This window comes from Rufibacter ruber, assembly GCF_014138425.1.
Taxonomy (GTDB): Bacteria; Bacteroidota; Bacteroidia; order Cytophagales; family Hymenobacteraceae; genus Nibribacter; species Nibribacter ruber_C.
Map to the genome: position 1 here is coordinate 114,175 of NZ_JACJIQ010000015.1, position 50,663 is coordinate 164,837.

Below are 50,663 nucleotides of genomic sequence, written 5' to 3' on the forward strand. Positions count from 1 at the left end.
GTAGATGGGCGGGCCAATTACGCCACCCGGGCACGTTTCCCCAATGCGCAGCGGGTCCTCATCTCCAAACCAGAGGGCGTACTGCCGCAAATGGAGGTAGATGCCCGCACGGTATTCCTGCTGCTTACCCACAACTACCACTATGACCTGGCCATGCTCAGGCAGCTGCTCCCGCTTCAGGTCCCTTATGTTGGGGTGTTAGGACCCAAGAAAAAGATGGAGAGAATGCTGGCAGAACTGGCTACCCAGGAGGCTTCTTTTTTTGACCCTGAGGCCCTGAAGAAGGTTTACGGGCCGGTAGGCTTGGATGTGGGCGCGGAGACCCCAGAAGAGATTGCCCTCTCCATCCTGTCAGAAATCAAGGCAGTGCTTTCCCAACGCCCGGGTGGGTTCCTCAGAGAGAAAAAAGCCCCCATTCACGCTGCCGGCCAAACGTCCCCCCTGGCTGAAACGCCCCTCTAGGTCATGCAACTCCTGGGAACGATCATTCTGGCCGCCGGGGCCTCTACCCGCCTGGGGCAAGCCAAGCAGCAACTGGTGTTTCAAGGCCAGACACTGCTCCAGCACACCCTGCAAGCGGCGTTGGCGCTGCAAGCCGGCCCGGCTGTGGTGGTGGTAGGCGCAAATGCCCCGGCTATTATACCAGACATTTCTACCTCCAATGCCCTGGTGGTACACAACCCCCTCTGGCAGGAAGGCATGGCCTCTTCTATCAAAGCGGGGGTAACGCATCTGCTTTCTGTCTCCCCAGACCTGGAGGGAATTCTGGTCCTGCTCTGCGACCAGCCTTTTGTCTCTACCCCTCTTTTACAGGAGATGGCTACTGCTTTCCAATGTTCAGGTCAGAAGATCATAGCCTGCTCGTACCAGGGCACGGTGGGCGCGCCGGTGCTTTTCAGCCAGCATTTCTTTCCGGCGTTACGTCAACTCAACGGTCAGGAAGGCGCTAAGAAACTGTTATCCCAATACCCGGCAGACGTTGCCGTAATTCCCTTTCCGCTAGGCGGAATAGATATTGACACGCTAGAAGATTACCAACGGCTGCTGCAGTTATAGAACCCGGTTCTTGATGCTATCCTTCTGTTTTCGGCCTGTTTTCACGAAAACAGGCCGAAAACAGAAAGAGGCAGGTGATCTTATCTGGCAGGAGCAGAAGTAGGAAAGACCGCCAGCCATCACCCCAATTTTTTGAGCGAACACTTTAACAATAGAAGAGCGGCCGAAGCCTCTACGTAGGTGCCTGCGGCTATTTAAGACCATCTGCTCCTGAAGCATTTGAAAAGCCCCTCCGCTCCTGTTAAGAATAACTGGTCATACAGAAGTTATTCTGTCTGCGGCCTTAACTGTATTTGCGCCGTCACCGTACTGGTAGAAAGTGGCAGATGCACCTGCACCGGCGGTTGGATAGACGCAGACACGCGTCTGAGGGAAGTAAGCGCAGCCTGGCCAAATGTTTCACCCGTACAACCGGTCATTCATGAACAAAGACAACTCTTCGGGAGCAGACTACGCCCACCGGCCTACCCTGCCCGAAACCCGTTCCGTCACCCTGAGCGTGAACGGAACCTCGCACCAGCTACAACTCGCCCCCTGGACAACGCTGCTGGACGCCCTGCGGGAACACCTGCAACTCACCGGCACCAAAAAAGGCTGTGACCATGGCCAATGCGGCGCCTGCACCATTCTGGTTGACGGCAAACGCATCAACTCCTGCCTTACCCTGGCAGTGATGCAGCAAAACAAAGATATCACCACTGTTGAGGGCCTGGCTCAGGGCGACCAGTTGCACCCCGTGCAGCAGGCGTTCATAGACCATGACGCATTCCAGTGCGGCTATTGCACCCCGGGGCAGATCTGCTCAGTGATTGGGCTGGTAAATGAAGGAAAGGCGAAGACTTTGGAGGAGATCAGGGACCTCATGAGTGGCAACATCTGCCGCTGTGGCGCATACACCAACATTGTGCAGGTGGCGCAGGAAGCGCTGGAAAGGAGGCACGCCCAATGAGACCGTTTACCTATACACAGGCAGCAGATGTAGAGGCAGCCGTACGAGAGGTGTCTACTGACGGATCCAGGTTTATTGCCGGCGGCACCAACCTGCTGGACCTGATGAAAATTGATGTCCTGCGGCCGAGCCACCTGGTTGACATCACTCAGATAGCCCACCGGTCTATTGACAAAACCGGAGAAGGCGGCTTGCTGCTGGGGGCCCTGGTCACGAACGCTGACACGGCCTATCACCCCCAGGTAGAGCAACGGTATCCGCTCCTCTCGCACGCTATATTGGCCGGGGCCACCGCCCAGCTGCGCAACATGGCCACAGACGGGGGCAACCTGCTGCAGCGCACGCGCTGCTACTACTTCTATGACACCCACACTCCCTGCAATAAGCGTGAACCCGGCTCCGGCTGTTCGGCTATCAAGGGGTATAACCGGGACCTGGCTATTCTGGGAACCAGCGAATCCTGCATTGCCACCCACCCCTCAGACATGTGTGTGGCGCTGGCGGCCCTGGAGGCCACGGTGCACGTGACAGGGAAAGCGGGGGAAAGAACCATTCCGTTCCAGGACTTCCACCGGCTGCCGGAAGATACGCCCCACCTGGACGCCAACCTCCAGCCAGATGAAATCATCACTGCCATTGAGTTGCCGTCTAAAGGGTTTTCTCAGCACTACGCTTACCTCAAACTCCGGGACCGGGCATCTTATGCCTTTGCCTTGGTCTCTGTGGCGGCGGCCCTGGAGCTGGACGGTGACACTATCAAAGACATAAGAGTGGCGCTGGGTGGCGTGGCGCATAAACCTTGGCGCCTGCCAGAGGCCGAAGCACTTCTGAAAGGACAGGAAGCCACCCCGGCTACTTTCCAGAAACTGGCCAAGGCGTACCTGCAGGGCGCCAGAGGCTACGGGCACAATGACTTTAAGATTGAACTAGCGCAGCGGGCAATTGTGCGGGCGCTGCTACAAGCCAAAGAAAGGAAAACCACGGCATGAACACGCACCACATAGGAACACCCGCCAACCGCAAAGACGGCAGAGAAAAAGTAACCGGAAAGGCCAAATACGCCGCTGAATATTTCGCCCCGGACCTGGTGTATGGTTTTGTGGTGAACAGTGCCATTGCCAAAGGCAGGATCACAGGCATAGACCTTTCTGAAGCACAGCAGCTGCCGGGCGTGCTGCATATCTTTACCCATGAGAACCGCCCCGGCTACACCTGGCTGGACTCCCACTACCAGGACGAGGACTCTCCGCCCGGTTCCCCCTTCCGGCCGCTGTACAACAACCAAATCACGTTCAGTATGCAGCCCATTGCGCTGGTGGTGGCAGAGTCGTTTGAACTGGCCCGTTATGCGGGTATGCTGGTGAAGGTAACCTATGAGGAGGAGCCACAGGAGACTGATTTCGAGAAGAACCTCATACACGCGTACGAGCCGCCCAACTATAAATCCAGTCCGCCGCCTAAACCCTGGGGCAACCCAGAGGAGGCTATGGCCCACGCCCCGGTGAAGCTGGAGCAAGCCTACAGCCACCCGGCAGAGCACCACAACCCCATGGAAATGCACGCCGCCACGGTCATCTACGGCCAGGACGGCAAATTGACCGTGTATGACAAAATTCAGGGGGTGCAGAACAGCCAGAAGTACCTGAGCCACGCCTTCGGGATTCCCCTGCAGGACGTGCATGTGGTGTCTGAGTATGTAGGCGGGGGCTTCGGGTCTGGGTTGCGGCCGCAGTACCAGCTGTTTCTGGCGGTGCTGGCGGCGCGGGAACTGAAACGGAGCGTGCGGCTCATGCTCACGCGGCAGCAGATGTTTTCCTTCGGCCACCGGCCGAAAACGGTCCAGCGCTTTGCCCTGGGCGCCTCCCAGGACGGCAAGCTGCAGGCACTGGAGCAAAATGCGTTTGCTGAGACCTCTCGGTTTGAAGACTACTCTGAGGATGTGGTCATTTGGCCGGGGGTACTGTATGCCTGTGACAATGTGAAACTGACCCACAAACTGGTGGGCCTGGATGTGTACACCCCGCTGGACATGCGGGCCCCGGGCGGCACCACCGGCATTTACGCCCTGGAATGCGCCATTGACGAGATGGCCTACCAGGTGGGCATGGACCCGATGGAGTTCCGGCTAAAAAACTATTCAGAGAAAGACTACAACAAAGACAAACCCTTCTCCAGCAAGGAGCTCAGGGAGGCGTACCGCCAGGGGGCGGCCAGGTTTGGGTGGGAAAAGCGAAATCCAGCGCCCCGGTCTATGAAGGAAGGCCACCAGCTCATTGGGTGGGGCGTGGCCCAGGGTGCCTGGGAGGCCAAGCAGCAGGAGGCGGCCGCCAAAGCCGTTCTGACCCCTGAAGGCAAACTGACAGTGAGCAGCGCCACCGCCGACATTGGCACCGGCACCTACACGGTCATGGCCCAGATAGCGGCTGAGACGCTGGGGCTCCCGCTGGAGGACGTTACGTTCAAATTAGGCGACTCCACTCTTCCCAAATCTCCGCTGGAAGGAGGCTCCTGGACGGTTTCATCTGTGGGTTCTGCGGTAAAGGCCGTGTGTGAGCAAGTACAGGAACAATTGCTGAAGCTGGCGCAGAAACTGGAGAACTCGCATTTCTCCAACTCCAAACGCGAAGACCTCACCTTTTCCGGCGGACGCCTGTTTGTCACCCAGGCCCCGGCACAGTCTGTCTCTCTTGCCGAGGTTCTTGCCCAAGCCAAAGGCTCCCCCCTTGAGGTAGAGGCTTCTCTGAAACCGGCCAAAGAACAGCAGAACTACTCCCCCTACGCCCACTCAGCCACCTTTGTGGAAGTGCAGGTAGACGAAGACCTGGGCACCATCAAGGTGACCCGCATTGTCAGCGCCATTGCCGGTGGCCGCATCATCAACCCCAAAACCGCCCGCAGCCAGATCTTAGGCGGGGCTGTCTGGGGAATTGGCGTGGCGTTAGAGGAACATTCGGTCATGGACAGCCGCGTAGGCCGTTTCATGACGTATGACCTGGACAAGTACCACGTACCGGTGAACGCCGATGTGCAGCAGATTGAGGTTATTTTTGTGGAGGAGCATGATGCCATTGTGAACCCCCTGGGCGCGAAAGGGCTGGGTGAAATAGGGATAGTGAGTGTAGCTCCCGCTATTGCCAACGCGGTGTTTCATGCCACCGGGAAGCGGGTAAGGGAGTTACCCATCACCTTAGATAAGTTGCTGTAGCTGTTTCGGGGCTGATTTTGGGAAAACAGCCCCGAAATGGTTTTATAGTTTTTTTTTGCGGAGGTAAGGGTTTTGTTACCGTGGCGGTGGGAGCTGTTGCAGCAGCTGCAGGTTTGCCTGGTAGGTTGTGGCTGTGGCAGGAATGTGAAGTTCGCTGTTCCCTTGGCAGTGCGGTTGGAAGGCGAAGTTCGCTGTCCCCTTGGCTGCGGTTGGAAGGCGAAGTCTGCTGTTGCCTTGGCAGTGCAGTTGGAAGCAGGGCTTCAAAAGCGCTTCTTTTTCATTGTTGTTGCAGCAGGCGTAGGTATGCGTAGTTCGTTATTCCCTTGGCTGCTGCAGGAAGGCGTAATCTGCTGTTTCCTTGGCTTAGCCGTTTGCTCCGGTGCGAAATCCCATTGCTGTTGCATTGCCTCCGGTAAGCGCTCACGGCCGCGGGGCCCCGTCCTGGCGGTGAGCACTGCTGTTAAAACTAGGCCCTCCGGCCTTGCCGCTCACGCGGCACCGTATTAACAGAGGCGCTCACCCCCAGGACTGGTTTCTGTTCCCCTCCTGATCAGCCTCACTGGTTATATCTGTTCCAGTAGGTAATGGTTACTGATCCGCTAGCCTGAGGCGAGCCCGTGCTGCGCACATCAGTCAAGGGCAGAAGTGCTAAAAAGGAGTACCACTAGCAGAAGTGTTGATTGTTCATTGCTGTTTGTTTGTTTACTTATTGCTGCTTGCCTGTCGCTTTCTCTGGTTCAAGTTTCCAACTTGGACCTACAATGGCGGAAGCTTTCAGCTTCCATGAGGCGGCAGCCTCACATTACCTCTGCCCTCTATAGCTCCCCTATGGCGCGGAAGTTACTTCCGTGCCTTCTAACGCCAGCTGATACTCACGCGCTGGCGCGGGCCTCCAGACTCGTGCCTACAGCTGACGGGCGGTCTCTGGCTGCCCTCGCGGCGCGGCAGCGAGACCAGGCATAGCTGTTTCATTCCTGCTGAAGTACCTAAGGGGAAAAGGAAGGACTCAAGACTCAGAACTCCCTTTGATACTCCCCCTTTGAAGGGGGCGAAGGGGGATGTTGACACCAGCAGGTCCGCGCATGCCAGATATATGTCACACAGCACATGCCCCCATGCATTCCAGATCACTCCCCGCCCGGGAGGGGTAGGGGTGGGTCCCATACGCCGGCCTCCGCTGTGCCGCCTGCTCATAAGACCTCGTAGCGTCTATCAGACCTGCGAGCGTCTGTGCCAGCAGTTTCTGCCATAACAACATGAACCGCATCTCCCCTCCACCTGACCTTCTCCCGCAGGGAGCTGTAACACCGCTATGCCGTTTTTGGCCCGTTTTCCGAAAAACAGCCCAAAAACAGAACCTACGCCTGCCCCGCTGTGCCGCCTGCGCCTATGACCTCGTATCAACCGGAGGAGCTGCGGGCGTCTGTAACCGTTCCCGTTTCTGGCCTGTTTTTACCAAAACAGCTCCAAAACAGAACAGCGCCTCCTGCTTTTTTTGGCGGGTAGGTGAAAGTGCGGTAGCTTTAGACAACGAAGCCGGATAAAATGGAGTAGGCCATTATTGTCTGTACCAAAACCAAATTCATGAACATTCTCCTTTTCGGGATAACGAGAGACATAGTGGGTGCCTCCCATCTTCAGGTGGAGCCGGCAGAACGCCCTAAGACGGTGGGGCAGCTGAAACAGTGGCTGGCGGGACAGTACCCGGAGCTGAAGAACCTTAGCTCCCTGGCGGTGGCCGTTGACAGTGAGTACGCCGAGGATGACGCGCTCCTTTCGCCTCATCAGGAAATTGCGCTTATTCCGCCGGTAAGCGGCGGGTAAACCATAACAACATGCTAATCAAACTAGTTGATCAAATTGACCTAAACGAAGCCTTTCAGTATTTGCAGACTCCAGCCGCCGGGGGCACAAACCTTTTTGTAGGGACCGTTCGCGATCACGCGCAGGGAAAGCAGGTGGTCAAACTGGTGTTTGAAGCCTATGCGCCCATGGCTCTGAAAGAGCTGGAGAAAATAGCGAACCAGGCGAAGGCGAACTGGCCCGTTGAGAAATTGCTCATCCTGCATGCGCTGGGCGAAAAGCAGATAGGGGAACCGGTGGTGGTGACGGGGGTGGCCTCGGCACACCGTAATGCGGCGTTTGAAGCCACCCGCTTCCTGATTGATGAACTCAAGAAAACCGTTCCCATCTGGAAGAAGGAGTATTACCTGGACAACAGCGTTTGGGTCAATGCGCATCCGTAACCTTGTTCCGCCACTCTGCCCTGCCTGTAGGAACATTTCTGTTTTCGGCCTGTTTTTCTGAAAACAGGCCGAAAACAGAAACCCGGCTAATCGCTTTCCGCCCAAAAAAAGACCTCCTGAACATTCATAAAACCAACAGCACCCCACATGGAAAACAGATACACCCGCCAGGTACAGCTCCCGGGATTTGGAGCCGAAGCGCAGGAGAAACTGCAGCGGGCGAAGGTTTTGGTGGTGGGCGCTGGCGGATTAGGGGTACCCGTGCTGCAGTACCTCACGGGCATGGGCGTTGGCACCATTGGGGTGGTAGACGGGGACACGGTGAGCCTTACCAACCTGCACCGCCAGATTCTGTTCTCAGACGCCCACGTGGGCTCTCTTAAAGTGCAAGTGGCGGTCACCCGGCTGCAGGGGCAAAACCCGGAGGTGGCGTTTACGGCGTACCCCACCTTCCTGACGGTGGAGAACGCGGTGGAACTGGTTCAGGAATATGACCTGGTCATTGACGCCACAGATTCCTTTGAAGCCCGCTACCTGATCAATGACGTGTGTGTACTGCTGCACAAACCCTTTGTGTACGGGGCCCTGCACCAGTTTGAAGGGCAGGTGAGCGTTTTCAACTATTTGGGCGGCCCCACCTACCGGTGCCTCTACCCCGCCCCACCCTCGGCGCAGGAGATCCCTGACTGCAATACGGCTGGCGTGTTAGGGGTGGTTCCCGGGTTGATAGGCTGCCACCAGGCCCTGGAGGCGGTGAAAGTTATCACGGGCATTGCCGCGCCTTTGTCTGGTTACCTGCTCATGTTTGATTTCCTGAACCAGAGCCAGTACAAGGTGAAATTGAAGGCAAAACAGGAAAACCAGACGGTGCGCCAACTGCTCCCGTCCTATTCACTCGCGGGGTGTGCCACAGTGCGGCAGCTATCTGTGGAGGAGCTGCACCAATGGCTCACCCAAGGCAAAGACGTTCTGCTGCTGGATGTACGGGAGACTGAAGAGCACCAGCAAGGCCATCTGGCCCGGGCCCAACTGCTGCCGCTTTCCAGGTTGAGCGCCGCGCTGGATTCCCTTCCCCGGCGGGGAATACTTCTCACCATCTGCCAGAAAGGAAGCCGTAGCCAGAAAGCAGCAGAACTCATCTCCCAGGCCTGCCCAGCATTGGAGGTCTATTCCATAGCGGGCGGCATGGACCACTGGCGGCAAAAATTTGGCAACCTGAAGCTGGTGCAATGGCAGGCATAGACGCAAATCTGGCCTGGCTGGTGCTCTGTTTTTTCCTGGTGGCCACGCTGTACTCTTCGGTGGGGTTTGGCGGCGGGTCCAGTTACCTGGCCATTCTCACGTTGTTCCTGCCCAACTTTCTGGAGATCAAGCAGACGGCGCTGCTGTGTAACCTGGTGGTGGTCTCCGGGGGCACGTACCTCTTCCTCAAGGAAGGGTATTTTGACCTGAAGAGATTCCTGCCGCTCACCCTGAGCAGCGTACCGGCCGCTTTTTTAGGCGCCACCGTGGGGCTGAGCCAGGAAGTGTTCTTTTTCCTGCTGGGGCTGGTGCTGGCCCTTTCAGGGTTGCTGCTGCTGGCGCAGTACGCCCAAAAGCCCACCCCAGAAACAGGGGAGCAGAAGAATCCGTCCTGGTACTTGAACCTGTTGTTGGGGGGTGCCACCGGGTTTCTGGCGGGTCTGGTGGGCATAGGCGGCGGAATTCTGTTGGCTCCCCTCCTGCATCTCCTTAAATGGGGCTCAGCCCGCTCTATTGCCGCGTTAGCCAGCTTTTTTATATTGGTCAACTCCGTCTCCGGGTTGTTGGGCATGGTCACCTCTGGTAAGTTTCAGGCCAATTTCACGCTGCTGGCCCCCCTGCTGCTTGCGGTGTTGGTGGGCGGTCAATTGGGCACCAGATTAAGCCTCTATACCTTTCAGCCCCACGTCATCAAAGGCCTTACCGGTGTGTTCGTGCTCTACATTGGGGTGAAGCTGGTGATTGACTATCTCTAAGCAGGCGAAGGATAGCTTTCTGTTCCCCACCCCCCTTTCTCACTATGAATGATGGGGCCCCCTGGCGCACGTGCCGAAGCGCTATTCTGGAGTTACTGCCTTCTCCGGAGCGCAGGCGGCTGCTTTGCCTGAAGTCGGCTGCCTGTTTTCGGGCTGTTTTCAGAAAAAGAGACCAAAAACAGAAACCAGCCGCTGTCTTTTCTGTTCCAGTTCTTCAGAACCCAGGGCTTAGCGCTTTTTTAGAAAAACTTTTGCCGGTGCAGGGGCTATCCGTAAAAATACTAACACTATATTTACTCCGTTTCTGAATAGAAGACTTTCAGTAGTTTTCCCTTTGGTTGCCAGTGTTACGTAACTGCTTCTTTATCACGATGGAAAACAAACAAGCCCCCATTGACCTCACCCTGGAAAAAAACTACGATTCAGATTTCTGTGGCAGCATTCCGCTGCACCTGGTTAACCTGGTGCAGCCGCACGGCGTCTTGCTTACCCTGGAAAAGGGCACGTTAAAGATAATTCAGGTAAGCGAGAACGTACAGGAGTTTCTGGGCGTAGACGTTGAGGCACTGCTGGGGCAACCCATTGCCCGGTTTCTGCCGGAGCAGCAGTTCACAGACATTCAGGCAAAGGTGCAGAAACAGGTAACCGAAGAGAAAATCCCCTTCTCCCTAACGTTCCAGACGGCAGAAAAGGAGTTGGCGCTCACGGCGCTCATCCACCCCAAGGAAGAATACGTGCTGATTGAGCTGGAAGCCAATGCGGCCCCGCCGGCGCAGCACTCTTTCATGGCGCTGTACCAGCAGATCAAATACATCACCTCTCTGCTCAGAAAGGCCAACACCACGCATGAGGTGGCGCAGATTGCCGTAGAGGAGTTAAAGAAACTCACGGGCTTTGACCGGGTTCTGGCCTACCAGTTTGACCCCCAGTGGAACGGTATTGTCATTGCCCAGGCCAAAGAGGAAGACATGGATGATTACATGGACCTTCGGTTCCCCGCGTCAGATGTGCCCAAGCAGAGCCGTGAGCTGTACTTTAAAAATCCGTACCGCCTGATCCCCACCAGATCTTACCGCCCGGCCCGGTTGCTGCCTATCATCAACCCCCTCACCCAACGGTTCACAGACCTCTCTGAATGTAATTTGCGCAGTGTGGCGGGCGTGCACCTGGAGTATCTGGCCAACCTGAACATCATGGCCTCCATGTCGTTGCCCCTAATCATTGACAACAAGCTCTGGGGACTGATTTCCTGCCACCACAAGCAGGCCATGAACCCCAGCTATGAGATACGGTCGGCGATGGAACTGCTGTCTGGCATTGTGTCAGCGCAACTGGCGGCCAAAGAAAAAGAAGCCACCATTGAGCTGAAATCCAGGCTGCGGGGCATTCATGCCCAACTGCTGGAACAGCTCTATAACAACCAGAACTTTGTAGATGGGCTGCTGAATGGCCCCGTTAGCCTGCAGGACCTGTTAAACCTTTCAGGCGCGGCGGTGTTGTATGAGGGCGGCATCTGGACCATTGGCAAAACCCCTTCACCGCAGGACCTGAAGGAGATGATGTACTGGATTCGCAGAAACCACGGCGGCAACGTCTTCGCCACAGATACCCTGCCCCACCAGTACGTACGGGCCAAAGACTTCAAGGAGGTGGCCAGCGGCCTCATTGTCCTGCAGATCAATGCCGAGCAAGGGGAATATATTCTAGGGTTCAGACCTGAAGTGCTCCAGACCGTAAACTGGGGCGGCAACCCTAACCAGGCCATCCAGATGGAGCCGGACGGTAAGTCTTACCACCCCCGCAACTCGTTTGCCACCTATCAGGAAGTAGTGAAAAACACTTCGCTGCCGTGGCTGGCAGAAGAGCTCAACGCGGCAGAGGTACTTAGAAGCGCGGTGCTGGAGAAAATTATTAAAGAACGCTATTAGGCCCGTTTCTTTGATAGAATTGAAGTTGAAAACGAAGCGAGGCAGATCAATTAAACACCTACCCAACAGGTAAGATTTGCCCCAACCCTAAGCACATAATTGAAGAGTTCGCATCAGCAAGATACTCCCCCTAAAACTGATCACTACCTCATTGGCATAGGTGCCTCTGCGGGTGGCCTGGAGGCTATTCATAGGTTATTTGACCACTTTCCCAGTAATTCCAGTTTTTCGTTCGTCATCATTCAGCACCTGTCACCAGACCATAAAAGCCTGATGGCAGAACTCCTGACCAAGCACACCCAGATGCAGGTGCGGGAGGCCGAAGACAATATGTACACCCAGCCCAACTGCGTGTACGTGCTGCCCAGCGGCAAGCAGCTAACGCTCAAACACGGCCGGCTGCAGCTGGTCAACCAGATCAGGAACCGGGAACCCAACTTCGCCATTGATGTCTTCTTTGAGTCCCTGGCCCAGGACCGGGGCCGGTATGCCATTGGCATTGTGCTGTCCGGTACCGGAACAGACGGGACCAAGGGCGTAAAGAAGATAAAGGCGGCCGGCGGAATGGTCATGGTGCAGGACCCGGAGACCGCTAAGTTTGACGGTATGCCCAGGAGCGCCATTGAGTCAGGCGCGGTAGATTACGTGTTCCCGCCAGAGCAGATGCCCCGCGAAATCATAGATTACACGCGGCAGATCCCGCTGGTCAAGACGTTGATCAACCGGCAGACCGAGGAAGAGGAAAACGAAGAGGAGATCCTGGCAGAGATTCTGGACCTGGTGTGCACCCATACCCAGACCAATTTCAAGAACTACAAGCAGCCCACCATCTACCGGCGCATCAGAAAGCGCATGGACACAATCAAAGTGGCCACCATGGCCGCGTACCTGGCGTTCATGCAGGAGAACCCGGCTGAGATCAAGCAGCTTTGCCAGGAATTCCTGATTGGGGTCACCCGCTTTTTCCGGGACGGGGAGCCGTTTGAGATCATGGCCCAGGAGGTCATCCCGGAGATTATCTCCCGCACCCCAGAAGAGGAGAACGTTAAAGTGTGGGTGACCGCCTGCAGCACCGGGGAGGAAGTGTATTCCCTGGCCATCTTGTTCAAAGAGTGCTATGACCGGCTGGGGCGGGAGCCCAACGTCAAGCTCTTCGCCACTGACATTGACCAGCGGGCCATCCGGCAGGCGTCTAAGGGCGTGTTTCCCGCTGCCATTGCCCATGATGTCTCAGAAGAGAGGCTGAAGAATTTCTTCCTCTTCAAAAACAACCGGTACACCATCAAAGAAGACATCAGAAAGCTGATCATCTTTGCCCAGCATGACCTGCAGAAAGACCCGCCGTTCAGCCGCATGGACCTGATCACCTGCCGCAACATGCTCATCTACCTGAACCCTGAGCTGCAGAAGAAGGTGATGTCTGTGTTCCCGTATGCGCTAAAGCTGAAAGGCTATCTGCTGCTGGGCCCCAGTGAGAGCATTGGCGACCTTAAATCTTTCTTTTCAGAGAAGAACCGTAAGTGGAAGCTCTACAAGAAGATAAAAGACAACAAGAGCTTTCAGCAGCAGTACGGGGTTACCCCCCTCACCCAGACGTTCTCCCCTGAGTACCCCCCCAGCCACCGGAAGAGCAACGCCACCTCTGACCAGTACAATGAGGCCTTTCTGGATGCCGTGGCCGAGGACCTGAAAGTGGCGGGTCTGTTTGTAGATGAGAATTTCCAGCTCCTGCACGGCATTGGCGACTTTAGCCGCTATTTGAAACTGCCGGAGAAGCGTCTGCACCTGAACCTGCTTAAAATGGTGTCTAAAGAACTGGCGGTTACGCTTAGTGTAGACATCAGAAAGGTTCTGAAAACCGAGCAGCCTGTCAGCAGGCAGATCATGATCAAATCTGGCAACGGGAACCAGCTGGTACACCTTTTAGTGAAGTTGTATTCGGCAGAGCCGGACATGCCCAAAGTGACCCTGGTGCTGCTGCAGGAAAACACGCAGAATCTTTCGCTCAAAACCCTGGAGCCTATGCTGTCTGAGGCAGACACCGGGTACTTCCAGCAGCTCACCCTGTTAGAGTCTGAACTGAAAGATGCCCGCGAGAGCCTGCACATGACGGTTCAGGACCTGAGCACCGCCAATGAGGAGCTGCAGTCTACCAATGAGGAGCTCATGTCTTCTAACGAGGAACTGCAGAGTTCCAATGAGGAGATGCAGTCACTGAATGAGGAGCTGCACACCGTGAACTCAGAGCACCAACTCAAGATCAAGGAACTTCAGGAACTGAACGAGGACCTGGACAACTACATCAGGAGCTCCAACATTGGGCAGCTGTTCCTGGACCACCACCTGGTGATCAGGAAATTCACCCCTTCTGTGAAGGAGCTGATCAACATCATTGAGATAGACGTGGGCCGGCCCATCCACCACCTGTCACACAATCTCAAGTACAAGAACTGGCTGGAAGACATTAAGAAAGTAAATCATACCTCGGCTGAGGTGGAGCAGGAAGTGGAAACCCAGGATGGCAAGTTCTTTTTGATGCGCATCATCCCTTACCTGAAATATGACGGCAACAAAGACGGCGTGGTGCTCAGTTTTGTGGAGGTCACCACCCTCAAAGCCCTGAGCAACGTGGTGCAGGGGGTGCTCAACAGCTCCCTGAACAACATCATGGCGTTTAAGGCGGTGCGCAATGAGGAGAGTGCCATCATAGAGTTCACCTGGAGCCTGCTGAACAGACAGGCAGAGCAGATGATTGGGAAACCGCAGGAGCAGCTGCTGGGGCAGAGCGTACAGCAGGAGCTGACGTTTCTGCGCAAGAGCGGGCTCTTCAAAAAGTTTGTGCACGTCATTGAGACGGGCAGTCCGCTGCATGCGGAGCAGTACCTGGAGGTGAAGGGGAAAAAATCCTGGTTTGAGATTGCCGCCGCCAAAATGGGCGACGGCCTCACCCTCACCATGGCAGACATCACTGAAAAGAAAATAAGTGAGGAGCGCATTCTGCTGGCCTATGAAGACCTCAAACGGGCAGAGGAAAACCTTATCAAGCTCAACACCCTGCTGGAAAAGCGTGTCACTGACAGAACCCAGGAGCTCCTGGCCAGCCAGGAGCGGTTTAAACTGGTCTCCAAAGCCACCAATGACGTGGTCTGGGACTGGAACCTGATCACCAACGAGCTCTGGTGGAGCGACTCCCTGCAGACCATTCTGGGGTATGACCCCAGCCACATGAGCAAAGGCATCAACTCCTGGTTTGACAAGATTCACCCAGATGACAAGGAGCGGGTCATGAAAGGCATCAATGACGCCATCAACCTGGGCAGTGACCAATGGACCGACGAGTTTAAAATCATAAGGGCCAACGGCACGTACGCCTACATCTATAACCGGGCGTACATTCTGCACAACGAGTACCAGATGCCCCACCGCATGCTGGGCTCGTTCATTGATTTGTCAGACTTGAAAGACACCCAGGTAAAGCTCAAGGAAACGAACGCCCACCTGCTCCGGGTCATTGATGACCTGGACAACTTTGTGTACACGGCCTCGCATGACCTGAAAACCCCCATCCATAACATTGAGGCCCTGCTGCGCGAGCTTAAATTGGAACTGCCTGAAGAGGAGTTCATGCAGGTAGATGTGCAGCAGATCATGGCCATGATGCAAGGGGCCGTGGAGCGGTTCAAGCATACCATTGCCAACCTCACAGAGGTGACCAAGCTGCAGAATGACAACGTGCCTGAAATCTCCAGCGTGAACCTGAACGAAGTGGTGCAGGACGTACTGCTGGACCTGGAACCAATGATACAGGAAGCACAGGCCCACGTGAAAGTAGATGTGCGCGAGTGCCCAACCATTTTGTTCTCCAAGAAGAACTTCAGGAGCATTGTGTACAACCTGCTGTCTAACGCCATCAAATACCGGGACCCGGAAAAGGACACCAAAGTCTCTTTAACGTGCCGGAAGGAGAAAGACGACCTGGTTCTGACCGTGAAAGACAATGGGCTGGGCATGACCGGGGAACAGGAAGACCAGCTCTTTACCATGTTCCGGCGTTTTCATGACCACGTAGAAGGCTCTGGCATTGGGCTTTACATGGTACGAAAGATAGTGCACAACGCAGGCGGCAAAATTCAGGTTTCCACCAGATTGGGCGAAGGCACCACCTTTAAAATCTACCTCAAGAGCTAAGACGCTTCAGGTTTCTGTTTCGGGGCTGTTTTTCTGAAAACAGCCCCGAAACAGAAATCATTTCTCTTCTGGTGAGAACACCTGACCACCAGACCTTCCTTTTCCCTTTCCAACTTCTGCCGGTTAGCCGTCTCCTCCCTTTACCGCTTAGAAAACCCACTCTGTTTTGGGGCTGATTTCCTGAAAACAGCCCTAAAACAGAATTTGCAGACGTTCAAGCCAGGGTACCACTACTTTTACCAAGCAGAGCAGGTCCTCTAACCGGGCACCTTCCTGGGTGCACGGCCTCACAGGCGTCTGGCCCTTGCCCGGGAAGGTTTCTTGTTAAGAATGATTTTTATCAGTTTTAGGCCAGAGATGCATCATCAAAAGCTGAGACAGGCCTGAGGAGCTTTGCCTTTTTAAAGGAGGAATATGAACAAGACTGCTGCGCCCAAAGGGGTGGTGCTATGGCTGCTCACAGGTGCTTTTTTAATTCTGTTGATGGTCATCATTGGCGGCATCACCCGCCTGACCAACTCCGGCCTCTCCATGGTAGAATGGAATGTGATTTCGGGCACCATCCCTCCTCTCTCTGAGGCCGAATGGCAGGTGGTTTTCCAGAAATACCAGCAGTTCCCGGAGTACCAGAAAATCAATTTCAGCATGGACCTGCAGGCGTTTAAGCAGATTTTCTGGTGGGAGTACCTACACCGCCTGCTGGGCAGGGTAATTGGGGTGGTCTTTTTCGTTCCGTTTCTCCTATTTCTGGGGCGGGGGTATCTCAAAGGCTGGCTGCTGCGGCGCGTCCTGCTCATTTTAGTTCTGGGCATGGCACAGGGCGCCATGGGTTGGCTGATGGTGAAAAGCGGCTTGGAAGATAATCCGCATGTGAGTCATTTCCGGCTGGCGGCCCACCTCTGCCTGGCCCTGGCCCTCATAGGCACTATTCTCTGGACGGTGGCAGACCTTACCGCTGCCCCTTCGGCCACGCCCAAACACCTACCGACCCTCCGGAAGGGTTCTAAGGTGGTGCTGATCGCTGTGCTGGGGCAGATTATTCTGGGGGCCTTTGTGGCAGGCTTAAAAGCGGGGCTATACTACAATACGTTTCCGCTTATGAACGGCGAGTTCTTCCCCAGGCTCCTGCAGGAGACCCTTACCTGGGGGAATTTTCTGGAGAACGGTTCTTTTGTGCAGTTCCTGCACCGCTGGGTAGCCTTGGTGGTGGTGGTGCTGGTGCTGCGCCTCTGGCTCAAAAGCAGACTAGCCGGTCTGCCCTCTGGCACCATGGGCCTGGTTCACCTCCTGCTCGCCCTCACGGGTGTGCAAGTGGCGCTGGGCATTGTTACGCTGCTGTACCAGGTGCCGGTGGCACTGGGGGTTCTGCACCAGTTGGTGGCGGTGCTCCTCTTCTCAGTGGCCCTGCTGCTGGTGTACCGTTTCCGGGCCGCGCCCGCTCTGCAAACGGCTTAAAGGGAGGGCCCATGGCAGGGCAACAAACGTGGTTACGCAGAGGCGGTTCCTTCCTGTTTTATTTTTTTGCGGCTGCCACTAATCTTTTAGGGAATGGTGATTAGGTTGGTTCGAAAAAAAGTTATACCTTTTCAGTGAAAGTTTGAACTCTTATCTGGGTTCAAACGTATTCAAGGCATTAATCAACTATCACAATGAATCAAGGAAAAGTAAAATTCTTTAATACCGAAAAGGGATTCGGTTTTATTAAAGATGCCAATTCAAATCAGGAGTACTTCGTGCACGTTACGGGCCTGGTAGACGAAATCAGAGAAAACGACGATGTTACTTTTGACCTCAAAGAAGGAAAGAAAGGACTAAACGCTGTCAACGTAAAACTCGCTTAGTCTTTTGCTATAAAGACATTGAAAAAGCCTTACCGTTTGGTAAGGCTTTTTTTTGTTTCTGTTTTGGGGCTTCTTTTTGAAAAACAGCCCCAAAACAGAATTGTCTGAGTTGCCTGCACTTCCGTCTTTGGTAGTTGATGCTGTGGTCTGTTTACTTTTGGGGGCCTGCCGCAAGCGTTGGTTTATGGGTTTTTAAGATAGGGAGCTTCTGTTTGGGAGCGCCTCTGAATGCAGAAATCTCACATCAGCGGCTGTTCTATAGTTTGTTTTTGTCAGTGGTACTTTAGGTTTAGAATTACGTTTTCTCTTCTGCTGGAATGGATAGTTTGCTCTTCCCTTGGCTGGGTGGTAGCTGGTGCAGGTAGGCAGGGTATGCACTCCCCTTGGTTGGGCGGCTGAATGCAGGGGCTACATGAAGCAAATGGTTCTTTTTTGCCGCTGCGGCAGGGGCAGTGTGTAGTCTGCTGTTTTTCTGGCTGGGGTGGTTGGGGCGGTAGTGCTCTAAGTGATACATTCTTTTCAAAGACCCTGTTGTTGCAGTGGCAATGCACAGTTCACTGCTAATTGCAATGCGGAGTCTGCTGCTCCTCTGGCTGCGGCAGGTATGCGTAGTCTGCTGCTCCCTTGGCGGTGGCGCTTGATGCTGTATTTGGTGACAGCCAATTGCTGCGGCAGGAATGCGTAGTCCGCTATTCCCTTGGCTTTGGTGGTTGACGCGGTGCCTCACTCACTGAGTTGTTTCATCTTTTCCGGTAAGCGCTCACGACCGCGGGGCCCCGTCCTGGCGGTGAGCACTGCTGTTAAAACTACGCCTTTGGCGTTGCCTTCGGCACCGTATTAACAGAGGCGCTCACCCCCAGGACTGGTTCAGGTTCCTCTCCTGCTACTTCCTTACTTGCTCTGTCTGCCTCTGCAGGTAACCGTTGCTGATCCGCTAGCCTGAGCCGAGCCCGTGCTGCGCACATCAGCCAGGGGCAGAAGTGCTAATTTACCCAGGTGCCACTGGCAGAAGTGTTGATTGTTCATTGCTGTTTGTTTACTTATTGCTGCTTGTTTGCCGCTTTCTCTGGTTCAAGTTTCCAACTTGGACCTACAATGGCGGAAGCTTTCAGCTTCCATGAGGCGGCAGCCTCACATTACCTCTGCCCTCTATAGCTCCCGCTTCTGCCCCCCTATGGCGCGAAAGTTACTTCCGAGCCTTCTAACTCCAGCTGATACTCCCGCGCTGGCACGGGTCCCCAGAATCGTGCCTACTGATGACGGCCGGTCTCTGGCTGCCCCCGCGGCGCGGCAGCGAAACCAGGCATTGCTGCTTCATTCGTGCTGATTTGCGTAAGGAAAAAATGAAAGGACTCAGAACTCAAGACTCATAACTCACTCTGATGCTCCCCCTTTGAAGGGGGCGAAGGGGGATGTTGACACAGGAGGGCACGCATTGCTGATCAACCTCTTCTCGCCCCAGCTAGTTGAGCCCTGCCAATCACAGTGCTCTCGCGCTCTTCCGGATTTGCAATCCGGAAGCTGGTACACGGGGATTTGCAATCCCCGTGGCGGGACGTTTGATCTGCAGGCGCCGCGGATTACAAATCCGCAGGTACTGTGTCCGGGATGGCAAATCCCGGACAGCCGAGGAACGCATGCGCCAGATCTGCGCATTGAAGTTGTACGGTCACACGCCACTTGCCCCCACGCATTCCTGATACTCCCCTCCCGGGAGGGGCTGGGGTGGATATCACGCATGGCAAGTTGTTTTCTAATAATAAGCCAGAATCACATGCTTGACTCAAAACTCGGGACTACTACCGGATCTCGCAGCGTCTTCCAGACCAGCGCGCGTCAATGCCGCAGCTGCGTTTTTGGCCTGTTTTCTCAAAAATAGCCCAAAAACAGAAACCGCTCTGATCTGGGCTCATACCTCTTCTCCTGAAAAGGAAACCCTTACTTTCTCTTTATAAGCGTTGCGCTCCCAGATTTGCCATCCTGAAGCGGGTACTGATAGGATTTGAAATCCCGCTTCCTGCTCTTTTGAACAGCAAAAACCACGGAGAGGAGGTACAGGTGCAGATTATTTTCCCACCTGGGAGGAGGTGGGGGTGGGCCCAGGTACGCATCATCAGCTTCTAATTTCGGCAATAAATAAGACCTTCTGTTGTAGTGGATGTTCCTTTCTTTTACGCTCCCGTTTCTTCGGTTCTTAGAAACAGCCCCCTTCACCCCTACTACCTTCTTCCCAAAGCAGGAATTGCTATATTTGAGGAACATCTATCAAACATTCTATGCCGAAACGCTACCCAAACGTACAATTTCCTTTACTCCTTAGCTTGCTCTTTCTTCTGTTCATGGCTTCGGCGGGCTATACCGCTGCAAAAAGCACTTCTATAAAGAGGTTTGACGAAGAAATCTCTAACAACACCATCACATTAACCAATCAGCAAATCTGCCTAGGAACAACGCCAGGCCTTATTAATGGCTCCACTCCTACGGGTGGAAACGGGATGTTTTCGTACCAATGGGAAATGAGTACCACCAGTGCTACGGCAGATTTTATTATGGCTCCGGGTACTAACAATAGCATCAATTACACCTTTCCTGTGCTTATCAGTACCACCTGGTTTCGGCGGCGGGTAATTTCGGCAACGAGTCATAGTTATAGCAACGCTCTTCAAGTCACTATTTTACCTGTGCCGCCTGCGCCCATAGTGGCGAATCAAGCAATTTGTTCCGGCTCATCTGCCACCCTTCAAGCTTCGAGCGTTGCCCATTCCTTCAGTTGGTATGCCACTTCTCAGGGAGGTACGCCTTTACATACTGGGGAAACCTACACCACCCCAACGCTCCTTCAAACCACCACCTTCTACGCTGAAAGCAAGTCTGAAAGTGGTTGCACCAGCTCTACCCGGACGGCGGTGAGGGTGACGGTAACGCCTGCAGTAACCAACAATTCCATTACCGGGGAACAATCTGTTTGCCAGGGCCAGCCTCACCCCGGGTTAACGGGTGCACCTGCCGCAGGAGGAACAGGAATTTACAGCTATCAATGGGAACGAAGCACCACCGGTAGCAACAGTGATTTCGTGACAGTTTCCAACGGAAATGGGAATGATTATGCCCCCGGTTATCTTTCTGTCACCACCTATTTCCGGCGGCTCGTTTTTTCCGGCAGCTGTGGGCCTTCCATTTCAAACGTGATCCAAATAGAGGTTCAGCCTATCCCGCCTACTCCCACTATTTCCCAAGACGGCACCACCTTAACCGCCAGCATAGCTGCTGAGAGGTATCAATGGAAGCTGGATAACCAGACCCTCCCGGCCACTACGCAAACCATCACGGCAACCGCCCCGGGCAAGTATTATGTCAGCGCGATAAACAAAAACAGTTGCTCCTCCCCTTTTTCTGAGGCCTTTCAAATCACGGTATCCGGCGCCGCCGAAGAAGGTCCGTTGGCGCAGCTGCGGCTCTTCCCCAACCCTACCACGGGCGCGGTGATTTTACAAGCAGCCACCGCGCAACCTGATCTGGTCTTGACGGTGACCAACCTGACTGGTCAGGAACTGGGGCGGTTCAACGTGCTCCGCCAAACCGCCCAACAGCAGCTGGACCTGTCTTTTCTTCCGGCAGGGCTTTACCTGGTGCAAATGCACAATGACCGCTTCACGAGTTCCAGGAGATTGGTGATTACTAAGTGAGGACAACTTCCTGTTTTCGGGCTGTTTTCTGAAAAACAGCCCGAAAACAGCGGGTGAATCTAAAATTTTCCCACAGCTCCATACCTGTCCTAGAAAATATTCAAAAATTCTATATCTTCGGTTCCCCCAAGAATCAAAGACCAAACACTACCCCCTTTATTACCCTACATGGCGAAGAAGAACCCCAAGGCGGCACCCGCAGCCAAAGGCGATATAGATTTTGAGAAAGAACTCTGGGACGTGGCCAACGAGCTGCGCGGCGCCGTGGCCGAAAACCAGTACAAAGACTACGTGCTCTCCCTCCTGTTTGTGAAGCACCTGAGCGAGCGCTATGAGGTGCGCAAGCAGGAGATTCAGCTTTCTTTTCTGGAGCCCGAATCTGAGTACTACAACATAGAAGCCCACCAGCAGAGCGAGGTGCTGGAAGACGAGCTGGAGTACCAGGTCAAGAACGCCTACCGCCTGCCCAAACAAGCCACCTGGGACTACCTGCGCGAGAACGCCGAGCAGGACGACATCAAGGTGAAGGTAGACCAGGCCTTCGTGCTCATAGACGAGCTGCTGGCCAAGCGGAACCCAGATTACAAAGGCGTGCTGGAGCCTATCTTCGTGAAGAGCCAGCTCTCGCCTACGCAGGTGGCGGGGCTCATTAACCTGTTCTCCAAAGAGAAATTCTCTGAGATAAACAATCCCGAGAGCGACATCTACGGCCGGGTGTATGAATACTACATTGGTAAGTTCGCCATGGCCGAGGGCTCCGGTGCGGGGCAGTTCTTCACGCCGGGCAGCGTGGTGCGCTTGCTGGTGGAGATGCTGGAGCCGCTCAAGGGCCGCATTATGGATTTGGCCTGCGGCAGCGGCGGCATGTTTGTGCAGAGCCTCAAGTTTTTGCAGGCGCACGGCGGCGACAAAAACGACATCTCCATTTACGGGCAGGAGCGCTACGAGGGCACGCTGCGCCTCTGCAAGATGAACCTGCTGCTGCGCAACCTCTCCTTTGACGTAAAGCTGGGCGACTCACTGCTGCACGACCGCTTCCCGGGCCTGAAGGCCGATTACGCCCTCATGAACCCGCCGTTCAACATCTCCAACTGGCACCCCGAGCTGCTACCCGACAACGACCCACGCCTCTTCGGGGCCAAAGACACCTTTACCACCCCCGGCAATGCCAATTACATGTGGTTCCAGACGCTGTGGCACCACCTCTCTGACCGCGGCACGGCGGGCGTGGTGATGGCCAACGGCGCCATGACCACCGGCAGCGCGGGCGAAAAGAACGTGCGTGAGCACATGATCACACAGGGCATGGTAGACTGCATTGTGCAGATGCCCGACAAGCTGTTCCTGACCACCGGCATACCCGCCTGCATCTTTCTGTTGAGTAAGAACCGCGATGGCCGTGACGGCGAACACCGCGAACGCAAAAACGAAATCCTGTTCATAGACGCCTGCAAACTGGGCACCATGGCTAGCCGCCGCCTGCGCGTGTTTGAAGACGCAGAAGTGGCCCGAATTGCCGACACCTACCACCAATGGCGCAACCTGGGCGGCAACTACGAAGATGTAGATGGCTTCTGCAAAGCCGCTACGCTAGACGAAGTGGCCGCCAACAACTACGTGCTCTCGCCGGGTCGCTACGTGGGCTCCGAGACTGAGGAAGTGGATGGTGTTCCGTTTGAAGAAAAGTTGATGGAGCAGTTTATGAAAGATGCATTATTGAATAGACGAATGAAAGAAACACTACCAAGTATACACTATTAATTGATTCAATCTGTAAATCACAAGAGTTTTATACTTATAGTTTTACTCTATATTAAACAATAAATTAGTTGATATTTTATGAAAACAAATGAGCATGTAGGGCTTTTTGCTACATTTACTGATTTATATCCTAATGAGGATATAACTAAAATTAACATAGAAGATTTAATTAAAGACATTCCTCTAGATGCTATTATGAGGGTAATGTCATACATAAATTTAGGAACTTTCTTTACTCAATCTTCTGAGAGTTTTCAGGAACATGTACTAAGAATAATAACTTCAAATTTTCCAAATAAACTTAAAAGTAAAATAAATTATTCACAATTCTATAGCAAATTTTCAGATAACAAATTTTTATATATTGTAAACACTCAAAGCAATATAAAAATAATCGAGAAAGCTCTACAAGTTTGTAAGGAAGGTGATGCAAACACAATTAGTCCTGAGCAAGAATTAAGACTTTTTGAAGCAATTCTTCTAGCAAATGAACAAATACAACAAGACCAAATTAAAAGTTTTAATTCCAATAAGGAAATTGAAACTTTAGAAGATATTTACTTTAAAAGATTTTTACCCATCATCGTTTCCTCGGGTGATTTTTTAAACCTTGATATAAAATCCGAAATACTTTCGCAGGTATGTAAAGGAGTATTCCTATTGAGATTTCTAGATAACCATCCTAAATTATCTCAAATACTGCATGAGTTTTTAACGGAAAAAGGATTCACAAAGTGGGAAGAATACTTACAGACGATATTTTCATTAGTATTTGTTTTTAAGCCTCTAAGTGAGAATTTTGAGTATGTACAAGTTTTGGATTTTCCGGAACAGGAACAGATTGCCTTTGACTTGGCTAATAAACTAGCGATAAACATAAACATTGATTTAAAAACTTTAGCTCAGAATTCGATAGACCATCTTGAGTTAAGAAAGTTTCCACTTTACAAGGTAAATAATAATTCATTCTATCCTTTGTCAATTAATTTTCTCTATAATAAATTTTATGATGGATTATTTTGGGAGCTAAATAGTGTTGCAAAGCAATTTGATAAAAAACTCAATTTTTTGTCAATTATTAGAAAAGATTTTACAGAGGAGTATCTTCTTTATAGTCAATTAGAGAATATTTATAATAAATGCATGACTTTTTCAGGATTGCAGCAAAGCAATTTTTATAAGTCTACAATTGGAAAAGATATTGAAAAAACAGATTATTATGTTAGACATACAAAAAATATATACCTTTTTGAATGCAAAGACAATAGCTTAAGTTCGGATGCTAAGGTAAGCCAAGATGTAGATAAAATTTTTGACTTCCTGGATAGGCCAAAGGCAGGAGTAAGGCAGTTAGCAACTAGCATTAAAGAACTAAATATAAAACCATTTGATTTTGATGATTATGAATCAAAGGGAATAAAAAGTCGAAATATTGTAATTCAACCAATCTTAATAGTGACTGACAGGTCGCTTAAACAGAATGGCATCAACACCATTTTAGCAAAAGAGCTCAATAGCCAACTGAAAGATGTTGAAGTTTGGAATATTAAGTGCAAGGAATTAGTTGTTATAAACATTGAAACATTAATCTTACACAATGATTATCTCTCATTAGACAAAAGAAATTTAAAAAATCTAATAAAAGAATACCATCAGTCGCTCAAAGAACTTGAAAGAAAGTTGATTGTAAGAAACATGGACGATTTAATTTCAAAATATCCTAGCTTTGATTATTTCGTTTTCAGAAAAAATAGAAACTTTGAGATTCCAAAATCTATAAATAAAGAGTTAAAGCATATATTAGGTTAAGTTTATATTTTTTTATTATTAAAATATAAACTTAAAGATATTACCTCAACGAAAGAGCTCTAAAAGTTGTTTTAGACGAGATTGCTCGAAGCCAGATAAATAGTTAAAATACTTATAAATAATGATTAGGGTTTACATAGATAGCAATATTTTTAGGTTTCTTAAAAATCAAGAATCTGAATTTTATACTTCACTTGACAAAGGATTAATGAAGTACAAGGACAGGTTTATGTATTACTTTTCTCACGCTCATTTATTGGACTTACAACGTGATAAGACTGAAAAGAAATTTGAAGACCTCAAGTTCATGGGTAAGTATGTTGATTATAATTATTTACTACTTGAGTGGAAAGAAAACTTTGTAAATGTAAAAGTTGCAACTCCAGAGGAAGCTTTTCTAGGTTTAGCTGAAGATAAGCCTATAATAGATTATTTTAATTTTGATGAACTTTTCGATGATGAAGTGTTTAATTCCTCGCCAGCGATGCAATTGGCAAAAGAAGTCTTTAAAAAACAATTTTCATCAACTTTGAAACTAAATTTGGCTAGCAACCTTGATACTCAACCAGAAGCAAAGGAATTATGGCAGAAACTTATTCCTGATTTAAAAGATGAATATACATTAAAAGAATGGATGCAACAATTCTCTCATATGAGTGATGCATTGTTTAATGACAAAAGTGTATATAAGGATTTGAGAAGGTTTGCATTAGATGAATTACAGTTATCTTCAAAGTATAACATTGATATTGAAAGTATAAACTTTAACGATGATTTAAGGGGTACTCCTATACAGCAATCATTTTTAGATTTTGTGGAAAAAGCCAAACCTAATAATGATAGACACCCTGAGCATAAAGAGTTAGACTATTTCACCACCGCATACAATTGTCTTAATATTCTTGGCATCGATAAAGAACCGAATAAAAAAGCTAAGTTTATTAATACGTTTCATGATTCATTACATGCTTATTATGCTGCTCATTGTGACTACTTGATATCAGAAGACGAAGGCTTACTTCTAAAGGCGAAAGTTATTTTTAAATTACTAAATATTGACACAAAAGTTCTTCATGTTAATGACTTCGAAAAGACTATAGGACAATTATCAGGTATAATTGATGAGGATGCAAAAAGTTATTTGACGCTGTTGCGACACGACCTTAGCAAAGGCCTAGTAATAAATAATAAGCAATCACTAAGATATAACAGAGAATATACAACTATAAAAGCCTCGCAAAATCACTTTGGATTTTTTAATAGACTAGACTATATAAGAGACCAAGATGATGGGCTTATTGTAGTCCTGTATCGTGACTCTCTTAACCTTTCGAAATTTACATCCTACAAGGAATTTGAGGCGGTAACAAATAAAATAGTTAAAGTTATGGGTTTAGATAAATACCTTAAAGGAGAATATACTGAGGAAGATACTGAACAAATAATAAATGGTGAATGGTGTGGAAGGACTTGGGAGATTGATGAATTTGAATTTTGCTTAGAAATCAATAAGGGCACTAATAAGTTTTCATTTTCAATAATACTATAGCCTTACCCCTTTCGTTTTTACTTCTGAATTTCGTGCAGACCGGCCTGGAGTGGTACGCCGCCTGGAAAAGCATAGACGGCCGTGGCGTGGTAGACAACGGCTTCGCGCTGGAAACCCTCATCAAAGGCCTGCTGGTACCGCACCGCCTGCTGCAATACGTGCGCCACTACATCTTCCATGAACTGGACAAAGGCGAACTGATTAAGAAAGGCGCCAAGTACCATCAGTTCTATGGTATACAGTACGCCCTGCAGGAAACCCTCATGAGCGTGCGCCCCTTCGGCGACGGCCGTATTGGCGTTATCTGGCACACCACCCGCTCAGGCAAGAGCATCACCATGGCCATTTACACAGGCATTCTGCGCCAGCTGCCCCAGCTCCGGAATCCCACCATTGTGGTGCAGGTAGACCGCTTTGACCTGAACCGCCAGCTCTTCGAGGACTTTGTGGCCGCCAAAGACCTGGTAGGTGACGTGAGCATCGCCAACACCACCGACGAGCTGCGCAGCCTGCTCAGCGGCGAGGGCGGCGGCGTGGTGTTCAGCACCGTGCAGAAGTTCAACCTCAAAGACACCGCCACCGGCCGCGAACTGGAGCACCCCGTCCTGAGTTCCCGTGACAACATCATTGTGATTGCCGATGAGTGCCACCGCACCCAGTACGGCTTGGTGCAGGGCTTCGCCAACAACCTGCGCCGTGCCCTGCCGCAGGCCAGTTTCATTGGCTTCACCGGCACGCCTGTAGACAGCAAAGACGCCGACACCGTGGCCGTGTTCGGTGACACGCCATTAATGGCGCATCATCACACACCTATGACATAAAACAGGCCACCGAAGACAAGGCCGTAGTGCCCATCTACTACGAGCCGCGCCTGGCCAAGCTGCACCTGGGCAAGATAGTAACCAGGGCTATCTATACCCATATTCTACGCCCAAAATTACTATAAACCTTTTGTTATTTACTTCTGTAACCTCTTTTAAAATCATAAATAACTAAGCACAACAACAGATATAACTATTAAGTTTAAAATACCCAAAAACAGGTATTGTATGCCAGCAATATACATCATTATTTTACAAACCAATATTTATAACTTAATACTACCAAATGAAACCAATATTAAAGAAAAGACATGTACTTTTCCCACTCATCATTTTAATCACTACCTCCTGCGTTAATTTAAGTAGGAGATTTAAAAATCATGATTTTGTATGGGTAAACAAGAAAGATCTAAAAAAATATGTTAATATTCAAACCGAATCTTATAATATTATAGAAGATTCAAAACCATCTACTTCATCTAAAGATGTATCAAATTTTGTAAGAGAGCTTTCCCCAGAAGGTCAGGCTGAGATCTTTAAAGCACTCTCTTCCAAATCTACATCTATTGATCAATTTGCTACTAGTTTAACGCATAAACTAGTTATTAATAACAGTAGCCCATCAAAAATAAGAGTTTTCCCAACTACTATAAATAAATCCATTGTTTTTTCTGTTGATAGACGTTGGGTATCTGAAGGTGGAAATGAGGATTATAGAACTTTCAACAGAATTGCTGATAGGCTTACAAATCTAGAAGTATCTCTTGATCTACCTGATTCAGGTAATATTGAATTTAATTCTTGGGATAAATTTGTAACAGATTGGGTTACTGTTGATTTAGGAAAAGTCACATCTTCCCAACAATGGTCAGCTACAGCAAACGTTAGCGCAAGTACTAGTGCAAAAACTTATGGTTCAAATAAATCAACTTTAAGTAATACTATAGCAACTAAATCAGGAAAATCAGATATTGGACTTACTGAAAATTCAGATTTAAACAACAGTGGTGGAGAAATTTTGAAAGGTAACGAACACTCAACCTCTATAGGGCCAAGTGCTAGTTTAAACTTAACAGATAAGTATGAAACAAATATTAATTTGCTGTTATCAAGAATGAAACTTTCGGGGACTATATCTAAAAGTAGTATCGTTTTAAGACAAGAAGGTGCTTTTGGTGTAGATTTAAGTGGCAATACATCTGTATCTGTTCAATATAATTTTAATGGTGATTATGCTGATCCAATTACAATATTTAAAGTACCTGATTATTACAAAGCAACAGAAGCTATTCCAGTGGCTTCTTTGTTAAAAAATACAGCAAAATGGTTTTTTCCTAATATTACTGAACCTGTGCCGGGTTATTTAAAATACAAATATTTATATAGACACGTAAATAAAAACACGGTTAAGCATATCCCCGAAGCGAGACAAAGTGTAACTTTTTTTTATGGAGAAATAGGACAAACATCAGAAATACCGCCTTTAAAGATTGACTTAATAAAACCTGAAGATTTTAAGCCAATAACTTATAGAATTGGATTAGAGACTGGAGGAACAATACAATACCTAAAATGGGACGATGAAATTATAAATTTTGAAACAGCATCAGAGGCTGCAAGCTTTGTAGAATATCTTATAAATTTAAGCAAGACTAACAATACCTATGGCACTATAAAACCTGCACCAACCGCTACTCAAATTAATAACATAAAGGTAAAGAAATACCAGAATTAGACATTCAAGCTATTCATCTACATTTATCTTTTTTATTAAAATTATGTAAAAAAATAAATTTACTTGATTTGTCATTAAACTAGTCGAAATTTCCCGTACAAGAACCTCTACTAGTTGCCCACCCCATGGAAAATCTGGATAGCAAAAATTGGAATGAAGACCGGTACAGTGAGCTGAATGCGTACTTTAGGGAGAGAATCAGGAAACAGCTGGACGAACACCCAGACCTGCAACAGCCGAAAACAGACCGGAGAAACCTGCAGCTGGCGGAAATCATTGACAGCCTGCCCCTCCATGACCAACTGCTCTGGCAGGAGTTTCTGGAGCTGGACCAGCTCAAGATGCACCTGGACATGCAGAATTACCTGGAGGGCAAAGGCTCCCCCACAGACTTTCAGAACCGTTTCATTCAGCGGTACCGGAACCCAGATGACACCGCCTCCCAATGGTAGGCCGGGCGTCTGCCTTCTGGGGTGCGTTCTGTTTTAGGGCTGTTTTTAGAAAAACAGCCCTAAAACAGAAACTCTGAACCAGGTGGTGGCCCCTCTATGGGTAAAATACAGGCTCTTTCTCCTGCTAAAAGCGGCCAGTACCGCAACGCCCGCTAATTTTTCCCGTTCAGTTAGTTCTGTTTAATTCTTTCATACTATGGAATTTAAGGAGCTACCCATTAAAGTGAATGCCAGCGGGGAGGAAAGAAAAGTGGGCTTCGAATTGGAGTTTGCGCAGGTGGGCGTAGACGAGAGTGTACAACTTATCATAGACTTGTACGGCGGCACCTGCCAGAAGGAACACCGGTTCTCGCAGAAGGTGGTGAACACCCGCCTGGGTGATTTTTCTGTGGAAATTGACCTGAAACTCCTCACTGAGAAGAAATACAAATACATCTTTGACAAGCTGAACATAGACCTGGAGCACATTCAGGTGGGCGGCAGCACCCTGGAGGAAAAGGTAGAAGATGCGCTGGAGAGCATGATCCAGAAGGTGATCCCCTATGAGGTGGGCGCGCCGCCCATTCCTTATTCGCAGCTGCATCTGTTAGAGCCGCTCCGGAGGGCGCTGCTGGAGCACCACGCCCAGGGCACTGAGGCGTTTTTCACCAACGCCTTCGGCACCCACATCAACACAGAGCTGCCTGCCTCAGACCCGGCTACCATTCTCCGGTACCTGCGCGCGTTTCTGCTGCTGTACCCCTGGCTGGTGGAGAAAGGGCAAACTGATTTCGCCCGCCGGCACATGACCACGTTTATCAACCCGTATCCGGCAGAGTACATAGCCCTGGTGTTGCCCCCCTCCTACCAGCCAGACCTGCCGCAGCTCATTGAAGACTACCACCACTACAACCCAGACCGCAACCGTCCGCTGGACCTGTACCCGCTTTTTGCCCATCTGCAGGAAGAGCTGGTCAACAGCTACACCAACCTGGGCAGTGTGAAAGCCAGAAACACATTTCATTACCGGCTCCCCAACAGCCGCGTCTCAGACCCCAACTGGACCCTGGCCCAGGAATGGAACCTGTGGGTGGTCATTGAAGAGCTGGCCGCACAGCCCGGGCAAATAGCGCAACTGAGCCAGGAATACCTGCGTCTTAAGAAAGACACCCTGCTGGGCTTTGAGGAGAAATGGGTTAAACGTATGAACGAGTGGCATTCTTAGAAAACAGAAACAAAATCAACCGCAACCGCCCCACCATTGGAGTCACGGGGCCAGACAAGGGCGGCGAGGTGGCGTGGCTTTTTGCCGCCCTGGGGGTACGGCTGGCCGGGGGCAAACCCGTCCGGATCACGCCCTCCTCCCCCCGCACCTCAGACGGTTTGCAGGGGCTCATCATTGGCGGCGGCGCCGATATTGACCCGCAGGTGTTTCAGCAGGAAAACCTCATCAACGAGTACCTGCAGCGCACGTTGCAGCACCCCCGCAAAAGTTTCCTCACCAGAGTTGGCCGGTTCATCCGGTGGACGTACTACCCGCTCCTGTTCTTCCTCCGGAAGTTATTCAGCCGGAAGCCCCAGTGGTCTGTTGACCGGGAGCGCGACCATCTGGAGTTCCAACTCATTCACCAGGCCTTCACCAAGCGGTTACCGGTACTGGGCATCTGCCGGGGCTCCCAACTCATGAACGTCTATTTTGGCGGCACCCTCTACCAGGACATCCAGACGTTCTACAAAGAGGAGCCCAACCCCTCCAGCATTTTCCCGGTGAAGAAGGTGCGCATTGCCCCGGGGAGCAAACTGCAACAGGTGCTGGGGGTGGAGAAACTGAAGGTGAACGCGTTGCACCACCAGGCGGTCCATGTTCCTGGCCGGGGCATCCAGATTGTGGCGAGGGAGAAAAACCAGGTGGTGCAGGCTATTGAGAACACACTGGCGCCTTTTATGCTTGGCGTGCAGTGGCACCCAGAGTACCTGCCGCAGCACCAGGAGCAGCGGCGCATTTTTAAAAGTCTGGTGCAGCACGCGCGGTTGGTACAGGCACAGATTGAGGAGCCTGATATGCAGCAGGCCATCTCTTCGCCCAGAAGCAGGGCGCTGGAGGCAATTGAGCAGCAGGAAATGAACCTCCAACCCCGCTCCGGTAATGCCTGAGTTTCTGTTTTTGGCCTGTTTTTCAGAAAACAGGCCAAAAACAGAAGGTTATTCCGGTTCTTAGATAAAGAAGCTGATGTGAGATTTCAGGTTTAGGTTTTCAGAGGCTTTTGGCTGGCGCAGGCTGTGGCCATGTTTTGGACCTACTTTCCCAAAAACAGCCCGGAAACAGAAACTTGCCTACTTACAAATGCCCAAGCAGATGCTTACGCCCGGGGCTCAAAAGAAAACGCTCAACCACGTCAATGCCAGACAACCAACCAGCGCATTGCCAAAAAATGAAACGCCTTATTTCAGGGAATCAAAGGCGTACTGGGCATCGGTCCAGAATTCATCTAAGGCTATGATGCGCGGTTTGAAGAAGGTGATGAGCGTTCCCCAGTCATCTTTGTTGAACACATTCACCGCCGGCAGTTCTGTGTAGATGCGGCTAATGGTCTCCCCCAGTTCGTCCTGGGCGTGAAGCTCCCATTCCCAGGTTTCGCCCAGCGTTTCATGCAAAACAAGTTTCAGGGCCTGAAACTGCTCAAAGAACATCTGTTGAATCTCCAGGTCACGGTGGGTCATCTCAATCCCGATGGAGGCGGCTTTTTTTTCTGCCCGCATCCGGAAGTACACGTTCTTCAGCCCGGTTTTATAGTTAGACCAGTTGATCCTCATCCCCTCAGCCGACGGGATAGGGGCCATGTACTGGCCAAACGTAGTCCAGAAGGCCTGCCGCATCTGTGAAGCTTGTTCTCTTGTATACATAGTCAAATAGAAAGAGCGGCCACAAAGGTAAGGTCTGGCGGCTTGGGTTGCCTCCTTGGCCGCGCTTTTCCCAAACTCCCCCTGTTGGCACCCGCCACCGCTCCTTAGTACTTTCTTGTTGCTAGGGGTGTGCCCAACCCCCTCTTCCATCTTTTTATTTAGTCAGCCGAAGGCGAAAAGGCGCCTGAACCCGTTCCAGACAAGCACAACCTGCTGTAAAAGAAGGCGCTACACGGTTGTTACGTACATTTTGCCCCTTCAGTGTGCCTCCTTCCCCTGGGCAGGCCTGTTGAATAAATACCAACTTTTAGGTATTCTTTTCCTCAACTTTTAGCGGGTACTTTGCCACCAGTGGAAAGCAATCCGTTGATGATTCCATTGGGTTTTTTGTTTTTGTTTATAAAAAGGGGGAATCGGGGGATATCCCCCTTTTTAGCTTTAGGGGCAGCAGCTGCCCTACTGCGTCTTCTCCAGGTGTGAGCGCTACCACTGCTCGTGCACCGTAGGCTTGATGTACTGGTTATAAACAGCCTCCACCCCTTGCATCTGCTCAGGTGAGAGCGCAGGCAGGGCCGCCGCCTGCAGGTTGGTGGTCACCTGCTCCGGCCGGGAGGCCCCGGGAATCACGGTACTCACCTCCGGGAACATCAACACCCACCGCAGCGCCCACGCCGCCAGCGGCGCCTGCCCCGGGAACAGCTTCTTCAGTTCTTCGGCCGCCTCTACCCCTAAATCATAGTCAACCCCAGAGAACGTCTCCCCTTTGTCAAACGCTTCGCCGTTCCGGTTGAAGTTGCGGTGGTCCTCTGGGCTGAACGAGGTGGCATGGGTGAACTTACCGGTTAACAAGCCGCTGGCCAGCGGAACCCGCACAATCAGCCCTACATTGTTATCCTGGGCTTTAGTGAATAACTGCTCACTGGGCTTGAGCCGAAACATATTGAAAATCACCTGGATGGTGGCCACGTTCCCGTAGTCCATGGCAAGCAACGCCTCCTCTACCAGCTCCACACTCACGCCCAGGTTCCTGATCTTGCCCTGTTCCTTCAGGCGGGCAAAGGTCTCAAAGATCTCAGGCCGCCGGTACACTTCTGTAGGCGGACAGTGCAACTGGATCAGGTCCAGGGTTTCAACGCCCATGTTCCGGAGGCTCTCCTCTACGTATTTCTGCAGGCGCTCCGGAGTGTACCCCTCGGCGGTATGCGGCTGAATCTGCCTTCCGCACTTGGTGGCAATAAAGACCTCCTCGCTTCTGCCCTTGACCACTTTGGCCACGGCCGCCTCACTTAACCCGTCACTGTACACGTCTGCGGTGTCAATGAAGTTGACCCCGCCGTCAATGGCGGCATTGATGATTTCTGCCGCCGTGGCCTCTTTGAAAGGCTCTCCCCAACGGCCCCCCACCTGCCACGTGCCCAAGGATACCTCAGAGATTTGAAAGCCGGTTTTGCCTAATGTTCTATAGTTCATATTGCTGCTTCTTAAAAGTTCACTTACAAACCAATCCAGCCAAACGTGCGCCTTCTGTTTTAGGGCTGTTTTCAGAAAAACAGCCCTAAAACAGAAGCTCCTTTGCAGACGGGCCACTAGTATATACTGTAAAACTGGATCTAAGATATGCCTTTACGGCCTGCCACCGTTAGCGGTGCTGCGCATAGGTGGCCGCAGGCAGAAGTTGTTGCAGCATTGCTACCTGTTGGGGGGCAAGCGGTGCCGCCCTGGCCGCCGCCAGCAGCTGCGCCAACTGCTCCCGGGTTCGCACTCCCAGAACGGCTGTAGCCACCGCCGGCGCCTGCAGCACATACTGTACCGCCAGGGCGAGCTCTGAAGCATCTTGGGTAGCCAGGGCCTGAACGGCCGAGGCCATTTTTGCCACCTGCCCGGCAGAAAGGTCCAAATATGCTTTTGCGGGCTTCCCGAGCAGCAATCCTTGGGCCAGGCTTCCGCGGGCTAAAACGCTGATCTGGTGCTGCTGGAGCAGATCCAGCACTTCTTCCTCGGGTCTGCGGTCCAGCAGGCTGTACTGCATCATCACGCTCACCAGGTTGGCCCGCCGCACATACTCCCTGATCACGTTGGGCCTGATGGAGGAAATACCGTAGTACCTGATCTTGCCCTGCTGCTGCAGCAGTTCAAAAGCCTCAATGGTCTCCTCAATGGGATCTTCCAGGGTGCCGCCGTGTAACTGGTACAGGTCAATGTAGTCTGTTTGCAGCCGCCGCAGGCTCTGCTCTACCGCCTGCAGAATGTAGGCTTTGCCGGGGTTCCAGTCCCAGCCGCTGCCGTCTGGGCGCCACTGGTTTCCTACTTTGGTGGCCAGTATCACCTGGTCCCGCACGCCTTTGAAGGCTTTGCCCACGGTTTCTTCGTTCCCGCCCTGGTCATAGAGGTCGGCGGTGTCAAAGAAGTTGATGCCGCCCGCCAGGGCCTGCCGCAGCAGTGTGGTGTTTTCTGAAGGGGTTCCTTTCAAAGACATGCACCCGAAGCTGAGGGTGCTGACGTGCAGGTCTGAGGTGCCCAATTGGTGATACTCCATGTTCGCGTCTGTTTTTGGCTGTTCTTTCCTTCTTGAAGTTGTGTAGCGTCTGCTGGTCAGCCCCGGGCGCCAGCGTACACCGGTGCCCTGTTAGAAGCTTCTGTTTAAGGGCTGTTTTTTAAAAAGTAGCCCTAAAACGTAGGCACTAGCAGCTGGATGCTGAAACCGGAAAACTCTAAACAGCTTCTATGTTTACATCTGTCTTTTACCCGGTAAAACGCCCTACAGGAACCTGCGCTCACCCGTTTCCCGCCCCGTAAAACTTTTACGTGGTGTAAGAACGGCTTCCGTAGAACCTTTGTCTGGTACATTTTGCCCGTTAAACCCAACCGGTAAACATGCTTTTAACGCAAGTTCTGCAAAGAGGGCTACCGGCACAAGACAAGTAAACGGCGGGTAAGTCTACAGCCTGGCCCAGGGATTCTCCCTTTCCCGCCTGAGCTGGAAGTAGAGCAGCAGAAAATAAACAAGGTCAAAGACAAAGATGCCGCCGTACAGCAGCAGCAGCAGATAAGACTCCGGAAAATAAAGGTAAAACAGCACCGACGGAAAGATGGTCCCCACCATCTTCGCCAGGGCAATGTAGACCGACTGCCCCTGCACGCCCTTCCGTTTCAGGAACAGATGCACAAACAGGATAGACATCATCAGGTTCTGCCCAAAGGCGGCATAAATGCCAATGTACTCGTTAAACTCCACAGAGATCACCGCAATGAGAAGGGCGGCGAACACCAGCGAAAACAGGAACGCGGGGTAAAACAGGTTCTGGGGCAGCTGCTCCGGAAAACTGCTTCGGCCGTACCTGATGTATTGCCAGAGAATGCCCACGTCAAAGAGAAGCCACAGGTAATCAATGAAGAGCTGGGGCTGCGGGTGCGGGAACACAAAGGAGAAGATGAACTCCCAGGAGACATTGGCGCAGAGTGCCGCCATGGGCATGCCGTAGGTTTTGTCCAGGAAGCCGCGCCGAAGGATCAGGAGGTAGGTGATGGTCCAGAAGATACCGCTGCCAATCATCAACAGGTGGGAGACGGTTTCGTTCAGATGTTGTGGGTTCTGTAACATATTTCCCTAAACAGAACTATGAGGCAGTAGGTTTGAAATGGAGGGCTGCGTTTTGTAAAGGGGCGGCTGGCGACCTGTTTTGGAGCTGTTTTGCTGAAATCAGCTCCAAAACAAACGGCAGGGGAAAACTTTTCTCCCCGCTGTTTTGAGGCTGTTTAGGAAAAAACAGGCCATAAACGCTCCCCCTACAAGACCCGCCCCACTTCATTCAAGCTGGCCCAGAAACGTACGCATGCGGTCATAGTGGGATCCTTTCCAGTAGACCCGCCGGCAGCTGGCGCACTGGAAGAATTCATGGAAGTACAACTTTGTTTTCGGCGGAAGCCGCTCCTGCACAGCTTCTTTTGGCACTTCTGTTAAGGTGCCGTTGCAGACGGTGCAGCGGGTAAATGGCTGGAACCACGGCTTTAGATCATACCGCCTGATTACTTCCTCCAGCTGTGGGCGGGTGTGCTGGGACCGGAGCCAATAGCCCCATTGCACCTTTCTGTGCTTCAACAGGCCCACGTCTCTGGTGAGCACCACCCGCTCCTCCCGCTCGGCAACGGCGGCAATGGCCGCATCTGGCATCTCCTGGGCGTACACAGTATCAAATCCCAGCAGCCGGAGCGCCCGTGCCAGCGTTCCCAGGTGTACATCTACCACAAAAACGGGTAGGCCCGGTGGCGCAACTGCGGGTAGCAGGGGTTCAGTACCCGGGGGCGCCTCAGCGTGGGCAAAGACTTCTACGCAGGCACCGGGAGTCAAAGGTTCTTTGAAGCGCACAGACATGCCGTTCAAAAGAATGGCACCCACCTCAGGGTGCGGCACCCCAAGCGCCTCAACGGCATCTTTTACGGCTGGCGATCCGGTAAACCTATACGTTCCCCAATCCGGTTTCCGGTTCAGCGGGTAGAAGTCCCGCAGGGGACCATAAAATTTGAAAAGCGCCTCCTTCTCCATTGTTACCAACATACTGCCGCCCCCTCAGAAAGTTTTACCGTTCTTAGGCCGAACTTGAACCAAATGGATAGTAGAAGAGGGTGGCTCCCTGTTTTAGGCCTGATTTTCAAAAAACAGCGCTAAAACAGAAAATAGCGGGAGGCCGGCTGTCACCGAGGCAAAGCGTTCAACCTAGGCTGTGCCCAGGTCAGGGAAATAGGTGCTGATGATCTGGTGTACCATGGCCACCGACAAAGGTTTGCTCCTGAACGCAGCCACCTCCGGTGCCTGGAGGGCTTTTTTTTCGTCTTCGTGGTTCACAGAGGCTGACAAGACCACAATGACCGGCTTGGTAGCCGTGTCTTTTGCTAGTTTACGGTACTCATCCAGGAAGTCAAACCCGGTGTGGCCGGGCAGGTTCAGGTCCAGGAAGACGAGGTGGGGCAGTTGCGTGGCTGGGATGGTTTGGTCCTGGAAGATGGCCAGAGCGTCTGGCATGGTCTCTACTACGTTGAGCGTATGGGGCACGCCAGACGCCTGCAGGGTTAGCGTGTGCAGAAAGTTAGTGGTGTCATCATCATCAACCAACAAGATATTCAGGCTTCTGGTAAGCATTGTTCTTTGGTAAGCGGTAGGCTAAAGCGGAAAATGCTCCCCCCCTCCGGGTTTGGTTCCACCCAGATTTTGCCGCCGTGCAGCTCCACAATCTTACGGCAGTACGCGAGCCCTATACCGGTACCCTCATACCTTGACTTTGGGTGAAGACGCTGGAAAATAGCAAAGACTTTGTCCTGAAACTTAGGTTCAATGCCAATTCCGTTGTCAATAAAAGAAAAAAGCCAGTGCTTGTCCAGCTTTTGGACCTTTATCTGAAGGCAGGGTTGGGTGCCTGGCCGCTGAAACTTGAGGGCATTGCTGATCAGGTTCTGAAACAACTGCTTGATCTCCAGCGCATACCCCTGCAACTGCGGCAGGTTGTCTGCCTGAATCTCAGCCTCCTTTTCTTTGATAAACGTGTCCAGGTCGGCCAGCACCGTCTCCAGCAGGGTCTGGCAGTTGACCCATTCCAGGGCATTTTCTTTGCCAATGCGCGAGTACTCCAGCAGCCCCGTAATGAGGGCCCGCATGCGGTGCACAGACTGCCTCAGAAAACGCAGGTACATCTGTGAGGGCTCATCTAACCGCCCCTGGTTCTGGCTCTCCAGATGGTCTACCAGGGAAGAAATGGTGCGCAGCGGCTCCTGCAGGTCATGCGAGGCGATGTAGGCAAACCGCTCCAGTTCCTCGTTCTGGCTTTTCACGGTGATCAGCATCTGGCCCAGGTGCTTTCCCTTCTCTTTAAGCCTCCGTTTCAGGTTTGCCTCGCGCACAATGGTTTTCTGCAGGCCGGTAAACACCAGGTCTAGCAGGGCAGACGTGATCAGGCTTAAAAACAGCAGGTTCACAGAAAAGACTATCCAGCCACTGGTGCTGTACAGTTCCAGCAAAGGCAGGTCAAAGAGCCGGTACTGAATGACCACGCCAAAGCCCAGGCAGAGTACGCAATTCACCGCCACCGTGAGATAGGCTTTTTTAGGCGAAAACGTGAGGGCGGTAAAGATGGTCACCGCCCACAGGTACAGCACCCCGGGGCCAAACGTGCCCAGAAAAACAGTCAGGCTCACGGCCAGCAGGTAGAGCAGCACCACCAGAAACGTCTTTTTCACCTGCAGGCGCAAACGCCGGGTAAAGGTGATCAGCAGCATGGTGCAGAAGGCGAACAGCTCAATACAAGCGAGCACGTCCTGTCCATTGATGTAAGCGGCAACCAGGCAAGGCACCAGGGCCACCAGACTTACCGGAATGCTGTACAGCAACACATTGGCGAACAGATAATCCCGCCAGAAGGACAGGTCTTTCAGGTTAGGTTCAATGGGGCCAATGGTGTTGCCCATCACATAGTTCCTGTACCGTTGCCACCCGTTCATGCGTACATTCCTGAAATAAATTCATTTTTCTTAATATTACTAAATATTCGCAGCACTTGTACATCTGCCCAGGCCGGGCAGCCAACGCAAGAGGAAAAAACCGATATAGTACGGGCAAACCCAAACTTTTCACGGCTTCTCCTGTTTCACAGGCGAAACTTTACCAGTACCACCTCTTAGCTGCTTTACCCTTGTCACCCATCTCTGTTTTCTGGTTCCGGCGCGACCTGCGTCTGCAGGACAATGCCGGCCTGTACCATGCGCTCCAGGCAGGTGCCCCTGTGTTGCCTGTCTTTCTCTTTGACACAGACATACTCTCCCGCTTACCCAGCAGGGAGGACCCGCGGGTGAGCTTTCTGCACCAAACAGTACAGGCGCTGCGCCGCGAGCTGGAGCAGTTGGGCTCTTCGCTGCTGGTGCTGCATGGTACCCCCCTGGACATGATGAGGCAGCTGGCAGCGCGGTACCCGGTGCGGGAAGTCTTTGCCAACCATGACTATGAACCGGCGGCCCGCTCCCGTGATCAGCAGGTGCAGGAGTTTCTGCATGGGCGGGGCATTGCCTTCCACACGTACAAAGACCAGGTGATCTTTGAGAAGCACGAGGTGGTGAAAGACAATGGCACCCCCTACCAGGTGTTTGGGGCGTACAAAAAGAAGTGGCTCCAGAAGCTGAACCCATTCTATTTGAAGCCTTACCCCACCCCCCGGTATTTCCAGCATTTCTTACCCTCCCCGCCTTTGCCTGTGCCTTCTCTGCAAGAGCTGGGTTTTGTACCGAATGGGATAGTGTTCCCGGCAAAAGGGGTGCCTACCCAACTCATCAGAACGTATGACCAGACCCGGGACCTGCCGGCGTTGGCGGGCACTACCCGGCTGGGGCTGCACCTCCGGTTTGGCACGGTCAGCATCAGGGAGGTGGCGCGGCAAGCGCACCAGTTGAATGCCGTCTGGCTTTCTGAGCTGATCTGGCGGGACTTCTTTATGATGATCCTGTTCCATTTTCCGCACGTGGCCACCCGGCCGTTTCATTTGGCGTACGAGCACGTGCCGTGGCAGAACCAGCAGGAGCAGTTTGCCCGCTGGTGCGCCGGTACCACCGGCTACCCGCTGGTAGACGCCGGTATGCGCGAACTCAACGCCACCGGCTTCATGCACAACCGTGTGCGCATGGTGGCGGCCAGTTTCCTGGTGAAGCACCTGCTCATAGACTACCGCTGGGGCGAAGCCTATTTTGCAGAGAAACTCCTGGACTTTGACTTAGCCGCCAACAACGGCAACTGGCAGTGGTGTGCGGGCACCGGCTGTGATGCCGCCCCTTACTTCAGGGTGTTTAACCCCGCCGCCCAAGCCGTTAAGTTTGACAAGCAACAGCAGTACATCAAGCGCTGGGTGCCGGAGGTGGGCACGCCTGCTTATCCGGCTCCCATGGTAGAACATGCCTTTGCCAGAGACCGGGCGCTACAGGCCTATAAAAGTGCTTTGGCTGCCGTCTAATGTTAAGCGGCACGTTTCTGTTTTGGGGCTGTTTTTCAGAAAACAGCCCCAAAACAGAAACGTGCCCAAAATCAGAAGAGTCTGACTAAGCAGTAAGGGTTGGCTCGTGGCCTAGGCGGGGATTTTGCGGGGAGGGGTAGGCTTCTGCTCCGTTTCACCGTATAAATACGGCAACCTTGCCCGTCTCTATGAAAAGCTCTTACCTCAACTGGATCCAGCGCCACTATTCCAAGATCATCCATAGCATCGCCTTTTATCCGGCCATTATTGCGGTAGGGTTTCTGGTGCTTTCTTATGTGTTGCTGGCCATTGATTTTTCGCCGTTTGGCAAGAGCATCAAAGCGCAGTGGGACTTCATTAGCCTGAAAGACGCCAGTACCGCCCGCACCATTGCCGCCACCATTGCGGCAGGCATTCTGTCCTTGACCGTTTTCAGTTTTTCTATGGTCATGATTCTGCTGAACCAGGCGGCATCTAACATGAGCAACCGGGTGCTGGACAGCATGATCGGGAACCGGTTTCAGCAGTGGGTCCTGGGTTTTTACATTGGCACCATTGTGTACGCCCTGTTCCTGCTCAGTACCATCAGAGACATTGACTCAGGGGTGCACGTGCCGGCGCTCAGCGTCTACCTCCTTATTTTCCTGACGGTGGTAGACATCTTCCTGTTTATTTACTTCCTGCACTACATCACCCAGTCTGTAAAATATGACACGATTATAGAGCGCATACACCGGCAGACCAAGAACTCCCTGGAGAAGCTGTGCCCGCTACGCGAACAGGTTGAAAGCGTCTCCTTCACGGCCCCGCACGTGCAAGAAGTCACCCTGCAGGCGTCTTCTACCCTGCAGGCCGTCAATGAAAAAGGGCTGCTGCGGTTCTGCCAGCACAACCAGTGCCAGATTCGCTTCCACCACCCTACCGGCACCTTTTTGCTGGCGGGCACCCCTTTTCTCACCGTTTACGCCCAGCAGCCTCTTTCAAAAGAATCTCTGCAGGAGGTACAGCGGCTGGTGTTATTTTACCGGGGGGAGCCCGTTGCGCAGAATGCGTACTATGGCTTTAAACAACTGAGGGAAGTGGCTTTAAAAGCGTTGAGCCCCGGCATCAATGATCCCGGCACGGCGGTACTGAGCCTGCAGGCCCTGGCAGATCTTTTCGCTTTTAGAATGGAGCATTTCCCCCGGGAACAGGAGAAGGACCAGCAGGGAGCGGTACGGGTTTTAAAGAAGGAAACCACCTTTGCCGAACTCTTCACTGACACCCTCTACCCCATCTGGGATTACGGGAAGGAAGACCGGACCCTGAGACAGGCCCTGCACCATCTTCTCCTTCTGCTAAAAGCAAAAGCCCACCCCCCCGCGCAACAGCAATGCATTGAACACCTGCTGCAAACCGTCAAAAACCAGGAACGGCAGAAAGACGCCCTTTAAAAAACTTTTTTGGCACTGCCCCTAGAAAATGGGGAAGTACAACCCTATGTTCAACAGGGCTTCGGCGGGAAAGAAGAAACTCACCTGAAACACAGAATGACGGGCCTCTGGAAACGGGTTCAGGAATTTGTTCAGGCTGTGCTGGTACCGTAGCTCCAGCCCCAGATCCAGTTTTTTGGCGAAATGCACGCCCGCCACGCCCACCAGGGCCAGGTCTGGGCTGTTTACGGCATTGTCCATGAGCAGGAACTGGCCGCTCCCCTGGGTTTTGATCTGCACGTCACCAGACTTGAACGCAATCTGAGGCCCGGCGCCCACGTAAGCGGCTTTGAATTCCTTTATAGGGTAATACCGTACTATGACCGGGATCTGAATGTAGTTCATGGTCAGCTCCTCCAGGTCCATAGCCCCTCCCGGATTGGTCACCCTGAAGCCTACCCGGGATAAATTGACCTCGGCGTTCACGTTGACATCCCCTTTGTAGGTCAGGGAGTGGGTATAGCCAATCCCGAAGCTGTAAGACAGGATTCTCTTTGTTTTGTAAGAATGAGAGTCCCAGCCCACCGCCCCAGCCCAACTAAGGCCCACCCGGGTGTACACGTCGCTCTTTTTATCAAAATACTGCTCGTACACATACCCTTCCTCCTCCTCTTCTGTCACCTCCTGGGCCTGCGCTGAAAAAATGACTGCGGAAAAAAGAAAGAAAGCCGCCAGTAAATGTTTCGTGGTCATGGTCATCCAATTACAGGAGGCTAAGGTAAGCATCTTTTCAGGATGCACAAGGCACTCCCGCCTCTGCCACCACCGCAATGGTGAGCAAGAACACGGGACAGTTAAACTGACTGGCAGCACAACAAGGCCGTATTTTCTGTTTTCGGGCTGCTTTTGTAAAAACAGCCCGAAAACAGAAAATACGGGTTAATCCTTTTTCCAGTGTCTGTCTAAGAAACCAGAGCGGCCAGAGCCTACAAAGTAGCGGCCGTAGTGGCTGGGATTCTTTTTATAATAGTCCTGGTGGTACTCCTCAGCGCGGTAAAAAGGCACGGCTGGCAGAATAGGAGTGACAATGGGCAGGTCAAACGGCCCCTGCTTCTCCATCTCCTTCTTAGAGGCCTCTGCCTGCTCCCGCTGCTCCTCTGAGTGAAAGAAGATAGCCGTCTGGTAAGAAGAGCCGCGGTCTCCAAACTGTCCGCCGGCGTCTGTGGGGTCAACAGACTGCCAGAAAACCTCCAGGAGTTCTTTGTAGCTGATCACGGTGGGGTCAAAGGTCACCTGTACCGCCTCATAGTGGCCGGTGGTTTCTGAGCAGACCTGCTCATACGTGGGGTTGGGCACATGCCCGCCGGTGTACCCAGACACCACTTCTAGTACGCCGTCATATTTATGGAACGGTTTTACCATGCACCAGAAGCACCCCCCGGCAAAGGTGGCTTTCTCATACTGCTTGTTCTCTTGCTCTGTGTTTTCCATAGTTCTGTGACAAAAATATCTTCGTCTGTATGCCTGATTCCCTTCGTTATTAACTTAGCAGCCCGCCTGTGTTCCTCTAAAAAAGAGTGGCCCATTAAGAGAAGTTCATACAAGCGGGGTTTCCCCTTATGCCAAACCCTTCCCAATGCGGCCGTTTCAGCAAGGGCAACTCTAAATTACGGTTTTCTTGCCTGAAAGATCAAACAGCCCTACCCTTGCATGGTTTTGCCACCTTATGCCTTCCGCATAAAGTGGCTGAGGCCGCCGGCCCGGTACCAGGCGTACCCATAGGCGTTGAGCGTGATGTGGTGCTGCCGGTTTTCATCTGCTTTGCTTTCCCCGTTTTTGCAGAGGTTGACAAGGGTTTGCTCATACTCCTCCTGCAGAGTAAACGAGGCCACGTGGGCATGGCTGTCAAAGTTGTGCAGGATCACCAGGCAGCTGTTCTGCCAGCGGTAGTGCATGACCAGAATCTGGGGGGAATCTGTCTCCAGAATCTCCCAATCGCCCCAGCCTATTTCCGGGCACTCCTGCCGCAGCCTGATCAGCGCCGTCATCCAGTTCAGCAGCGAACCGGGATCGCGGCGCTGGGCCTCCACGTTTACCTGCTGGTAGGCGTAGGGGCCTTCGTCAATGAGCGGGTGCACCAAGTGGTTGGCCTCAGAGAACCCGGCCTGGGCGTCACCAGACCATTGCATGGGGGTTCTCACCGCATCGCGTTCCTCCAGGCTCAGGTTCTCGCCCATGCCCAGCTCATCTCCATAGCGCATGACGGGCGTGCCGGGCAGGGAGAACATGACACTGTACGCCAGTTCCAGCTGCTGCCGGTTGCCCAGCATGGGGGCCAGCCTCCGCCTGATGCCGCGGTCATACAGCTGCATCTTCTTCTGGGGGCCAAACTTCTCAAAGACCTTTTGCTTCTCCTCCTCTTTGAGCCGGTCAATGTCCAGTTCATCATGGTTTCTGAGAAAGTTAGCCCACTGTGCCGACGGAACTTTTGTTCTGGTTTCCTCCAGCGCCTTGGCCAAAGGTCTCACGTCTGCCGTTGCCAGACTGTAAAACAGGTACTGGTTCACGTAAAAGTTAAACATGAGGTGCAGCCCCTCTCCCTCTTCCCCAAAGAATTTTATGCTTTCCCGGGGCTCCACGTTGGCTTCGCCCAGGAGAACGGCATTGCCCCTGCGCCACTGCACAAACCGGCGCATTTCTTTGAGGTAGTCAAACTTAAGCTCGCTGCCCAACTTCCCGGCGCCCTGGGTTTCCAGAATAAACGGCACCGCATCTACCCTGAACCCCGCCACCCCCAGCTCCAGCCAATAGCCCATGATGCGGTGAATCTCCTCACGCACCTCTCGGTTTTCAATGTTAAGGTCTGGCTGAAACTTGTAGAACCGGTGAAAATAATAGGCTTTGGCTTTGGCGTCATAGGTCCAGGTGGCTTTCTGTACCCCCGGAAACACCATGCCCTTGTTCCAGTTCCTTGGTTTCTTCCTGGACCAGACGTACCAGTCCCGCAGTTTGGCATTCTCACCAGACCTGGCGTTCTGGAACCACGGGTGCTCGTCTGAGGTATGGTTCACCACCAGGTCAATGATGACTTTGATGCCCCGCTTGTTGGCCTGGTGCATGAACTCCACAAAATTACCGCTGGTCCCGTGCCGGGGGTCTACCCCATAGTAGTCTTTGATGTCATAGCCGTTGTCTTTGTTGGGGGTGGGTTGAAAAGGCGCCAGCCACACCGTGTCCACGCCCATTGCCTGCAGGTAATCTAACCGGCGGGAAAGGCCTTCAAAATCACCTACGCCATCACCGTTCAGGTCCATGAACGTTTCTAAGTCAAGGCTGTAGATGATGGCATTCTTGTACCAGAGGTCTTCAATCATGAGTATCAAATTTCTTCTTTCGGCCCTGGCCGAAAACAGGTAAGGGGAAACCAGGTTCGTTTTTAGCCTGTTTTTGGAAAAACAGACCCAAAACAGAAACCTGTACCGGGTTTATACGGATGCTTTCTATACGCAGGCAGACCGCAGAAGATGGCGAAAAATGCGGCTGTCTCCCCCTCAGGCACGCGCCCCGTCTGTCTCACAAAAGAAGAGGCTCAGCGAGATGATCAACTCTGAGGCACCTGCGTATAAGGCTGTATCCACTATACCCCCACTTGTGTATGAAAAAATCTTTTACCCTCGCTTTTGCCTTCGGCGCCTTCCTTCTGCTGTCAAACCAAAGCATTGCGCAGACCACAGAAAAGACAGAGGCGGTCTCTGACCAGCGCAAGCTGGAAATAGAAGCCCGCCAACGGGCGTATGAAGAGAAAGTGGTAGCCAGAATGGAAGCCCGCGCCGAAGCCCGCGAAGCCAAAGCCGCCGCCCGGGAGGCCCGCTACCAGCGCGATGAGGCCCATGAAGCCGCCCAAATAGCCCAGCGCATGGCCAAACTGGAAGCCAAGGCCCTGCGACGCCAGGAGAAACGGAACAGCAGAAACACCTTTACCTCAGAGGCGGTGGTGAAGTAACCCTCCCTGCCAAAGCCTGAAGCCCAGAAACAGTTTTTCTGTTTTGGAGCCGTTTTAGCCAAAACGGCTCCAAAACAGAAACCTGCGACAGGCTATCCACAACCAAGCAGGGCTGGCGCTCTGGGAAAGGGTCAAGCAGTTTACCCGGTTTCCCTGGAAGTAGACCAAGGTAGGGAGATGCGCTTGCCTGTACGGCTGTTTTCGGGCTCCTTTTCTGAAAACAAGCTCAAAACAGAAGTAAGACAAAAACCGCCCGCAGTCGTTTGTGCCAGGTACACCCAAAAGAACAAGAATATGCCTCCAGGCAAACAGAAAGGCCGCTCCAGGAGCGGCCTTTCTGTTTGGTTTTCTTGAGCAGGTGTTGTCTGAACAGGAAAAAAATGGCAGGGAAGTGGCTTCCTTTGCCGCCAGCGGGTCTGGAGACTTACCTGATCCCTTGTCCCGAGACAGACGTCTTGCGCCAGAGGTACAGACTTGCCCTTACAATGAACCTCATCCTTTCAGAAAAACGGGAAAGGCAGGATACAGGAGAGCAGCAGGACACAGCCGCTCAGTAAAGTCTGGCAAATCCAATCCCTAACCACTGGCGCAAGCCACCCGATACGTGCCAAAAGATAACCGGAGTCTCCAGAGTCACTGCCACCCTACCCACTACATTTCAGGTAAAATTCACCAGCTTTCTGTTAAGGTTGGGCCGGTTTGGCTCCCGCGTTTTTCCCGGCAATGGCTCCCTTCTCAATGGCTTTGTAAATGGCGTCTTGAATGCGCGGCCTGATGTTCAGGCTCAGGAGTTTATTTGACACTTTTGGGTGCACCCTGTTAGACAGGAACACATACACCAGGTTGTGCCTAGGGTCTACCCAGACGCAGGTGCCGGTATAGCCGGTATGCCCGTAGGTTTGCGGGGAAGCCAACTTAGACGGATACCCTTTGGTGGTGTCTGGATCCCAGCGGTCAAAACCCAGCCCCCGGCGGCTTACTGCCGACTGTTTGGAGGTGAAGAGCTGCACAGTTTCCGGTTGGAAATACTGCACCCCGCCGTAGGTGCCCCGGTTCAACATCATCTGGTACAAGATGGCCAGGTCATTTGCCGTGGAAAATAAACCCGCATGCCCGGAAACCCCGCCCAGACGCGCTGCTCCCCCATCATGCACATACCCTTGCAGCAGCTCTTTTCTGAACCCATGGTCAACTTCAGTGGGCACTATGCGGGATTTCTCAAAGCGGCTCAAAGGCAGGAAACCGGCCGTCTGCATACCCAACGGGTGGTAGAGGTTTGACTGGACCAGCTCGTTCAGAGGCGTCAATGTCTGCCGCTCTACCACTTCTTTCAGGAAATACATGGTCAGGTCTGAGTAGATGTACTGCCCCGCCGTTCCCATTTTGGCACTGAGCATTCTGGGCCAGACCACTTCTTTGAAATAGGTATCCCGCATAAAGGTGCTGTCGCCCGCCTTGATGGAGTAGCCGGGCGCGGGGGTGCGGCGCTGGTCTTCGGCCCGCAGGGGCAGCCCCACCCCGGCCGGTAGCCCCGCCTGATGCAACAAGATGTCCCTGAGGGAAATATTTGCTTTACTAGTGCCCTCCGCCGAGGGGATGAACGTGCTGAACGGGGCGTCTAAGCTCACCTTCTGCTGCTCATACAACTCCATTACGGCCATGGTGGTGGCAGAAACCTTGGTCACCGAGGCCAGGTCAAAAATATCTGTGATGCGGGTAGGCCGGCTTTTGTCATACGTGTGGGAGCCATAGGCTTTGTTGAAGATGACCTTACCGTCTTTGGCCACTAAGACAACGGCCCCGGGGGCTGCCTGCTCCCTGATCATTTCAGCGGCAATAGAGTCAATGGGCCTCTGCAGGTCATTGGTAGAGATACCCACTTCCTCTGGCACCGTATATTTCAACCGGATGGCCTGGGTCTTGTGCCCCGCCCCTTTGGCATATTTGGCACTGTAGGTTTTGTCCAGTTCGGCGGTAGCCGCTACCCCTCCAAAAATAAGCTGGGCGGCAAAATCTGCGGTGGCCGCCGTTTCTTTCTCAGACCAGATAAGGGGGGCCGTTAACGTTTCTGCGTTGGCCAACAAGGCCGGCTTGCCATAAACGGCCACCACCAGTTGTTTGTCTTTCTGCAGGTCTTGCAGGAAACCTACCACCTTCTGCTGCTGCAGTTGGGCAGCCGGCAGTTGCACCAGCACTGTTTTGTAGAATTTCAGATCATCATTCAGGCTGTTGAGGGAGGAATCTGTGAGTACGGCGGGCGCCGAAAAACTACTTACGGCGGTGTATTTGTTCAGGAGGCTGTCAAAAACAGCGGCATGGGCTGCCCCTATGGTGACGCTGGCAATCTGCTGCTCAAGATCTTTGACGGGCACCAGCCCCTGCTGGTTGTTCAGCAGTACCGTGGTTTTGGCCGCCTCTCTGTGCTGCTGCAGCCAGGTCTGGTTTTTCCTGGGAGGCGTCTCTACAGACGTAGTTCCGGCAAAACCAATTGCCAGCACCAGGCAAAGGAAAAGAAATAGGTAGAAGGGTTGAGAAAAGGTTCTGTTCATGCCGTTGTTCACTTCTTAATGCAGTAAGGTAAACAATTATAAGAAAATATCATGCCATTGGCCCCTCTTTATCTACGCTTCTTTCTTTTCTCAGGCTTTTTTTATAGAATCATACCGGGCAGGGGTGGCCATTGACACACGCACTTATTCCTGCTTCCTCTCAGGGTTCTATAACAAAACAGCCTTTCCCGCAGATATGGTTTACTGCGGAAAAGGCTGTTTTACGGTGGCATGAAATTGCAGTTGTTCAGAGGTTTTATTGGTCCCTGGCGCACGCGTTTGCTTCTGCCCTCATAAGGTGGCAAGCTTCTGTTTCTGGGCTGTTTTTGGAAATTAGGCCAAAAACAGAAATGGAAGATGGCCATACGCCCTGTGAGAGACAGCTTCTACTGCAGTTCCAGGATTTATTAATCCTTCCCTTTTACAAAACGGCCATACTCCGGCACGGCTATGGTGGCAAAATTGGTGACCAGCTGGTGCAAGCCCTCTTCTAAGGCTGCGCCGTGCATGACCTGCCCGTGCCCCGGCACAATAATTTGCGGCTGTAACGCGTGCAGCTTCTTCACAGATTCATAAGCGGCATTCCAGTCAGTGGTGAGGTAACGGGGCGGGCCTTGCACCTCCTCTTTTTGCACCAGTACCTTGTATAGGGAATCCTGCTTTACGGTGATCACCGCATCCCCTGAAATCAATACCCGGTCTGCTTCCCTGAACAGGGACACATGCCCGGGCGAATGGCCGGGGGTGAACACCCAGTGCCACCCGGGCATGGCCGGTACGGTGCCGTCTGCAGGCAAAGGCAGCAGACGGGCCTGGCTGATGTCTATGGGCTCATGCGGGAAATAAGAGGAAATCTTGGCGTTCAAGCCTCCTTCTACGGTGGTGTCTGGCTCCGGATAGGCCTGTTGCCCGGTCAGGAACGGAAACTCCAGCGGGTGGGCGTACACAGGAACGCGCCACGCCTCCAGCAGCCCCACCAGTCCGCCCACATGGTCAAAGTGGCCGTGCGTCAGGACAATGGCGGCCGGACGGGCCAGGGTCCCAAACACACCCTTTGCCACGTCCATGATTTCCTGCGACGACTTGGGCATACCCGCGTCTACCAGCACCCAATGGTCAGCAGTGCCCACCAGCGCAAAGTTCACAATCTGGTTTGTGTAGTAGTACACATCCGGACAGACCTGTTTGATCATTCCTGAAGAAACCGAGGTCATGGGAATAAATTTATTGTCTTCGCTCTGGCGCATGTTCATATCCATACTAGCAAGGAATTACAGGTGGAAATGCTATGCTTAACGCGGATTAACGCCAAGTGTTACAGGCGGTAACAGGCAGTGGCCGGCGGTGGGGAATGCCCAAATAGCCTCTCTGTTTTTGACCTGTTTTCAGGAAAACAGCGCTAAAACAGCTTGCACTGACAGAGCAAGTTTGTGGGGCTTGCGCCGGTGCGCAGAACAAGGTGCTGTTTCACACAGACATTTAGTTTTTCAGTTCAACACTCCTTTAAGGAGCATGAAAGCTTCCTTTTATTCTAGGCCAGTTCAAAGCTCTCCACTTCCCGCACTTCCCCAGATGCCAGATTGCCTAGATGCAGGTTCCCAATGCGCACCCTGACCAGTCTGAGGGTGGGAAACCCCACGGCCGCGGTCATTTTCCGGACTTGCCGGTTTTTGCCTTCGGTGAGGGTGATGGAGACCCAGCTGGTGGGGCCGTGGCGGTCATCGCGCACCCGGCGGCTCCGTTCCGGAAACGCCGGGGCGGGGGTAAGCGCCCTTGCCTGGCAAGGCAGCGTTTGGTACGGCTGCTTCTCATGGGTAATCAAAAGCCCCCCCTGTTGCAGTTGAGCAATGGCCTCTGGGGTGATGCGGCCGTCTACCTGCGCGTAGTACTCTTTCTCTACTTTCCGGCTGCGCACGTACTCGCTCATTTTGCCGTCTGTGGTGAGCAGCAGCAGCCCTTCGCTGTCCTGGTCCAGTCGGCCAATGGCCATGGTGCCCGCCGGGAAGGCATGCAAATCTCCCAGTAGCTTCTTGTTTTTGGGGTTGCCTATGAACTGGCTGAGGTAGCCGAATGGCTTGTGCACAATGAAGTGACGGTGGGGTAAGGATGCTTCAGCCAAAGGATTAATGCGTGTTTTGGCGCTAATTTCCGGAAAACAGGTTAAAAACAGAAATTTGCGGTTCTGCCTTTTCTACTATGAGGAAGGCAAGGCACAGGGCCGGTCTTGCAGAAGCCTGTTCTTACCCTGGAGTCTCATGTTTTCTTTGCTGTTGCAGGAATGCGTGGTTTGCTGGTTCCGTTGGCTGTTGGATGATGTGTCTCAATGGAGCAACTGTTTCATTTTTTGCCACTTCTGCCTGTAGCAATGCATAATCTGCTGTTCCCTTGGCTGGGCTGCTGCCGTAGCCCGCTGTTCACTTGGCTGTGCCGCTTGCTGCAATGCCGTTATTTTAGGAATGCGTAGTCCGCTGCTCCCTTGGCTGGTCTGCTGTTAACAGCGCCTCACTCAATGAGTTGTTTCATCTTTTCCGGTAAGCGCTCACGGCCGCGGGGCCCCGTCCTGGCGGTGAGCACTGCTGTTAAAACTAGGCCCTCCGGCCTTGCCGCT

Annotated in this window: 40 protein-coding genes (1 of these 40 running past the window's edge); 26 read left to right on the forward strand and 14 right to left on the reverse strand. The window is 52.3% G+C overall.

The genetic code is table 11. The annotated features are described in order from the left end of the window. From FHS90_RS16630 to FHS90_RS16690, 13 genes are all read left to right on the forward strand, one after another. Positions 1–462, forward strand: partial view of an XdhC family protein gene (locus FHS90_RS16630; protein ID WP_182513884.1) — the 3' portion only. The gene continues 699 nt to the left of window position 1, outside the view; 462 of the gene's 1,161 nt are visible here — the last part of the coding sequence; its start codon lies beyond the left edge, outside the window; its stop codon occupies positions 460–462. A gap of 3 nt (positions 463–465) precedes the next feature. After that, complete coding sequence (locus tag FHS90_RS16635) at positions 466–1,056, forward strand: nucleotidyltransferase family protein (RefSeq protein ID WP_182513885.1); 591 nt, start codon at positions 466–468, stop codon at positions 1,054–1,056. Positions 1,057–1,477: 421 nt separating this feature from the next. Further along, complete coding sequence (locus tag FHS90_RS16640; RefSeq protein ID WP_082893375.1) at positions 1,478–2,005, forward strand: (2Fe-2S)-binding protein; 528 nt, start codon at positions 1,478–1,480, stop codon at positions 2,003–2,005. Then, positions 2,002–2,994, forward strand: a complete 993-nt coding sequence (locus tag FHS90_RS16645) for an FAD binding domain-containing protein (RefSeq protein WP_182513886.1) — start codon at positions 2,002–2,004, stop codon at positions 2,992–2,994. The genes FHS90_RS16640 and FHS90_RS16645 overlap by 4 nt, the downstream gene beginning before the upstream one ends. Beyond that, complete coding sequence (locus FHS90_RS16650) at positions 2,991–5,210, forward strand: xanthine dehydrogenase family protein molybdopterin-binding subunit (RefSeq protein WP_182513887.1); 2,220 nt, start codon at positions 2,991–2,993, stop codon at positions 5,208–5,210. The genes FHS90_RS16645 and FHS90_RS16650 overlap by 4 nt, the downstream gene beginning before the upstream one ends. A gap of 1,584 nt (positions 5,211–6,794) precedes the next feature. Continuing rightward, positions 6,795–7,034: a molybdopterin converting factor subunit 1 gene (moaD, locus tag FHS90_RS16655; RefSeq protein WP_066829537.1), complete on the forward strand. Its 240-nt coding sequence runs from the start codon at positions 6,795–6,797 to the stop codon at positions 7,032–7,034. Positions 7,035–7,045: 11 nt separating this feature from the next. After that, positions 7,046–7,456, forward strand: a complete 411-nt coding sequence (locus FHS90_RS16660) for a molybdenum cofactor biosynthesis protein MoaE (RefSeq protein WP_182513888.1) — start codon at positions 7,046–7,048, stop codon at positions 7,454–7,456. 147 nt (positions 7,457–7,603) lie between these two features. Then, entirely contained in the window at positions 7,604–8,698 is a 1,095-nt protein-coding gene (locus FHS90_RS16665; RefSeq protein ID WP_182513889.1) for a HesA/MoeB/ThiF family protein, read from the forward strand. Then, a complete protein-coding gene (locus FHS90_RS16670) occupies positions 8,686–9,453 on the forward strand; it encodes a sulfite exporter TauE/SafE family protein (protein WP_182513890.1) in 768 nt (255 codons plus the stop codon). The genes FHS90_RS16665 and FHS90_RS16670 overlap by 13 nt, the downstream gene beginning before the upstream one ends. Before the next feature lie 371 nt (positions 9,454–9,824). Then, positions 9,825–11,381, forward strand: a complete 1,557-nt coding sequence (locus FHS90_RS16675; RefSeq protein ID WP_182513891.1) for a GAF domain-containing protein — start codon at positions 9,825–9,827, stop codon at positions 11,379–11,381. A gap of 99 nt (positions 11,382–11,480) precedes the next feature. Then, the gene (locus FHS90_RS16680; RefSeq protein ID WP_182513892.1) at positions 11,481–15,569 is read left to right on the forward strand and encodes a chemotaxis protein CheB; all 4,089 of its coding nucleotides are present in this window, start codon (positions 11,481–11,483) and stop codon (positions 15,567–15,569) included. A 414-nt stretch (positions 15,570–15,983) separates the two neighbouring features. Beyond that, positions 15,984–17,024, forward strand: a complete 1,041-nt coding sequence (locus FHS90_RS16685; protein ID WP_182513893.1) for a COX15/CtaA family protein — start codon at positions 15,984–15,986, stop codon at positions 17,022–17,024. A 194-nt stretch (positions 17,025–17,218) separates the two neighbouring features. After that, positions 17,219–17,410 (forward strand): cold-shock protein, encoded by a 192-nt coding sequence (locus FHS90_RS16690; protein ID WP_066829529.1) that lies wholly within the window; start codon positions 17,219–17,221, stop codon positions 17,408–17,410. 1,938 nt (positions 17,411–19,348) lie between these two features. Here FHS90_RS16690 and FHS90_RS16695 read toward each other — a convergent pair. Continuing rightward, a complete protein-coding gene (locus FHS90_RS16695) occupies positions 19,349–19,672 on the reverse strand; it encodes a hypothetical protein (protein WP_182513894.1) in 324 nt (107 codons plus the stop codon). A 287-nt stretch (positions 19,673–19,959) separates the two neighbouring features. On the opposite strand from FHS90_RS16695, the gene FHS90_RS16700 reads away from it, so the two are divergent. The 10 genes from FHS90_RS16700 (at position 19,960) to FHS90_RS16740 (ending at position 31,356) form a co-directional block, all read left to right on the forward strand. Then, positions 19,960–21,096, forward strand: coding sequence for a T9SS type A sorting domain-containing protein (locus tag FHS90_RS16700; protein ID WP_246387134.1), 1,137 nt, complete (start codon positions 19,960–19,962; stop codon positions 21,094–21,096). A 168-nt stretch (positions 21,097–21,264) separates the two neighbouring features. After that, entirely contained in the window at positions 21,265–22,857 is a 1,593-nt protein-coding gene (locus tag FHS90_RS16705) for a type I restriction-modification system subunit M (RefSeq protein WP_182513896.1), read from the forward strand. A 78-nt stretch (positions 22,858–22,935) separates the two neighbouring features. Next, entirely contained in the window at positions 22,936–24,666 is a 1,731-nt protein-coding gene (locus tag FHS90_RS16710; protein ID WP_182513897.1) for a hypothetical protein, read from the forward strand. Positions 24,667–24,874: 208 nt separating this feature from the next. After that, positions 24,875–26,215, forward strand: a complete 1,341-nt coding sequence (locus FHS90_RS16715) for a hypothetical protein (RefSeq protein ID WP_182513898.1) — start codon at positions 24,875–24,877, stop codon at positions 26,213–26,215. Between the two features lie 32 nt (positions 26,216–26,247). After that, positions 26,248–27,036: a DEAD/DEAH box helicase family protein gene (locus FHS90_RS16720; RefSeq protein ID WP_343049756.1), complete on the forward strand. Its 789-nt coding sequence runs from the start codon at positions 26,248–26,250 to the stop codon at positions 27,034–27,036. Next, positions 27,033–27,161, forward strand: coding sequence for a hypothetical protein (locus FHS90_RS22645; RefSeq protein ID WP_343049759.1), 129 nt, complete (start codon positions 27,033–27,035; stop codon positions 27,159–27,161). The genes FHS90_RS16720 and FHS90_RS22645 overlap by 4 nt, the downstream gene beginning before the upstream one ends. A 161-nt stretch (positions 27,162–27,322) precedes the next feature. Next, a complete protein-coding gene (locus FHS90_RS16725; protein ID WP_182513899.1) occupies positions 27,323–28,771 on the forward strand; it encodes a hypothetical protein in 1,449 nt (482 codons plus the stop codon). Positions 28,772–28,896: 125 nt separating this feature from the next. Continuing rightward, complete coding sequence (locus tag FHS90_RS16730) at positions 28,897–29,223, forward strand: hypothetical protein (RefSeq protein ID WP_182513900.1); 327 nt, start codon at positions 28,897–28,899, stop codon at positions 29,221–29,223. 196 nt (positions 29,224–29,419) lie between these two features. After that, complete coding sequence (locus FHS90_RS16735) at positions 29,420–30,427, forward strand: amidoligase family protein (protein ID WP_182513901.1); 1,008 nt, start codon at positions 29,420–29,422, stop codon at positions 30,425–30,427. Further along, positions 30,415–31,356: a gamma-glutamyl-gamma-aminobutyrate hydrolase family protein gene (locus FHS90_RS16740; RefSeq protein WP_182513902.1), complete on the forward strand. Its 942-nt coding sequence runs from the start codon at positions 30,415–30,417 to the stop codon at positions 31,354–31,356. Before FHS90_RS16735 ends, FHS90_RS16740 begins: the two co-directional genes overlap by 13 nt. 288 nt (positions 31,357–31,644) lie before the next feature. Here FHS90_RS16740 and FHS90_RS16745 read toward each other — a convergent pair whose 3' ends face one another. The 7 genes from FHS90_RS16745 to FHS90_RS16775 all read right to left on the reverse strand — a co-directional run bounded on the left by FHS90_RS16745 (position 31,645) and on the right by FHS90_RS16775 (position 38,595). Next, a complete protein-coding gene (locus tag FHS90_RS16745) occupies positions 31,645–32,106 on the reverse strand; it encodes a DUF4268 domain-containing protein (protein WP_066829499.1) in 462 nt (153 codons plus the stop codon). Between the two features lie 483 nt (positions 32,107–32,589). Then, positions 32,590–33,576: an aldo/keto reductase gene (locus FHS90_RS16750; RefSeq protein ID WP_182513903.1), complete on the reverse strand. Its 987-nt coding sequence runs from the start codon at positions 33,574–33,576 to the stop codon at positions 32,590–32,592. A gap of 169 nt (positions 33,577–33,745) precedes the next feature. Then, entirely contained in the window at positions 33,746–34,642 is an 897-nt protein-coding gene (locus FHS90_RS16755) for an aldo/keto reductase (protein ID WP_182513904.1), read from the reverse strand. A gap of 402 nt (positions 34,643–35,044) precedes the next feature. Continuing rightward, positions 35,045–35,707, reverse strand: coding sequence for a transmembrane-type terpene cyclase (locus FHS90_RS16760; protein ID WP_182513905.1), 663 nt, complete (start codon positions 35,705–35,707; stop codon positions 35,045–35,047). 204 nt (positions 35,708–35,911) lie between these two features. After that, positions 35,912–36,661 carry a Mut7-C RNAse domain-containing protein gene (locus FHS90_RS16765; protein WP_246387111.1) on the reverse strand — a complete coding sequence of 250 codons (750 nt, stop codon included), beginning with the start codon at positions 36,659–36,661 and terminating at the stop codon, positions 35,912–35,914. Positions 36,662–36,820: 159 nt separating this feature from the next. Beyond that, positions 36,821–37,243, reverse strand: coding sequence for a response regulator (locus FHS90_RS16770; RefSeq protein WP_182513906.1), 423 nt, complete (start codon positions 37,241–37,243; stop codon positions 36,821–36,823). After that, complete coding sequence (locus FHS90_RS16775) at positions 37,225–38,595, reverse strand: sensor histidine kinase (RefSeq protein WP_066829491.1); 1,371 nt, start codon at positions 38,593–38,595, stop codon at positions 37,225–37,227. Before FHS90_RS16775 ends, FHS90_RS16770 begins: the two co-directional genes overlap by 19 nt. A gap of 191 nt (positions 38,596–38,786) precedes the next feature. On the opposite strand from FHS90_RS16775, the gene FHS90_RS16780 reads away from it, so the two are divergent. Both FHS90_RS16780 and FHS90_RS16785 read left to right on the forward strand, forming a co-directional pair. Further along, complete coding sequence (locus FHS90_RS16780; protein ID WP_182513907.1) at positions 38,787–40,091, forward strand: cryptochrome/photolyase family protein; 1,305 nt, start codon at positions 38,787–38,789, stop codon at positions 40,089–40,091. Positions 40,092–40,279: 188 nt separating this feature from the next. Next, entirely contained in the window at positions 40,280–41,524 is a 1,245-nt protein-coding gene (locus tag FHS90_RS16785) for a DUF2254 domain-containing protein (protein WP_182513908.1), read from the forward strand. Between the two features lie 21 nt (positions 41,525–41,545). Here FHS90_RS16785 and FHS90_RS16790 read toward each other — a convergent pair whose 3' ends face one another. From FHS90_RS16790 to FHS90_RS16800, 3 genes are all read right to left on the reverse strand, one after another. After that, positions 41,546–42,256, reverse strand: coding sequence for an outer membrane beta-barrel protein (locus FHS90_RS16790; RefSeq protein WP_161947671.1), 711 nt, complete (start codon positions 42,254–42,256; stop codon positions 41,546–41,548). A 186-nt stretch (positions 42,257–42,442) separates the two neighbouring features. Beyond that, a complete protein-coding gene (gene msrA, locus FHS90_RS16795; RefSeq protein WP_066829481.1) occupies positions 42,443–42,994 on the reverse strand; it encodes a peptide-methionine (S)-S-oxide reductase MsrA in 552 nt (183 codons plus the stop codon). 233 nt (positions 42,995–43,227) lie between these two features. Further along, positions 43,228–44,877: an alpha-amylase family protein gene (locus FHS90_RS16800; RefSeq protein WP_182513909.1), complete on the reverse strand. Its 1,650-nt coding sequence runs from the start codon at positions 44,875–44,877 to the stop codon at positions 43,228–43,230. A 281-nt stretch (positions 44,878–45,158) separates the two neighbouring features. On the opposite strand from FHS90_RS16800, the gene FHS90_RS16805 reads away from it, so the two are divergent. After that, positions 45,159–45,506, forward strand: a complete 348-nt coding sequence (locus FHS90_RS16805) for a hypothetical protein (protein WP_066829478.1) — start codon at positions 45,159–45,161, stop codon at positions 45,504–45,506. Positions 45,507–46,189: 683 nt separating this feature from the next. Here the strand turns inward: FHS90_RS16805 and FHS90_RS16810 are convergent. The 3 genes from FHS90_RS16810 to FHS90_RS16820 all read right to left on the reverse strand — a co-directional run bounded on the left by FHS90_RS16810 (position 46,190) and on the right by FHS90_RS16820 (position 50,174). Beyond that, positions 46,190–48,055, reverse strand: coding sequence for a serine hydrolase domain-containing protein (locus FHS90_RS16810; RefSeq protein ID WP_182513910.1), 1,866 nt, complete (start codon positions 48,053–48,055; stop codon positions 46,190–46,192). Positions 48,056–48,462: 407 nt separating this feature from the next. After that, on the reverse strand, positions 48,463–49,314 hold the full coding sequence (locus tag FHS90_RS16815) for an MBL fold metallo-hydrolase (protein WP_182513911.1): 852 nt from the start codon (positions 49,312–49,314) through the stop codon (positions 48,463–48,465). A 272-nt stretch (positions 49,315–49,586) separates the two neighbouring features. Then, a complete protein-coding gene (locus FHS90_RS16820; protein ID WP_182513912.1) occupies positions 49,587–50,174 on the reverse strand; it encodes a pseudouridine synthase in 588 nt (195 codons plus the stop codon). Between the last annotated feature and the right edge of the window lie 489 nt (positions 50,175–50,663).

Bases quoted from the DNA above. Each gene is read 5' to 3' on its own strand.
- FHS90_RS16635 (WP_182513885.1), top strand. From the start codon at position 466: ATGCAACTCCTGGGAACGATCATTCTGGCCGCCGGGGCCTCTACCCGC.
- FHS90_RS16640 (WP_082893375.1), top strand. From the start codon at position 1,478: ATGAACAAAGACAACTCTTCGGGAGCAGACTACGCCCACCGGCCTACC.
- FHS90_RS16645 (WP_182513886.1), top strand. From the start codon at position 2,002: ATGAGACCGTTTACCTATACACAGGCAGCAGATGTAGAGGCAGCCGTA.
- FHS90_RS16650 (WP_182513887.1), top strand. From the start codon at position 2,991: ATGAACACGCACCACATAGGAACACCCGCCAACCGCAAAGACGGCAGA.
- moaD (WP_066829537.1), top strand. From the start codon at position 6,795: ATGAACATTCTCCTTTTCGGGATAACGAGAGACATAGTGGGTGCCTCC.
- FHS90_RS16660 (WP_182513888.1), top strand. From the start codon at position 7,046: ATGCTAATCAAACTAGTTGATCAAATTGACCTAAACGAAGCCTTTCAG.
- FHS90_RS16665 (WP_182513889.1), top strand. From the start codon at position 7,604: ATGGAAAACAGATACACCCGCCAGGTACAGCTCCCGGGATTTGGAGCC.
- FHS90_RS16670 (WP_182513890.1), top strand. From the start codon at position 8,686: ATGGCAGGCATAGACGCAAATCTGGCCTGGCTGGTGCTCTGTTTTTTC.
- FHS90_RS16675 (WP_182513891.1), top strand. From the start codon at position 9,825: ATGGAAAACAAACAAGCCCCCATTGACCTCACCCTGGAAAAAAACTAC.
- FHS90_RS16685 (WP_182513893.1), top strand. From the start codon at position 15,984: ATGAACAAGACTGCTGCGCCCAAAGGGGTGGTGCTATGGCTGCTCACA.
- FHS90_RS16690 (WP_066829529.1), top strand. From the start codon at position 17,219: ATGAATCAAGGAAAAGTAAAATTCTTTAATACCGAAAAGGGATTCGGT.
- FHS90_RS16695 (WP_182513894.1), bottom strand. From the start codon at position 19,672: ATGTTCCTCAAATATAGCAATTCCTGCTTTGGGAAGAAGGTAGTAGGG.
- FHS90_RS16700 (WP_246387134.1), top strand. From the start codon at position 19,960: ATGGCTCCGGGTACTAACAATAGCATCAATTACACCTTTCCTGTGCTT.
- FHS90_RS16705 (WP_182513896.1), top strand. From the start codon at position 21,265: ATGGCGAAGAAGAACCCCAAGGCGGCACCCGCAGCCAAAGGCGATATA.
- FHS90_RS16710 (WP_182513897.1), top strand. From the start codon at position 22,936: ATGAAAACAAATGAGCATGTAGGGCTTTTTGCTACATTTACTGATTTA.
- FHS90_RS16715 (WP_182513898.1), top strand. From the start codon at position 24,875: ATGAAGTACAAGGACAGGTTTATGTATTACTTTTCTCACGCTCATTTA.
- FHS90_RS16725 (WP_182513899.1), top strand. From the start codon at position 27,323: ATGAAACCAATATTAAAGAAAAGACATGTACTTTTCCCACTCATCATT.
- FHS90_RS16730 (WP_182513900.1), top strand. From the start codon at position 28,897: ATGGAAAATCTGGATAGCAAAAATTGGAATGAAGACCGGTACAGTGAG.
- FHS90_RS16735 (WP_182513901.1), top strand. From the start codon at position 29,420: ATGGAATTTAAGGAGCTACCCATTAAAGTGAATGCCAGCGGGGAGGAA.
- FHS90_RS16745 (WP_066829499.1), bottom strand. From the start codon at position 32,106: ATGTATACAAGAGAACAAGCTTCACAGATGCGGCAGGCCTTCTGGACT.
- FHS90_RS16750 (WP_182513903.1), bottom strand. From the start codon at position 33,576: ATGAACTATAGAACATTAGGCAAAACCGGCTTTCAAATCTCTGAGGTA.
- FHS90_RS16755 (WP_182513904.1), bottom strand. From the start codon at position 34,642: ATGGAGTATCACCAATTGGGCACCTCAGACCTGCACGTCAGCACCCTC.
- FHS90_RS16760 (WP_182513905.1), bottom strand. From the start codon at position 35,707: ATGTTACAGAACCCACAACATCTGAACGAAACCGTCTCCCACCTGTTG.
- FHS90_RS16765 (WP_246387111.1), bottom strand. From the start codon at position 36,661: ATGTTGGTAACAATGGAGAAGGAGGCGCTTTTCAAATTTTATGGTCCC.
- FHS90_RS16770 (WP_182513906.1), bottom strand. From the start codon at position 37,243: ATGCTTACCAGAAGCCTGAATATCTTGTTGGTTGATGATGATGACACC.
- FHS90_RS16775 (WP_066829491.1), bottom strand. From the start codon at position 38,595: ATGAACGGGTGGCAACGGTACAGGAACTATGTGATGGGCAACACCATT.
- FHS90_RS16785 (WP_182513908.1), top strand. From the start codon at position 40,280: ATGAAAAGCTCTTACCTCAACTGGATCCAGCGCCACTATTCCAAGATC.
- FHS90_RS16790 (WP_161947671.1), bottom strand. From the start codon at position 42,256: ATGACCACGAAACATTTACTGGCGGCTTTCTTTCTTTTTTCCGCAGTC.
- msrA (WP_066829481.1), bottom strand. From the start codon at position 42,994: ATGGAAAACACAGAGCAAGAGAACAAGCAGTATGAGAAAGCCACCTTT.
- FHS90_RS16800 (WP_182513909.1), bottom strand. From the start codon at position 44,877: ATGATTGAAGACCTCTGGTACAAGAATGCCATCATCTACAGCCTTGAC.
- FHS90_RS16805 (WP_066829478.1), top strand. From the start codon at position 45,159: ATGAAAAAATCTTTTACCCTCGCTTTTGCCTTCGGCGCCTTCCTTCTG.
- FHS90_RS16810 (WP_182513910.1), bottom strand. From the start codon at position 48,055: ATGAACAGAACCTTTTCTCAACCCTTCTACCTATTTCTTTTCCTTTGC.
- FHS90_RS16815 (WP_182513911.1), bottom strand. From the start codon at position 49,314: ATGGATATGAACATGCGCCAGAGCGAAGACAATAAATTTATTCCCATG.